At 66.3% G+C, this 56,463-nt stretch carries 51 protein-coding genes, 2 tRNA genes and 2 pseudogenes; 30 read left to right on the top strand and 25 right to left on the bottom strand.

Going from position 1 to position 56,463, the window contains the following annotated elements:
- The first annotated feature begins 15 nt into the window (after positions 1–15).
- Positions 16–1,215, top strand: a complete 1,200-nt coding sequence (locus tag RN629_RS01745) for an FAD-dependent oxidoreductase (RefSeq protein ID WP_407033541.1) — start codon at positions 16–18, stop codon at positions 1,213–1,215.
- Here RN629_RS01745 and dnaE read toward each other — a convergent pair.
- Positions 1,212–4,697: a DNA polymerase III subunit alpha gene (gene dnaE / locus RN629_RS01740; protein ID WP_407033540.1), complete on the bottom strand. Its 3,486-nt coding sequence runs from the start codon at positions 4,695–4,697 to the stop codon at positions 1,212–1,214. The two genes, RN629_RS01745 and dnaE, sit on opposite strands and share 4 nt — an antisense overlap.
- A gap of 105 nt (positions 4,698–4,802) precedes the next feature.
- On the opposite strand from dnaE, the gene RN629_RS01735 reads away from it, so the two are divergent.
- Positions 4,803–5,369, top strand: coding sequence for an HdeD family acid-resistance protein (locus RN629_RS01735; RefSeq protein ID WP_407033539.1), 567 nt, complete (start codon positions 4,803–4,805; stop codon positions 5,367–5,369).
- A 97-nt stretch (positions 5,370–5,466) separates the two neighbouring features.
- Here the strand turns inward: RN629_RS01735 and RN629_RS01730 are convergent, their stop codons facing one another.
- From RN629_RS01730 to RN629_RS01710, 5 genes are all read right to left on the bottom strand, one after another.
- Positions 5,467–5,946, bottom strand: coding sequence for a glutathione peroxidase (locus RN629_RS01730; RefSeq protein WP_407033538.1), 480 nt, complete (start codon positions 5,944–5,946; stop codon positions 5,467–5,469).
- Positions 5,943–6,536: a GNAT family N-acetyltransferase gene (locus RN629_RS01725; RefSeq protein ID WP_407033537.1), complete on the bottom strand. Its 594-nt coding sequence runs from the start codon at positions 6,534–6,536 to the stop codon at positions 5,943–5,945. The genes RN629_RS01730 and RN629_RS01725 overlap by 4 nt, the downstream gene beginning before the upstream one ends.
- Positions 6,533–7,252 carry an ABC transporter ATP-binding protein gene (locus RN629_RS01720; protein ID WP_407033536.1) on the bottom strand — a complete coding sequence of 240 codons (720 nt, stop codon included), beginning with the start codon at positions 7,250–7,252 and terminating at the stop codon, positions 6,533–6,535. The genes RN629_RS01725 and RN629_RS01720 overlap by 4 nt, the downstream gene beginning before the upstream one ends.
- Positions 7,245–8,495, bottom strand: a complete 1,251-nt coding sequence (locus tag RN629_RS01715) for a lipoprotein-releasing ABC transporter permease subunit (RefSeq protein WP_407033535.1) — start codon at positions 8,493–8,495, stop codon at positions 7,245–7,247. Before RN629_RS01715 ends, RN629_RS01720 begins: the two co-directional genes overlap by 8 nt.
- Positions 8,496–9,053: 558 nt before the next feature.
- Positions 9,054–11,483: a TonB-dependent receptor gene (locus tag RN629_RS01710; RefSeq protein ID WP_407033534.1), complete on the bottom strand. Its 2,430-nt coding sequence runs from the start codon at positions 11,481–11,483 to the stop codon at positions 9,054–9,056.
- Between the two features lie 242 nt (positions 11,484–11,725).
- Between RN629_RS01710 and RN629_RS01705 the strand changes: the two genes are divergently transcribed.
- Complete coding sequence (locus RN629_RS01705) at positions 11,726–12,205, top strand: Hsp20 family protein (protein WP_407033533.1); 480 nt, start codon at positions 11,726–11,728, stop codon at positions 12,203–12,205.
- A 126-nt stretch (positions 12,206–12,331) separates the two neighbouring features.
- Here RN629_RS01705 and RN629_RS01700 read toward each other — a convergent pair whose 3' ends face one another.
- Positions 12,332–13,981, bottom strand: coding sequence for a CTP synthase (locus RN629_RS01700; RefSeq protein ID WP_407033532.1), 1,650 nt, complete (start codon positions 13,979–13,981; stop codon positions 12,332–12,334).
- A gap of 106 nt (positions 13,982–14,087) precedes the next feature.
- Positions 14,088–14,459: a preprotein translocase subunit SecG gene (secG, locus tag RN629_RS01695; protein WP_407033531.1), complete on the bottom strand. Its 372-nt coding sequence runs from the start codon at positions 14,457–14,459 to the stop codon at positions 14,088–14,090.
- A gap of 255 nt (positions 14,460–14,714) precedes the next feature.
- On the opposite strand from secG, the gene RN629_RS01690 reads away from it, so the two are divergent.
- The 8 genes from RN629_RS01690 (at position 14,715) to eda (ending at position 21,956) form a co-directional block, all read left to right on the top strand.
- Positions 14,715–15,035, top strand: a complete 321-nt coding sequence (locus RN629_RS01690; RefSeq protein WP_407033718.1) for a MarR family transcriptional regulator — start codon at positions 14,715–14,717, stop codon at positions 15,033–15,035.
- Positions 14,971–15,345: an SH3 domain-containing protein gene (locus RN629_RS01685; RefSeq protein ID WP_407033530.1), complete on the top strand. Its 375-nt coding sequence runs from the start codon at positions 14,971–14,973 to the stop codon at positions 15,343–15,345. Before RN629_RS01690 ends, RN629_RS01685 begins: the two co-directional genes overlap by 65 nt.
- A complete protein-coding gene (gene argC / locus RN629_RS01680; RefSeq protein ID WP_407033529.1) occupies positions 15,342–16,268 on the top strand; it encodes an N-acetyl-gamma-glutamyl-phosphate reductase in 927 nt (308 codons plus the stop codon). The genes RN629_RS01685 and argC overlap by 4 nt, the downstream gene beginning before the upstream one ends.
- Before the next feature lie 8 nt (positions 16,269–16,276).
- A complete protein-coding gene (zwf, locus tag RN629_RS01675; RefSeq protein ID WP_407033528.1) occupies positions 16,277–17,740 on the top strand; it encodes a glucose-6-phosphate dehydrogenase in 1,464 nt (487 codons plus the stop codon).
- Positions 17,741–17,843: 103 nt separating this feature from the next.
- Positions 17,844–18,554, top strand: coding sequence for a 6-phosphogluconolactonase (pgl, locus tag RN629_RS01670; RefSeq protein WP_407033527.1), 711 nt, complete (start codon positions 17,844–17,846; stop codon positions 18,552–18,554).
- A complete protein-coding gene (gene edd / locus RN629_RS01665) occupies positions 18,551–20,368 on the top strand; it encodes a phosphogluconate dehydratase (protein ID WP_407033526.1) in 1,818 nt (605 codons plus the stop codon). The genes pgl and edd overlap by 4 nt, the downstream gene beginning before the upstream one ends.
- A 20-nt stretch (positions 20,369–20,388) precedes the next feature.
- On the top strand, positions 20,389–21,354 hold the full coding sequence (gene glk / locus RN629_RS01660) for a glucokinase (protein ID WP_407033525.1): 966 nt from the start codon (positions 20,389–20,391) through the stop codon (positions 21,352–21,354).
- Positions 21,351–21,956 carry a bifunctional 4-hydroxy-2-oxoglutarate aldolase/2-dehydro-3-deoxy-phosphogluconate aldolase gene (eda, locus tag RN629_RS01655; RefSeq protein WP_407033524.1) on the top strand — a complete coding sequence of 202 codons (606 nt, stop codon included), beginning with the start codon at positions 21,351–21,353 and terminating at the stop codon, positions 21,954–21,956. The genes glk and eda overlap by 4 nt, the downstream gene beginning before the upstream one ends.
- Before the next feature lie 144 nt (positions 21,957–22,100).
- Here the strand turns inward: eda and mltG are convergent, their stop codons facing one another.
- The 5 genes from mltG to fabD all read right to left on the bottom strand — a co-directional run bounded on the left by mltG (position 22,101) and on the right by fabD (position 26,918).
- Positions 22,101–23,069 carry an endolytic transglycosylase MltG gene (mltG, locus tag RN629_RS01650; protein WP_407033523.1) on the bottom strand — a complete coding sequence of 323 codons (969 nt, stop codon included), beginning with the start codon at positions 23,067–23,069 and terminating at the stop codon, positions 22,101–22,103.
- Between the two features lie 241 nt (positions 23,070–23,310).
- Positions 23,311–24,567, bottom strand: coding sequence for a beta-ketoacyl-ACP synthase II (fabF, locus tag RN629_RS01645; RefSeq protein ID WP_407033522.1), 1,257 nt, complete (start codon positions 24,565–24,567; stop codon positions 23,311–23,313).
- A 123-nt stretch (positions 24,568–24,690) separates the two neighbouring features.
- Positions 24,691–24,927, bottom strand: a complete 237-nt coding sequence (locus tag RN629_RS01640) for an acyl carrier protein (protein ID WP_007403554.1) — start codon at positions 24,925–24,927, stop codon at positions 24,691–24,693.
- 240 nt (positions 24,928–25,167) lie between these two features.
- Positions 25,168–25,908 (bottom strand): 3-oxoacyl-[acyl-carrier-protein] reductase, encoded by a 741-nt coding sequence (gene fabG, locus RN629_RS01635; protein WP_407033521.1) that lies wholly within the window; start codon positions 25,906–25,908, stop codon positions 25,168–25,170.
- Positions 25,909–25,958: 50 nt separating this feature from the next.
- Entirely contained in the window at positions 25,959–26,918 is a 960-nt protein-coding gene (gene fabD / locus RN629_RS01630; RefSeq protein ID WP_407033520.1) for an ACP S-malonyltransferase, read from the bottom strand.
- Between the two features lie 267 nt (positions 26,919–27,185).
- Between fabD and rpsF the strand changes: the two genes are divergently transcribed.
- From rpsF to rplI, 3 genes are read left to right on the top strand one after another with little or no spacing between them, the layout of a single operon-like run.
- Positions 27,186–27,587 (top strand): 30S ribosomal protein S6, encoded by a 402-nt coding sequence (rpsF, locus tag RN629_RS01625; RefSeq protein WP_407033717.1) that lies wholly within the window; start codon positions 27,186–27,188, stop codon positions 27,585–27,587.
- Positions 27,587–27,811, top strand: a complete 225-nt coding sequence (rpsR, locus tag RN629_RS01620; RefSeq protein WP_007403456.1) for a 30S ribosomal protein S18 — start codon at positions 27,587–27,589, stop codon at positions 27,809–27,811. The genes rpsF and rpsR overlap by 1 nt, the downstream gene beginning before the upstream one ends.
- Positions 27,812–27,824: 13 nt before the next feature.
- Positions 27,825–28,418: a 50S ribosomal protein L9 gene (rplI, locus tag RN629_RS01615; protein WP_407033519.1), complete on the top strand. Its 594-nt coding sequence runs from the start codon at positions 27,825–27,827 to the stop codon at positions 28,416–28,418.
- Between the two features lie 67 nt (positions 28,419–28,485).
- Here rplI and RN629_RS01610 read toward each other — a convergent pair whose 3' ends face one another.
- Complete coding sequence (locus tag RN629_RS01610) at positions 28,486–28,845, bottom strand: hypothetical protein (protein ID WP_407033518.1); 360 nt, start codon at positions 28,843–28,845, stop codon at positions 28,486–28,488.
- A gap of 29 nt (positions 28,846–28,874) precedes the next feature.
- Entirely contained in the window at positions 28,875–30,668 is a 1,794-nt protein-coding gene (mutL, locus tag RN629_RS01605; protein ID WP_407033517.1) for a DNA mismatch repair endonuclease MutL, read from the bottom strand.
- Between the two features lie 135 nt (positions 30,669–30,803).
- On the opposite strand from mutL, the gene RN629_RS01600 reads away from it, so the two are divergent.
- The 8 genes from RN629_RS01600 (at position 30,804) to RN629_RS01565 (ending at position 37,768) form a co-directional block, all read left to right on the top strand.
- Positions 30,804–31,844 carry a rod shape-determining protein gene (locus tag RN629_RS01600; protein ID WP_407033516.1) on the top strand — a complete coding sequence of 347 codons (1,041 nt, stop codon included), beginning with the start codon at positions 30,804–30,806 and terminating at the stop codon, positions 31,842–31,844.
- 24 nt (positions 31,845–31,868) lie between these two features.
- Positions 31,869–32,738, top strand: a complete 870-nt coding sequence (gene mreC, locus RN629_RS01595) for a rod shape-determining protein MreC (protein ID WP_407033515.1) — start codon at positions 31,869–31,871, stop codon at positions 32,736–32,738.
- Complete coding sequence (mreD, locus tag RN629_RS01590) at positions 32,735–33,259, top strand: rod shape-determining protein MreD (protein ID WP_407033514.1); 525 nt, start codon at positions 32,735–32,737, stop codon at positions 33,257–33,259. The genes mreC and mreD overlap by 4 nt, the downstream gene beginning before the upstream one ends.
- A 1-nt stretch (position 33,260) precedes the next feature.
- Positions 33,261–35,330 (top strand): penicillin-binding protein 2, encoded by a 2,070-nt coding sequence (gene mrdA / locus RN629_RS01585; protein WP_407033513.1) that lies wholly within the window; start codon positions 33,261–33,263, stop codon positions 35,328–35,330.
- The gene (gene rodA / locus RN629_RS01580; protein ID WP_407033512.1) at positions 35,327–36,439 is read left to right on the top strand and encodes a rod shape-determining protein RodA; all 1,113 of its coding nucleotides are present in this window, start codon (positions 35,327–35,329) and stop codon (positions 36,437–36,439) included. Before mrdA ends, rodA begins: the two co-directional genes overlap by 4 nt.
- Positions 36,440–36,559: 120 nt before the next feature.
- Positions 36,560–36,635: transfer RNA gene (locus RN629_RS01575), tRNA-Lys, on the top strand.
- A gap of 102 nt (positions 36,636–36,737) precedes the next feature.
- Positions 36,738–37,100, top strand: coding sequence for a DUF6481 family protein (locus RN629_RS01570; protein WP_407033511.1), 363 nt, complete (start codon positions 36,738–36,740; stop codon positions 37,098–37,100).
- Positions 37,097–37,768 (top strand): spermidine synthase, encoded by a 672-nt coding sequence (locus RN629_RS01565; RefSeq protein ID WP_407033510.1) that lies wholly within the window; start codon positions 37,097–37,099, stop codon positions 37,766–37,768. The genes RN629_RS01570 and RN629_RS01565 overlap by 4 nt, the downstream gene beginning before the upstream one ends.
- A gap of 21 nt (positions 37,769–37,789) precedes the next feature.
- Here RN629_RS01565 and RN629_RS01560 read toward each other — a convergent pair whose 3' ends face one another.
- The 6 genes from RN629_RS01560 to RN629_RS01535 form a co-directional block, all read right to left on the bottom strand.
- Positions 37,790–37,966, bottom strand: coding sequence for a DUF4169 family protein (locus tag RN629_RS01560; protein ID WP_407033509.1), 177 nt, complete (start codon positions 37,964–37,966; stop codon positions 37,790–37,792).
- Positions 37,966–39,420: a phospholipase D-like domain-containing protein gene (locus tag RN629_RS01555; protein ID WP_407033508.1), complete on the bottom strand. Its 1,455-nt coding sequence runs from the start codon at positions 39,418–39,420 to the stop codon at positions 37,966–37,968. The genes RN629_RS01560 and RN629_RS01555 overlap by 1 nt, the downstream gene beginning before the upstream one ends.
- Positions 39,421–39,505: 85 nt before the next feature.
- Positions 39,506–40,540 (bottom strand): sulfate/molybdate ABC transporter ATP-binding protein, encoded by a 1,035-nt coding sequence (locus RN629_RS01550; RefSeq protein ID WP_407033507.1) that lies wholly within the window; start codon positions 40,538–40,540, stop codon positions 39,506–39,508.
- On the bottom strand, positions 40,537–41,382 hold the full coding sequence (gene cysW / locus RN629_RS01545; protein ID WP_407033506.1) for a sulfate ABC transporter permease subunit CysW: 846 nt from the start codon (positions 41,380–41,382) through the stop codon (positions 40,537–40,539). The genes RN629_RS01550 and cysW overlap by 4 nt, the downstream gene beginning before the upstream one ends.
- Positions 41,379–42,209, bottom strand: a complete 831-nt coding sequence (cysT, locus tag RN629_RS01540; protein WP_407033505.1) for a sulfate ABC transporter permease subunit CysT — start codon at positions 42,207–42,209, stop codon at positions 41,379–41,381. The genes cysW and cysT overlap by 4 nt, the downstream gene beginning before the upstream one ends.
- Before the next feature lie 5 nt (positions 42,210–42,214).
- Positions 42,215–43,249 (bottom strand): sulfate ABC transporter substrate-binding protein, encoded by a 1,035-nt coding sequence (locus tag RN629_RS01535; RefSeq protein ID WP_407033504.1) that lies wholly within the window; start codon positions 43,247–43,249, stop codon positions 42,215–42,217.
- 205 nt (positions 43,250–43,454) lie between these two features.
- On the opposite strand from RN629_RS01535, the gene RN629_RS01530 reads away from it, so the two are divergent.
- Entirely contained in the window at positions 43,455–44,894 is a 1,440-nt protein-coding gene (locus RN629_RS01530) for an NAD-dependent succinate-semialdehyde dehydrogenase (protein WP_407033503.1), read from the top strand.
- A gap of 46 nt (positions 44,895–44,940) precedes the next feature.
- Here the strand turns inward: RN629_RS01530 and RN629_RS01525 are convergent, their stop codons facing one another.
- Entirely contained in the window at positions 44,941–45,372 is a 432-nt protein-coding gene (locus RN629_RS01525) for a winged helix-turn-helix transcriptional regulator (RefSeq protein ID WP_407033502.1), read from the bottom strand.
- A 51-nt stretch (positions 45,373–45,423) separates the two neighbouring features.
- Between RN629_RS01525 and RN629_RS01520 the strand changes: the two genes are divergently transcribed.
- The 3 genes from RN629_RS01520 to RN629_RS01510 all read left to right on the top strand — a co-directional run bounded on the left by RN629_RS01520 (position 45,424) and on the right by RN629_RS01510 (position 48,262).
- Positions 45,424–46,032, top strand: coding sequence for an NAD(P)-dependent oxidoreductase (locus RN629_RS01520; protein WP_407033501.1), 609 nt, complete (start codon positions 45,424–45,426; stop codon positions 46,030–46,032).
- A gap of 143 nt (positions 46,033–46,175) precedes the next feature.
- Positions 46,176–46,251, top strand: a tRNA-Lys gene (locus RN629_RS01515).
- A 304-nt stretch (positions 46,252–46,555) separates the two neighbouring features.
- Entirely contained in the window at positions 46,556–48,262 is a 1,707-nt protein-coding gene (locus RN629_RS01510) for a M14 family metallopeptidase (protein WP_407033716.1), read from the top strand.
- Positions 48,263–48,365: 103 nt separating this feature from the next.
- Here the strand turns inward: RN629_RS01510 and RN629_RS01505 are convergent, their stop codons facing one another.
- A complete protein-coding gene (locus RN629_RS01505; RefSeq protein ID WP_407033500.1) occupies positions 48,366–49,913 on the bottom strand; it encodes an alkaline phosphatase D family protein in 1,548 nt (515 codons plus the stop codon).
- 212 nt (positions 49,914–50,125) lie between these two features.
- Here RN629_RS01505 and RN629_RS01500 point away from each other — a divergent pair, with 212 nt between their 5' ends.
- From RN629_RS01500 to RN629_RS01485, 4 genes and pseudogenes are all read left to right on the top strand, one after another.
- Positions 50,126–50,578: a MarR family winged helix-turn-helix transcriptional regulator gene (locus RN629_RS01500; RefSeq protein WP_407033499.1), complete on the top strand. Its 453-nt coding sequence runs from the start codon at positions 50,126–50,128 to the stop codon at positions 50,576–50,578.
- On the top strand, positions 50,575–51,978 hold the full coding sequence (locus RN629_RS01495; protein ID WP_407033498.1) for an efflux transporter outer membrane subunit: 1,404 nt from the start codon (positions 50,575–50,577) through the stop codon (positions 51,976–51,978). The genes RN629_RS01500 and RN629_RS01495 overlap by 4 nt, the downstream gene beginning before the upstream one ends.
- Positions 51,975–53,133: pseudogene (locus tag RN629_RS01490) on the top strand (efflux RND transporter periplasmic adaptor subunit). Before RN629_RS01495 ends, RN629_RS01490 begins: the two are co-directional and overlap by 4 nt.
- Complete coding sequence (locus RN629_RS01485; protein WP_407033497.1) at positions 53,133–54,692, top strand: DHA2 family efflux MFS transporter permease subunit; 1,560 nt, start codon at positions 53,133–53,135, stop codon at positions 54,690–54,692. Before RN629_RS01490 ends, RN629_RS01485 begins: the two are co-directional and overlap by 1 nt.
- Before the next feature lie 265 nt (positions 54,693–54,957).
- Here RN629_RS01485 and adhP read toward each other — a convergent pair whose 3' ends face one another.
- Both adhP and RN629_RS01475 read right to left on the bottom strand, forming a co-directional pair.
- A complete protein-coding gene (adhP, locus tag RN629_RS01480; protein ID WP_407033496.1) occupies positions 54,958–55,989 on the bottom strand; it encodes an alcohol dehydrogenase AdhP in 1,032 nt (343 codons plus the stop codon).
- Between the two features lie 355 nt (positions 55,990–56,344).
- Positions 56,345–56,463 (bottom strand): annotated as a pseudogene (locus tag RN629_RS01475) (IS5-like element IS711 family transposase); the annotation flags it as partial.

Genomic DNA, 56,463 nt, shown 5'->3' with positions numbered 1-56,463 from the left:
CATTAGCATCCCGCCATGCCTCGCTATGACATCGCCATTGCCGGATGCGGTCCGGCGGGACTGGCAACCGCCCTGCTACTCCATCGCGACGGTCACCGTGTCACCCTGTTCGAGCGTTTCAACACGCCTCGCCCCGTCGGCTCCGGCCTGATGATCCAGCCGACGGGTTTCGCGGTGCTTCGCGAACTAGGCCTGGCGCAAAAGCTGCTCGACCACGGCGCGCGGATCGCCCGGCTGCACGGGCAAGCCGGACAGCGTGGGCGGGTCGTGCTGGACGTGCGCTATACCGCATTGGGGCGGCGCGCCGGGTTCGGTATCGGCGTCCACCGCGCCACCCTGTTCGCGCTCCTGCACGACGCCGTGGTCGCCGCCGGCATCCCGGTTCAGACGGGTTGCGCCATCACGGGCAGCGAGGCGGCATCCGATGGTCGCCGCCGCCTGTCGCTGGAGGATGGGCGCAGGACACCATGTTTCGATCTCGTCGTCGATGCGCTCGGCACGCGCACCCCGCTTGCGCCTCCATGCGGGCGCGCCCTGGTCTATGGCGCATTATGGGGCACCCTCGCCTGGCCCGAGGGAACCGGCTTCGATCCCGCCGCGCTCGAACAACGCTATAACCGCGCCAGCGTCATGGTCGGCGTGCTACCGGTCGGCCGTTTCCCGGGCGGAACGCAGGCGCAGGCGGCCTTTTTCTGGTCCATCCGCGCCGACCGGCTGGCGGCATGGCGTGCCGTCGGTCTGGACGGCTGGAAGGCGCAGGTCGAAACGCTATGGCCGATGACCCGGCCGCTGCTAAGTCAGATCGACACGCCGGACCAGCTCACCTTCGCCGGCTATGCCCATCGCACCTTGCCGACGCCCGCCGAAACCGGGCTCATCCATATCGGCGACGCATGGCATTCGGCCAGCCCGCAACTGGGCCAGGGGGCGAACATGGCGCTGCTCGACGCCTATGCGCTGGCGATCGCGCTTCGGCATTCGGAGGACATCCCGACCGCGCTGGCCGAGGCGGTGCGGATGCGACGAAGCCATGTCCGCCTGTATCAGGCGCTGACCGCGCTGTTCACCCCGGTCTATCAATCGGACAGCCGCCTGTTGCCGCTGATCCGCGATCGGCTGGTCGGTCCGCTGTCGCGTCTATGGCCCGCCACCCGGATTCAGGCCGCGATGGTCAGCGGGCTGGTCGGCGATCCGATGACGCCGCTCGGCCTCTAACCGACCAGCGCGAGACGCGCCTCCGAGGATTTCATCACCACCGCGGTCACGCCCGGCAGATCCTCGATATGGCTGGCCAGTTCGGCGTCGAGCAGGAAATTGCGCCCCAGCATCAGCAGCGTATCGCCCTCGGGCGCGACGATCCGCGCGCGAACCTCTCCCCGTCCATTGCGCAGGGGATCGAGCATCGCGTGCAACGCCGGGAACGCGTTCTTGTCCGCCACCGTCACCTCGACGACGAAGCGCGCGGTGCTGGCCAGACCGTCAAAGGGCTGGACCCGCTTGACACTGACACGCGGAGCCTCCTCGCCCGCACGTCGGTCCAACTCGACGGTGATCAGCGCACAGTCTCCGTCCTTGGCCGCCTTTTCCAGATCGGCGGCGACCGAATCGTCGAAGCAGGTCGCCGGGAACTGCCCCGTCGCGTCCGATAGCTGCGCCATCATATAGCGCTTGCCCCGCGCCGAGGTGCGCCAGCGCGCATCCTCGACCAGCACCGCCATGGTCGCACCGATCCGGGCATCCTCGGGAATAGTCAACTCGGCCAGCGAGGTATAGGTCCGCGCGCCGTGCATCCTGGCGATGTGGGCGTGGCGATCGACGGGATGGGCGGAGAAATAGAAGCCGAACGCCTCCTTTTCCTGCTCCATCCGCTGCGAGAGGGTCCAGCGGGTGCCCGTCGGCAACTTGATCGCGTCCCCCGCCACCTCGGTTTCGCCGAACAACCCGCCCTGTCCGCTCGTCCGTCCCTCATGGGTGCGCGCGGCGATGGCGAGTACCGTTTCGGCGACCGCATGGACGCCCGCCCGGTTGGGCTCGATCGCGTCGAACGCCCCCGCCGAGGCCAGCGTCTCCAGCTGGCGCTTGTTCATCAGGCGCGGATCGACCCGCTTGGCGAGCGCATCAAGCGAGGCGAAGGGCCCGCCCGCCTCGCGCTCGACCACGAGCTTCTCCATCGCGCCCTCGCCCACCGACTTGAGCGCGCCGAGCGCATAGCGGACGCCCAGGCCATCCGCATGCGCCTCGACATCGAACTCGGCCTGGCTGGCGTTGATGCACGGTGGCAGCATCGTCACGCCCATGCGACGGGCGTCGTCGACAAAGATCGCCAGCTTGTCGGTCAACGCCATGTCGTAGCACATCGACGCGGCGTAGAATTCGTGCGGATGATGCGCCTTCAGCCACGCGGTCTGATAGGCGAGCAGCGCATAGGCCGCCGCATGGCTCTTGTTGAAACCATAGCCGGCGAACTTGTCGATCAAGTCGAACAGTTCATTGGCCTTTTGCGACGGGATGGCGTTCACCTCCGCGCACCCCTTGACGAAGATGGCGCGCTGCGCGTCCATTTCCGCCTTCACCTTCTTGCCCATCGCGCGGCGCAACAGGTCCGCGCCGCCCAGCGAATAGCCGGCCAGGATCTGGGCGGCCTGCATCACCTGTTCCTGATAGACGAAGATGCCATAGGTTTCGGACAGGATCTGTTCGAGCAGCGGATGCGGATAGACGATGTCCTCGGTCCCCTGCTTTCGACGGCCGAAGCTGGGAATATTGTCCATCGGACCGGGGCGATAGAGTGACACCAGCGCGATGATGTCGCCGAAATTGGTCGGACGCACGGCGGACAGGGTGCGTCGCATCCCCTCCGATTCCAGCTGGAACACGCCCACCGTGTCGCCCTTCTGGAGCAGGGCATAGGTCGGCGCATCGTCCCAGGGCAGCGCGCCGAGATCGACGCTCACCCCACGCTTGGCGAGCAGTTGCACCGCCTTTTGCAGGACCGACAGGGTCTTCAGGCCAAGAAAGTCGAACTTCACCAGTCCGGCGCCCTCGACGAACTTCATGTCGAACTGCGTCACCGGCATGTCCGAGCGCGGATCGCGATAGAGCGGGACCAGCTGCGCCAGCGGCCGGTCGCCGATCACCACGCCGGCGGCGTGGGTCGAGCTGTGACGCGGCAGGCCTTCTAGCTTGGTGGCGAGGTCGAGCAGGCGGCGGACCTGATTGTCGTTGGCATATTCCTTCGCCAATTCCGGCACGCCGTTCAGCGCGCGCTTCAGGTCCCAGGGGTCGGTCGGGTGGTTTGGCACAAGCTTGGCGAGGCGGTCGACCTGGCCATAGCTCATCTGAAGCACGCGGCCGGTGTCCTTGAGCACGGCGCGCGCCTTCAGCTTCCCGAAGGTGATGATCTGCGCGACCTGATCGCGACCATATTTCTCCTGGACGTAACGGATGACCTCGCCACGCCGGGTTTCGCAAAAGTCGATGTCGAAGTCGGGCATCGACACGCGTTCCGGGTTCAGGAAGCGTTCGAACAGCAGGCCGAGCTTGAGCGGGTCGAGATCGGTGATGGTCAGCGCCCAGGCAACCACTGACCCCGCGCCCGAACCACGGCCCGGCCCGACGGGAATGTCGTGATCCTTGGCCCATTTGATGAAGTCGGCGACGATCAGGAAATATCCGGGGAAGCCCATCTGGATGATGATGTCGACCTCGAACCGCAACCGCTCGTGATAGGCTTCGCGCCAGCCGGGTTGGCCCTCACCCTCCAGTTCGGCGATCCGGTCGAGCCGCGCCTCCAGCCCCGCCGTCGCGTCGCGGCGAAGCATCGCCGCCTCGCCCTCGCGGTCGCCCGCGAGGCTGGGCAGGATCGGCTTGCGCCATGGGGCCATCACGGCGCAGCGCTGCGCGACGACCAGCGTGTTGTCGATCGCCTCGGGCAAGTCGGCGAAGAGCTGCTTCATGACCTCGGCGGGCTTGAGCCAGGCCTCGGGCGAGCTTTTGGGGCGATCGTCCATTTCGACATAGGTCGAATTGGCGATGCACAGCATGGCGTCATGCGCGTCACGAAACCCGCTATCGGCGAAGCAGCACGGATTGGTCGCGACCAGCGGCAGGCCGCGATCATAGGCCAGATCGATCAATTCCTGCTCGGCGGCGATTTCAACGGCATCGTCGCGACGCGCCAGTTCGATGTAGAGCCGATCGCCGAACAGTGTTTGCAACCGATCACAATAGGTCCCGGCGCGATCCGGCTGGCCCTCGGCGAACAGGCGCGCAATGCCCCCCTCGCCGCCGGCCGTCAGCGCGATCAGGCCCCCACTGAAACGGGCGAGCGTTTCGAAATCGACATGCGCGGCCAGTTCGATCGGACGTTCCAGATGCGCCGCGGATACCAGCGCGCACAGATTGTCATACCCCGCCATGGTCTGCGCATACAGCGCGATCCAGTCGACGACCGGCGTGACCGTGTCGGGCATATCGGGTCGCGCAACGCCCAGCATCGTACCGATGATCGGCTGTACCCCCGCCTTCTTCGCCGCGTCCGAAAAGGCCATCGCGGCATAAAGGCCGTTGCGGTCGGTCAGCCCTGCGGCGGGAAAGGCATTCGCCTTGGCCTGCGCCGCGATCGCCTTGGGATCGATCGCGCCATCGAGCATCGTGAAGGAGGAAAAGATGCGAAGCGGCACATATCCAGAATGCATCGCCGATCCTTAACCCACACTACGTGATTCGACCAGCACGGAACCCGCGGCCGCTACCAACCGTTACGCTGGCAGAAGGATTTCCTCCTTTTTGGGATCATCGTCATGACGGATACTGATCGCTATCATGCCAGTGCGCTGAGGGCCGGGGCTGGCTGGGGCTGGATCCTGGCCTATGGCATCCTGTCGGCCCTGCTGGGCTTTGCCGCCTTCCTCTTCCCGCTCTCCGCGACCCTCGCCGCGACGCTCGTCATCGGGGCGTTCTTCATCGCCGCCGGCTTCCTGTCGATCGGTGCGGGCATCTTCGGCCAGGGCTATGAGGAGCGGGGCTATGCCATCGGCTTCGGCGCGATTTCGCTGATCATCGGCTTCATCATGGCGCTGGAGCCCGCGACCGGGGCGATCTCGATCACCATGCTGGTCGCGATCTGGCTCGGCCTGCGCGGCGTGCTGGAGATCGGGCTGGGCGCGCGACTCCGGCGGCGGCGCGGCTGGCTGATCGGCCTGGGTGTCCTGAACATCATCCTGGCGCTGTTCGTCCTGACGACGCTGCCCTGGAGCGCGATGACCCTGCCGGGTTACATCCTGGGCCTGAGCTTCCTGTTCGGCGGGATCAACGCCATCGCCTCCGCGCTGGACCATAAGAAGGGATCACGTGCGTTCGCACTCTGATCTCGATCGCCGTTCCCGTTGAGCAAAGGTTCAGGCCGAGCGAGGGCGGGGACTCATCCTCTCGCCCTCGACCTCGCGCGGCCCGGACGGTCTTGGCTTAAAGCAGCGCTTCGATATCCTTCGCCAGTTCCTCCGGCTTGGTCGTCGGGGCGTAGCGGCCAACCACTTGGCCATCCCGGCTGACCAGGAACTTGGTGAAGTTCCACTTGATCGCCTTGGTCCCCAACACGCCCGGGGCCTGCGCCTTGAGCCACTGGAACAGCGGATCCGCGCCGTCGCCATTGACCTCGACCTTGCCCAGCACGGGAAAGGTCACGTCATAGGTCAGAGAGCAGAAACTGGCGATCTCCGCTGCATCGCCCGGTTCCTGGGCACCGAACTGGTTGCAGGGAAAGCCGAGGATGGTCAGCCCCTGCCCCTCATAGCGGCGATATAGTGCTTCCAGCCCTTCATATTGCGGGGTGAAACCGCACTTGGACGCGGTATTGACGATCAGCAGCACGCGCCCCGCATAGGTCGACATGTCGACCGGCGAGCCATTGGCGGCCCTGACGCTGAAATCGGAAATCGCGCTCATTCATGCCTCGCCAGCAGATAGTCGAGATTGGCACGGACGCCCGGCCATTCGCGGTCGATGATCGAATAGACCACAGAGTCGCGAATCCGTCCATCGGCCATCACCTGATGCCCGCGCAAAATGCCGTCCTTCTTCGCGCCAAGCCGTTCGATGGCGGTCTGGCTGTGCTTGTTGAGCGCGTCGGTACGGATCTGGATGGCCTGACACCCCATGGCGTCGAAGGCATGGGCGAGCAGCATCCGCTTCGCCTCGGTATTCACACCGGTGCGCTGGACGCGCGTGGCATAGAATGTGCCGCCAATCTCCAACCGCCGATGCTGCGGCGCGATGCGCATATAGCGCGTCGTGCCGACCACCGCGCCGTCCGGCGTCTCCACCGTAAAAAGCAGCGCGCGACCGACATCGCGCTCCTTCGTGGCGGCCGCCAGCCAGCGTTCGGGGTGCTTCATCATCGCGACATTGGCGTAGAAGATATCCCACAACGCCCCTTCGCGCGCGACATCGACCAGCGCGGGCAGATCATCCTCGGCAAAGGGCCGCAGCGTGACGTGGCGACCGATCAACGTCGGCGTCTCGGTCCAGACACTCATTGCAGCCGTCCTTCGTGCAACCTTACGACCCGGTCCATCTTGAGCGCCAGCCGCTCGTTGTGCGTCGCGATCAGCGCCGCCGAACCCTCGCCGCGCACCAGCCGCAGAAACTCGGCCAGCACCACTTCGGAGGTATGCTCGTCGAGATTGCCGGTCGGCTCGTCCGCCAGCACCAGCGGCGGCTGGTTGGCGAGCGCGCGGGCGACCGCCACACGCTGCTGCTCGCCGCCCGACAACTGGCTGGGTCGGTGGCTCAATCGATGCCCCAGGCCCAGAGCGGTCAGCAACCCCTTGGCCCGCGCCTCGGCCGCGGCAGGCGATTTCCCCTGCACCAGTTGCGGCAGCACGACATTCTCGATCGCGTTGAAATCGGGCAACAAATGGTGGAATTGATAGACGAACCCAAGATAGTCGCGGCGTGCCACCGTGCGCCCATGCGCGTTGAGCTTCGACACTTCGGTCCCGGCGATGCGGATCGATCCCGAAAAGCCGCCCTCCAGCAGTCCGACCGCCTGTAGCAGCGTCGACTTGCCCGATCCCGACGGCCCGAGCAGCGCGACGATCTCTCCCGGTGCGATGGCCAGATCGACGCCGCGCAGCACCTCGATCGTCTGCCCCCCTTGGGTGAAGCTGCGCGACAGGCCGGTCGTCTCCAGCACCGGCTCGGCGGCGCGCGGCGCGACGGCGGCGCCCATGCGGATGATCGGATCATTCATAGCGCAGCACCTGAACCGGGTCCGTGCTCGCCGCCTTCCAGGCGGGATAGAGCGTGGCAAGGAAAGAAAAGACCAGCGCCATCGATGCGATGACGATCACTTCGACGGGGTCGGTCTTGGACGGCAGTTCGGTCAGGTAGCGGATCGAGGGATCCCACAGATTCTGCCCGGTGACGAACTGCACGAAATTCACCACCCCCTGGCGATAGAAGAGAAACACCGCCCCCAGCGCCAGACCCGCGACCGTGCCCAGCGCGCCGATCGTCGTTCCCACCGTCATGAAGATCCGCATCAACCCGCCACGCGTCGCGCCCATCGTCCGCAGGATGGCGATATCGCGCGTCTTGGCGCGGACCAGCATGATGAGCGAGGACAGGATGTTGAACACCGCGACCAGGATGATGATCGACAGCACGGTGAACATCGCCACCCGCTCGACCGCCAGCGCCTCGAACAATTGCGCGTTCATCGTCCGCCAGTCGGCGATCACCGCGCGCCCGCCCAGCTTGTCGGCCAGCGGGGCCAGGATCTGCCCCACGCGGTCGGCATCCACCGTCTGCACCTCGACCATGCCGACCGTATCGCCCATCAGGAGCAATGTCTGCGCATCCTCGATCGGCATCATGACATAGGCCTTGTCATAATCATATACGCCGATCTCAAAGATCGCGCCGACCGTATAGCTGACGATGCGCGGGACCGTGCCGAAGGGCGTCGTCTGCCCCTGCGGACTGATCAGCGAGATTTCCGATCCGACGGTCGCGCCCAACGCCTCGGCCAGGCGGCTGCCGATCGCGATCCGGTTGCTGCCCGGCGCGACGCTCATCAGATTGCCCATCACGACCTTCGACCGGATCGCCGAATTGCCGCGAATGTCGCCCACCCGCATGCCGCGCACCAGCACCGCCTCGACCCGGCCGTTATAGCTGGCCATCAATGGCTGCTCGATCATCGGCACCGCGCTCGTGACGCCGGGCGTCGCCCTGGCCTCGCGCACGATGTCGCGCCAGTCGGGCAGGCGACCGCCCACCCCCTGCACCACCGCGTGACCATTCAGCCCGACGATCTTGTCGAACAGCTCGGCACGAAAGCCGTTCATCACGCTCATGACGATGACGAGCGCGGCGACGCCCAGCATGACCGCGACCAGACTGATCGAGGCGACGAGGAAGATGAACGCCTCGCCCTTGCCCGGCAGCAGATAGCGCCGGGCGATCATCCGTTCATAGCGAGACAGGATCATTGCGTTCCGATCGATCCATGGAAAGTCCTTGATGGGAGGGCTGTAGGCATGGCGTCTGGCGCTGGCAATGGCACCCCGGCGCGACCACATCCCAACCGGCAGGTGCAACGATTGTTGCGCGTCGGCCACACCGCCGGGGCAATCGCAACAGGCGACCCCCAACAGGGATGACAAGCGCCCCTGCCGTGCCGTACCACAATCTTACTGAGACACAGGCAGCAACGGCCGTGGTTCGGGGATTGCTCCAACGCTCACTCCACGGGGTTGATGCGGGAGCGGGAAAAGGGGGCTGACGAGCGATCGTCACGCAGGCGCCCGGATCGGAAACGGTCCGGGCGTTTGGCATTGCGATCAGCGATCCGGCGCGCTGCCAACCGAAAAGCCGCCGGAACCGGCGGGGAAACGGGGAGCTTCCAAACTCCGCATCCCAGATGCCGGCCCGGCGCCCGTTACGGGACTTTCCCTATAGCAGATCAAGATGAACCGAAGGTGGACGATTTCTGCGATTCGCCATCGGTCGCAAAGGGATTTGCCGATGGCGGATCGTAGCGAGCCGGATCAGAAGGATTTGGAGATCGTCAGCCCATAGGTGCGCGGGTCGCCCGGCTGCCCCACGATCAGGCCGGTCGAACCCGACTGGGTGGCCAGCAGCTCGTAATAATCATGGTCGAACAGGTTTCGGACCCAGACAAAGGCGTTCAAGTTGCCCGGTGCCTTGAACCCCGCCCGAAGATTGGACAGGCTGTAGCCATTGATGTCGGTATAGGCCGAGCGCGACGGGTTGGACGAAAATTTGGAGCGATAGCTGCCGTCATAGCCAAGATAGAATTGCCCCTCGACCCCCGCGACGGTCGCGGGCAGGTCATATTCCGCGCCATAGGAAAAGGCCCAGCGCGACACGCCCGGTAACCACTGGCCCGAAATATCGCAATAGGGCAACGATGCACCTGGCGTTCCCGCCGGCGCAGGGGTGCCCGTGATCCGGCCATTGATGACGGGCAAGGCGGTGCCGCCCGACAATTCGGGCGGGCATGGCGCGTTGGTGAAGCGGGTATAGCGCGCATCGGTGAAGGCGCCATTGGCATAGATGTTGAACCGACTGGTCGGGCGGAAGGCCGAATCGATCTCGATCCCGCGCGTCCGCACCCGCCCCGCATTGGCGAGATAGCCACGCAGGACATTGACCTGAAGGTTGTTCACCGTCGCCTGATAATCGGCGATCTCGGTCCAGAAGCCCGCGATGTTCACCGTCGCGCGGCGGTCGGCGAACTGGGTCTTCAGCCCCAGTTCGAAATGATTGACCTTTTCGGGGCGCACGGTCTGCGTCGACAGGATGGGATTGCTCTGCCCATCCAGCGGCAGGCCCGACAGATTGATGCCACCCGATTTATAGCTACGCGCATAGGTCGCATAATAATGCACGTCGGGGCTAAAGTCATAGGCGATGGTCAGGTCGCCCGACAGGTTCCAGTTGGTGAAGGACGGGGTGTAATTCTGCGGGGCCAGCACGCCCCGCTGGTCCTTGGTCAGATTGACCGATCCCGCGCCGTTGATGACGGTCGAGACATAGGACCCGTTCTTACGGTCATAGTTCAGGCGAACGCCCGGTGCGATCGACAGCCGGTCGCTCGGATGCCAGGTCAGCTTGCCGAAGAGGGCCGCCGAGGTATTGGTGAAGCCGATCCTGTTGCGCGCGGTGAGACCGTTCAGCGTCGCCGGATCACGCCCGCCGGTGCCGTTAGGGTTGAGCAGGAAGGCGCTTGCCGACGCCCCCTGGACCTGCAAGCCCTGCGTGTCGATCGACTGCCAGAAATAAAAGGCGCCCGCGACATAATCGAGCGTCCGCTTGCCGTCGGACGCGATGCGTATCTCCTGCGTCACCTGGCTCTGCTGCGACGGATTGGCCGACACGGTGGTGATCGGCAGGCCGATGAAGTCGCGGTCGTTGGACGGATTCCAGTGCCAGAAGCGCCACGCCGACACGCTGGTCAGCGTCGCCGCCCCCACATCCCAGTTCGCGACCAGCGACAGCCCGCCCAGTTCCTGTTTCGCGCGCAGGTCGGTATCGACATCGGTCAGCCGGTCAAAGGCGTTGGTCGAAGGGACGCTATAGCCCTGCGCCGCCGCCAGCCGCGGATATTGCCGGTCGAGTGGCCGCTGCGTCGCGCCCACCCGCGCATAATATTGGACGCAGCAATTCGGGTTCTGCCGCGCATAATCCCCCGACAGGGTCAGGTCGAGCGTCGGCGTCGCATGCCAGAGAAACTGGCTGCGGAGCGAGAGATTGTCCTGGCTGTTCTGCCATTCCCGCTGCCGCGTGTTCCAGATGGTGCCGCGCCGCGTGGTGATCGAGGTGGACAGCCGCACCGCGACCTTGTCATCGACCAGAGGACCGGACACCGACGCCTTGCCCTGGAAGAAATCATAATTGCCCGCGCTGAGTTCGACCCGCGCCTCGGGCGTGAAGCTGGGCGGGCGGGTGATGATGTTGATCGCGCCCGCCGTGGTGTTCTTGCCATAGAGCGTCCCCTGTGGCCCGCGCAGCACCTCGATCCGCTCGGTGTCGGTGAAGTCGAACGTCGCCGAGGCGATCCGGCTGTAATAGACCTGATCGACATAGATGCCGACGCCTTGCTCGATCCCGTCATTGGTGAGGCCGAACGGCGCGCCCAGCCCGCGGATATTCGCGGCCGAGTTGCGCGGATTGGTCGAATAGAATTGCAGCGTCGGCTGGATCTGGGTCAGCCGGTTGACATTGTACGTCCCCGTCTCGGCCAGTGCGGTGCCGCCGATCACCGACATCGCGATCGGCACGGTCTGGACCGTCTCGGCCCGGCGACGCGCCGTGACGACGACGTCGCCCCCGCCCTGCTGCGCCGTACCGAGACGGCCTTCCCCCTCCGCCCGGGGATCCTGTCGGTCGCTCTGCGTCGGGATCGGGGAAGGGACGGCCTGCGCGGCCAGGATCAGTGCGAGGGTGATGGACATGGGCGCTCCCCTTTTGATTTCATGCCCTATTCACACATCGATTTAATGGACGTTCAATCGCGCTGCACCTTGGCCATTGGCAAGTTTTGCTTTTCGATCCCGAAAGGCCCTTGAAGGCAATTCATCATGAACCATATTGGTTCGCGTGCGGTGCCGGACACGGGCCGTACGGATCGGCCCCGTCTCGCGTCGAGGCGGCATGGCCAGTCCCGTTTCAATTCGCTTCTGATGGAGGTTTTGACATGCGTATCGACCTGACCCCGTACCGCCGTTCGACCATCGGCTTCGACCGGCTGTTCGATCTGCTGGAGACCAATGCGCGCGGCGCTTCGGCGGAGAACTATCCCCCTTTCAACCTCGAGCGTCTGGCCGAGGACCGCTATCGCATCACCCTGGCGGTGGCCGGTTTCAGCCGTGACGAGATCGAGATCACCGCGCAGCAGAACATGCTGCTCGTCACCGGCAAGAAGGATGACAAGGCGAGTTCGCCCAACTTCCTGCATGTCGGCATCGCCAATCGCTCGTTCGAGCGGCGCTTCGAGCTGGCGGACTTCGTGTTCGTCGAGGATGCGCGGCTGAACGACGGCCTGCTCGTCATCGACCTCGTCCGCGAGGTGCCCGAGGCGATGAAGCCCAAGACGATCGCGATCAAGACGGGCCAGGCGCTCGCCGCGGTGGAGCATCACGCCGACGACCAGACCGACGAGGTCAAGGCGGCGTAATCCACTCGACGTCTTTCCCTCCCTGAAGACGTCGCGGGGCGTCCGGACCAGGGGTCCGGGCGCCCTCTGTTTCAGTTCGGACCGAAGAAAACCCCGCCTCCCTGCTCAGGGGGCGGGGTTCGCAATTCAGACCAGCCGGCTCTGCTTGACCGCCGCTTCGATGAAGCTGGCGAAGAGCGGGTGCGGGTTGAACGGCTTGGACTTCAGTTCGGGGTGGAACTGGACCCCGACGAACCAGGGATGGTCGGGCCGTTCGACGATCTCGGGCAATGTGCCGTCGGGCGACATGCCGCTGAACACCAGGCCACCCTTCTCCAGCGCTTCCTTATACGCCGTGTTCACCTCATAACGGTGGCGATGGCGTTCGGAGATATCTTCGCTGCCATAGATGGACGCGACGACGCTGTTGCCCGCCAGCCGGGCGTCATAGGCGCCCAGCCGCATCGTGCCGCCCAGATCGCCGCTCGCCTCACGCTTTTCGAGGCCGTCGCGGCCCATCCATTCGGTGATGAGCCCGACCACCGGCTCGGTCGTCGGGCCGAACTCGGTCGAGGACGCACCTTCGATCCCGGCGAGATGGCGCGCCCCCTCGATGCACGCCATCTGCATGCCGAAGCAAATGCCGAAATAGGGCACCCGCCGTTCGCGCGCGAAGCGGACCGCCGCGATCTTGCCCGCCGCCCCGCGCTCGCCGAACGCGCCGGGGACCAGGATCGCGTGGCAAGGCTCGAGCTGCTGCGCGACCTCGCTTTCGTCGCCCTCGAACAATTCGGCGTCGATCCAGCGGATATGGACCTTCACCTTGTTGGCGATGCCGCCATGGACCAGCGCTTCGTTGAGCGACTTGTAGGCGTCCTGCAGGCCGACATACTTTCCGACCACGCCGATCGTCACTTCGCCTTCGGGATTGACGAGGCGATCGACAATCTCGGTCCAGCGCGACAGGTCCGGCGCGTACTGCGGCTCGATACCGAAGGCGCGCAGCACTTCCGAATCGAGGCCCTCGGCATGATATTGCAGCGGCACCGCATAGATGCTCGCCGCGTCCAGCGCCGGGATGACCGCGGACTGGGGCACGTTGCAGAACAGCGCGATCTTGGCCCGGTCCGAAACGGGCAGCGGATGCTCGCAGCGGCAGACCAGCACGTCGGGCGACACGCCAAGCGCGGCGATCTCGCGCACCGAATGCTGGGTCGGCTTGGTCTTCAGTTCGCCCGCCGCCGCGATGTAAGGCACCAGCGTGACGTGGATGCTGATCGACTGGCCGCGCCCCAGTTCGTTCTTGAGCTGGCGGATCGCCTCGATGAAGGGCAGCGATTCGATGTCGCCGACCGTGCCGCCGATCTCGCAGAGGACGAAGTCGAGATCCTCGCCATGTTCGTCGACCGTATCGGCGCGCGCGAAGGCCTTGATCGCATCGGTGACGTGCGGGATGACCTGAACGGTCGCGCCTAGATAGTCACCGCGGCGTTCGCGTTCGATGATCGTCTTGTAGATACGACCCGAGGTGACATTGTCCGACTGGCGCGAGGCCACGCCGGTGAACCGCTCATAATGACCGAGGTCGAGATCGGTCTCTGCCCCGTCGTCAGTCACATAGACCTCGCCATGCTGATACGGGCTCATCGTGCCCGGATCGACGTTCAGATAGGGGTCGAACTTGCGGATGCGCACGCTGTAGCCGCGCGCCTGAAGGAGAGCCGCAAGAGAAGCCGCCATGAGGCCTTTGCCGAGCGACGAGACCACGCCGCCGGTGATGAAGATATACCGCGCCATGGGAAGAATCGCCTAGCTTGGATGGGGTGGATACGACAACAGCAAAGATGCGCGCCGACGCGATTCGTCGGCGGCGCATGGGCCTCGCTGCGATGAAAAGCCCGGATTAGCGGGCGAGCGGCACCGCCGAATTGTCCGCGGGCTGCGTCGCCGGAGCAGCGGCATTGCCGTTGGGGACCGGCGCGGTCTCGGGCTGCGTGACCGGAGCCTGCGCCGCCGGGGTGCGGGCCAGCGACGTATCGATGGCGGGTGCGCCGCGCGTCGCGGCCAGCACCGCCAGAAGGATGGAGAAACCGACGAACGCGGTGGCCAGCACCGCCGTCGCCCGGCTGAGGAAATCCGCCGCGCCGCGCGCCGACATCAGGCCCGACGGGCTGCCCCCCATGCCCAGACCGCCGCCTTCCGACCGCTGCATGAGGATCACCGTGACCAGGGTCGCGGCGATGATGGCGTGGATGACGAGCAGGAAAGCGAACATGAGGCGCGGGTGATCCCAGATAAGGGGTGTGCGAAAGCGCGCACATAGGCGAGGCTGGCCCCGCGATCAACCTCGCCCCGGCGCAGCCCCGATGCCAGGACGCGCGCCGTGATGTTTGCGGATGCAGGCCGATGGTGGAAACCACTGCCAGTAAAGGGCGTTATGACATCGAAACAACGCCCGGCAAAGCCCGGATCAGCTATTGGAATCGCTATCGTGTCCTATCCACACGAACCTCAGTCGCTGCTGGCCTGGATGGGAGCCCTTGTCGATTATGTACGGTCGGGGGAGCCCGATCTGACCAATCGCCAGATGGCCCTGCTGCTCGTCGTCTACCTTCGTCCCGGCCCGCATACGGTGCGTGGTCTGGCACGCGCCTTGAACGTCTCGAAGCCGGTCGTTACCCGTGCCTTGAATCGACTGGGAACGCTGGGCTATCTGCGCCGCCAACGCGATGATAGCGACAAGCGTAACATCTTTGTCGCCAGGACACCTGAAGGGGCGGACTTTCTTGAAGAATTCGGACATTTCATCGGCGCTGGCGACGCCCCTGCCCTCCAGCGGGTCAGCGCGTAAAAGCTTCGCGCTTCAGGGGCGCACGGTCAGCCTCGACCCTCGAACCAACGCCGTCCGCCCCGACCTGGCCGATATACGCCTGGCCGAATATGTATTCGCGCCCCATTATGCGGCCCCGAAATCCTATCGCACGACAGCGGCGGTCAGCCTGCGCGCGGCCCGCCCGATCGACAGCGATGTGCTGGCCGAACTGACCACGGGCGAAGCCATCGAGGTCCTCGAGCTGGCCGGCGGTTACGCATGGGGCATCGTTCCCCATCTCGGCCTGGTCGGCTATTGCGATGCATCGCCGCTGGAGCCCGTGCAATGACCAAGACGATCTTCATCGATGGCGGCGCGGGGACGACCGGGCTGGAAATCACCGACCGGCTGGCCGGTCGCGCCGATCTCAACATCCTCACCCTGGCCGAGGACCGGCGCAAGGATGCCGGCGCCCGGCGCGAGGCGATCAACGATGCCGATTTCGTCATCCTCTGCCTGCCCGACGAGGCCGCGCGGGAGGCGGTGGCGCTGATCGACAATGACCGGACGCGGGTGGTCGATGCGTCCACCGCGCATCGCACGGCCGATGGCTGGGTCTATGGCCTGCCCGAACTCGAACCTGGCCATGCCGAGCGCATCGCGCGGGCACGCTACGTCTCCAATCCCGGCTGCTATCCCACCGGCTTTCTCGCCCTGGTCCGTCCGCTGGTCCGCGCCGGGCTGATCCCCGCCGACTGGCCGGTGTCGGTCAACGCGGCCTCCGGCTATTCGGGTGGCGGCAAGGCGATGATCGCCGAATATGAAAGCGCGACCAACCGCGCCTTTCGCCCCTATGGCCTGTCGCTGGCCCACAAGCACGCGCCCGAGATGCAACGCCATTCGGGACTGGTCCATGCGCCGATCTTCGCGCCCGCCGTCGTCGACACCTATCGCGGCATGGTGGTGGAGGTGCCGCTGGCGCTCCACGCCCTGCCCGGCCGCCCCACGCTGGAGCGGATCGCCGAGACGCTGGGCGAGGCCTATGCCGGCAGTCCGATCGTCACCGTCGCCCCCGGCGATATCGGGGCGGTGAATATCGAGGAAAATGCCGGGACCGACCGGATGACCTTGCGCGTGTGCGGCAATGCCGCCACGGGTCAGGCCAGACTGATCGCCACGCTCGACAATCTGGGCAAGGGAGCCGGGGGCGCGGCGGTCCAGAACCTGAACATCATGGCCGGACTCGATCCGACCGCCGGCCTCGTCCTTTAGGAGACGTCATGACGCGCAATCCCGTTGGCAAGCTGCTGCTGTTCGGCGCGACCGGCGACCTGTCGCAGCGGATGCTGCTGCCGTCGCTCTTCAACCTCCACGCCGATGGCCTGCTGCCCGAAGGGCTGACCATCACCGGCACGGCGCGGTCGGATCATGACGATGCCAGCTTCCGCGAGTTCGCAGCCAAGGCGCTAGACACCTTCCTGCCCGAGGATCGCAAGAAGCCGGAATGGATCGACGGCTTCCTGAAGCGATTGCAGTATCAGGCGCTCGACGCCTCCTCGACCGAAGGCTTTCCGGCCTTGGCCGAGAAGGTCGGGGACGTCTCGGACGGCCTCGCCATCTATCTCTCGACCGCGCCCAGCCTGTTCGAATCGACGATCAAGGGCCTCGAATCGGTCGGGCTGGCGGGCGATACGGTCCGCATCGGGCTGGAAAAGCCGCTGGGCTACGACCTCGCCTCCTCGAAGGAAATCAACGACGCGGTCGGTTTCGGCTTCCCCGAGGAGCGGACCTTCCGCATCGACCATTATCTGGGCAAGGAAACCGTCCAGAACATCCTGGCGCTGCGCTTCGGCAATTTCTTCTTCGAGCCGATCTGGAACGCGCACGGCATCGACAATGTCCAGATCACCATCGCCGAGACGGTGGGGCTGGAGGATCGGGCGGGCTATTACGAAGGCGCGGGCGCGCTGCGCGACATGGTGCAGAACCATATCCTGCAACTGCTGGCGCTGGTCGCGATGGAACCGCCCGCCCGCTATGACGGCACCGCGATCCGCGACGAAAAGGCCAAGGTCTTCCGTTCGCTGCGCCTGATGACACCGGAGGAAGTGCCCCACAACACCGTCACCGGCCAATATGTCGACGGTGCGGTCGGCGGCAAGATCGTCGGCTCCTATGCCGATGAACTGGGCAAGCCGTCCAAGACCGAGACCTTCGTCGCGATCAAGGCGCATGTCGACAATTGGCGCTGGCAGGGCGTGCCCTTCTACCTGCGCACCGGCAAGCGCATGGCCACGCGCCGCTCGGAAATCGCGATTCAGTTCAAGCCCGTGCCGCACTCGATGTTCGCGGGGCGCGGGGGTATCCTGCAACCCAATACCCTCATCATCCGCCTGCAACCCGAAGAATATATCCAGTTGCTGGTGATGGCGAAGGAGCCGGGCCTGGATCGCGAGGGGCTTCGCCTGCGCGAGGTGCCGCTGAACCTGTCGCTCGATGCCGAGTTCGCGGGCACCCGTCGCCGCATCGCCTATGAACGGCTGCTGCTCGACCTGATCGAGGGCGACCAGACGCTGTTCGTCCGCCGCGACGAGGTGGAGGCGCAATGGACCTGGATCGACGCGATCCGCGCGGGCTGGAACGCCAATGACGTCAAGCCCAAGACCTATCCCAGCGGTAGCTGGGGGCCGTCGGCGGCAATTGCGTTGACCGAGCGCGACGGCGTGACCTGGCAGGACGACTGACACCTCCCATCCTCTTCGGGAGGGTGGACGACATTGGCGCTCGTGCGGCCCGCCCGACCCGGCGGGCCGTGAACCGCGCCGGACATATCAGGACACAGATGACATGACCGACGAAATCGAATGGTGGGATTACGAAGACGCCGCCGAAATGGCGGGCGCCCTGGCGGGCGATATCCAGTTCATCATCGAAAGCGCGATCGAGGCACGCGGTGCGGCGGTCATCGCGCTGTCGGGCGGCAAGACGCCGATCCCCGTTTATGAGAAGCTGGCCCAGGCCAAGCTGGACTGGAAACGGGTGACGATCGTTCCCGCCGACGAACGGATCGTGCCGCTGGGCGATCCGCTGTCCAACGTGACGATGATCGGCAAGATCTTCCTGCCCAAGGGGGCGCGGGTGATGCCGATCGTGCCGCAGGCAACGTCGGACTATAAGGCCGCCGGTCGCTCGGCCGACGCGCTGATGCAGGAACTGCACTGGCCGCTCGATCTGGTGCTGCTCGGCATGGGTGGCGACGGGCACACCGCGTCGATCTTCCCCGGCCCCGATTTCGATGAAGCGCTCAACGGCCCCAAGGAACGGCGCGCGCTGGGCGTGATGCCCGATCCGCTGCCCCCCGAGGCGCCCGTCGCACGCGTGACGCTCAGCCGGGCGGGCATCGTCTCCGCGCGTTCGATCATGATCGCGATTTCGGGCCCGGCCAAGAAGATGGTGCTCGAGGACGCGATCAAGGAAGGCGCATCCTCGCCCTATCCGATCGGCCGCGTGCTGGCCGACGTCGAACTGCCGATCGACATTCACTGGAGCGAGCAATGAGCCTGAACGCCGCCGTCTCGGCCGTCACCGACCGGGTCATCGAGCGCTCCCGAACGGGCCGCAAGGCCTATCTCGACCTGATCGCGCGGGAAGCCGAAACGGCGGTGCGTCGCCCCAATCTGGGCTGCGCCAACCTCGCCCATGCCTATGCCGGGACCGAGGAGGACCGCGACGCCATGAAGGCGGATCGCGGCATGAATATCGGCATCGTGTCGGCCTATAACGACATGCTGTCGGCGCACGCCGTCTATTATCGCTACCCCGAACTGATGAAGCTTTGGGCGCGCGAGGTCGGTGCGACCGCGCAGGTGGCGGGCGGCGTGCCCGCCATGTGCGACGGCGTGACGCAGGGCTATGCGGGCATGGAACTGTCGCTGTTCAGCCGCGACACCATCGCGCTGTCGACGGCGGTCGCGCTGAGCCACGGCACGTTCGAGGGCGCAGCCTTGCTCGGCATCTGCGACAAGATCGTGCCGGGCCTGCTGATGGGCGCGCTGCGCTTCGGCCACCTGCCGATGATCCTGGTCCCCGGCGGTCCGATGCCCACCGGCCTGCCCAACAAGCAGAAGGCCGCCGTCCGCGAAGCCTTTGCCGAGGGCAAGGCGGGACGCGACGACCTGCTCGATGCCGAAATCGCCGCCTATCATTCGAAGGGCACCTGCACCTTCTACGGCACCGCCAACACCAACCAGATGATGATGGAGGTGATGGGCCTGCACATGCCGGGCGCCGCCTTCGTCAATCCGGGCACCAAGCTGCGCCAGGAACTCAGCCGCGCCGCCGTCCACCGGCTGGCCGCGATCGGGCAGCGGGGCGAGGATTACCGGCCGCTGGGCTGGTGCGTCGATGAAAAGGCGATCGTCAACGCGGCGGTCGGCCTGCTGGCCACCGGCGGCTCGACCAATCATCTGATCCACCTGCCCGCCATCGCGCGCGCGGCGGGGATCGTCATCGACTGGGAGGATATGGATCGCCTCTCCGCCGCCGTACCGCTGATCGCGCGGGTCTATCCCAACGGATCGGCCGACGTGAACGGGTTCGAGGCGGCGGGCGGCATGCCCTATGTCATTCGCGAACTGCTGTCGGCGGGGCTGCTCCACCGCGACATCCTGACCGTGGCGGGCAAGGACCTGTCCGATTACGCCCAGACCGCCGTGATCGAAAACGACACGCTCGACTGGAAGCCGGTCGGCGAGAGCGGTGACGAGACGATCCTGCGCTCCGCCGCAGCGCCCTTCTCGCCCGATGGCGGGATGCGCATCCTGTCGGGCAATCTGGGCCGCGCCTGCATCAAGGTGTCGGCCGTTGAGCGCGAACGCTGGGTCATCGAGGCCCCGGCGCGCGTCTTCGCCGACCAGTTGGAGGTGCAGGCCGCGTTCAAGGCGGGCGAACTGGAACGCGACGTGATCGTTGTCGTCCGCTTCCAGGGGCCGAAGGCGAACGGCATGCCCGAACTCCACAAGCTGACGCCGCCGCTGGGCGTGCTGCAGAATCGCGGGTTCAAGGTGGCGCTCGTGACCGACGGCCGCATGTCGGGGGCGAGCGGCAAGGTGCCCTGCGCCATCCATCTCAGCCCCGAAGCGATCGGCGGCGGCGCGATCGGCCTCATCCGCGACGGCGATATCATTCGGCTGGACGCGGTGGCGGGCCGGCTCGATGCGCTGGTCGATCCGGTGGAATGGGCCGCGCGCCAACGGGCCGAGACGCCCGCGCCGGTGCAGGGCATGGGCCGGGAATTGTTTGCGCTGTTCCGCCAGGCCGCCGACGAAGCCGAAAAAGGCGCGTCGCCCATATTGGCCGGCGCGGGCCTGTAACGAAAAGAGGGGAGAGGATCATGGAAATCGTCGCGGTCGACATCGGGGGCACGCATGCGCGCTTCGCGATCGCCGAGGTCGAAAATGGGCGCGTCGTCAAGCTGGGCGAGCCCTGTACGCAGAAGACCGCCGAACATGCGTCGCTCCAGACCGCGTGGCAGGCGTTCGAAGCCCATATCGGCCGCCCGCTCCCCAAGGCCGCCTCGCTCGCCATCGCCTCACCGATCACCGGCGACGTGATCCGCATGACCAACAATCCCTGGGTCATCCGCCCCTCGCTGATCCCGGAGCGGCTGGGCGCCGACGTGTACACCGTCATCAACGATTTCGGCGCGGTCGGTCATGCCGTCGCCCAGGTGCCGGAGGAGGATTTCCTCCATATCTGCGGCCCCGACGAGCCGGTGCCCGAACAGGGCATCGTCACCGTCTGCGGCCCCGGCACCGGGCTGGGCGTCGCACAGGTGCTGATGACGCCGCAGCGTTATCACGTCATCGAAACCGAGGGCGGGCATATGGACTATGCTCCGCTCGACGGGATCGAGGACGCCATCCTCAAGCGATTGCGCCGCACCTATACCCGCGTGTCGTGCGAGCGGATCTGCTCCGGCCCCGGCATCGTCGCCATCTATGAAACGCTCGCCACGCTGGAGGGCCGCCCGGTGCCCAGCCGCGACGACCGCGAAATCTGGACCGAAGCGCTGGAGGGGACCGATTCGATCGCGCTCGCCGCGCTCGACCGCTTCTGCCTCGCCCTCGGTGCCGTCGCGGGCGACTTCGCGCTGGCGCAGGGGGCCAAGACCGTCGTGATCGCGGGCGGCCTCGGCTACCGGATCAAGGACAAGCTGCTGCGCTCGGGCTTCGACCAGCGCTTCGTCGCCAAGGGCCGGTTCCAGTCGCTGATGGCGCGGATCCCCGTCAAGCTCATCACCCATCCCCAGCCCGGCCTGTTCGGCGCGGCCGCGGCCTTCGCACAGGAGCATTCATGACCGACATCGCCACCATCATGCGCACCAGCGCGGTCATCCCCGTGCTGGTCATCGACGACGCCGCCACCGCTCGCCCGCTGGCCGAGGCGCTGGTCGCGGGCGGCCTCAAAGTGCTGGAGGTGACGCTGCGCACCCCCGCCGCGCTGGAGGCGATGGCCGAGATGAAGAAGGTGCCCGGCGCGATCGTCGGCGCGGGCACCGTCGTCAACGAAGCGCAACTGCGCGACGTGGCGGATGCGGGCGCGGAATTCATCGTCTCGCCGGGCCTGACCGACCGGCTGGGCGCGGCGGTGATCGAGAGTGGCATCCCCTATCTGCCCGGTATCGCCAATGCGGGCGACATCATGCGCGGGCTGGACCTGGGCCTGACCCATTTCAAATTCTTCCCGGCCGAAACCAGCGGTGGACTGAAGGCGCTGAAGGCCCTCGCCGCGCCCTTCTACCAGGCGCGCTTCTGCCCGACCGGCGGCATCACCGAGGCCAGCGCACCCGACTGGCTCGCCTTCGACCGCGTGCTGTGCGTCGGCGGCAGTTGGGTGACCGGCGGCTCGATGACCGATGTCGAGGCCAAGGCGCGCGCGGCGGCGGCGCTGCGCGACTGATCCAACCCGGGCAGGGGGTCGCCATCGCGCGAGCGGTCCCCTGCGTCGGCCCGGAATAACCGGCCAGCGGCTGCGCAAAAACCCGCCATAGTCGCGCTGGACGGTGCGACGACACGCGCTCCCGGCAGCGCAAACTGCCCGGCTCTACATCTCGCCGCGCTGGCGGCGGATCGCGTACCATTTCTGCACATTGGCATTATGCTCCGCCAGCGTGTCGGCGAAGACATGGCCACCCGATCCGTCCGCCACGAAATACAGCGCCTTGCTATCCGCGGGGTTCAGCACTGCGTCGATCGAGGCCCGCCCCGGATTGGCGATTGGCCCAACCGGCAGGCCGGGGCTGGCATAGGTATTATAGCCGTTCTTGGCATGAAGCTCGGACCGCAGGATGCGCCGGCCGAGCGGACGCCCCCTCGTAATCGGATAGATCACGGTCGGATCGGCCTGAAGCGGCATGCCCAGGCGCAAGCGGTTGCCATAGACCGCCGCGACCGTCCGCCGCTCGGACGGCTTGCCGGTTTCCTTCTCGACGATCGAGGCCAGGATGACCGCCTCTTCCGGCGTGCCGACCGCAATGCCCGGCTGGCGAGCGGCCCAGGCTTTGGCGAGATAGTCCTTCATTGCCTTCTGCATCCGCGCGACGACGGAGGCGCGGGTATCGCCCTTCTGATAGGCATAGCTGTCGGGCAGGATCGATCCCTCGGCAGGCACCGGCACATCGCCGGTCAAGCCATCGGCGCGCATCAGCGCGTCATGGACCAGAACGGAAGGATAGCCTTCGGGCACCGGCACCAGCCGCTGGCGCACCTTCCCCTCGCGCAGCAGGGTCAGCACGTCCGACGCGCTGGCATGTTCGGGAATGGCATATTCGCCCGCCTTGATCGCCCCGCCATCGCCGAACAGCCGGGCATAGAGCCGGAAACGGCCAGCCGATCGGATCGCACCCGCCTTTTGCAATTCGGTCGCGGCGCGGGCCAGGCTTGCTCCCTCGGGCACCACAACGGCGAGCGGCTTGTCTGCCGGGCCACGTCCCGCCCAGTCATGCGCGACCCAAGCGAATAGGGCGATGCCGATCAGCCCCAGCAGCAACCCGAAACAGCCGACCTTGCGCATATCTCACCCGGACTTGAGGGGCCGTGCGGCCCGGACAGGAAACGACCCCGGTGACGGTCCGGGTCCGTTGCGATCAGGCCGATGGCGTGGGCCGAACCATTTTGCAACCGGACCTGGCCAGCGCCGGGGTCGTTCCATTTCTTCGCCCCCTCCCCGGACAGGCCCCCAAGCGTCCATCCCGCTCCGGCAGGACAGCAAGCCCAGAGCCCCGGCACAGTGCGTCGGGAACGTCCTGGAAAGATCAGATCTTCTTCATCACCAGCGAGGCGTTGGTGCCCCCGAAACCGAACGAATTGTTCAGCACCGCGCGCACTTCACGCTTCTTGGCGACCAGCGGCACCAGATCGACGCCTTCAGCTTCCTCCGACGGATTGTCGAGGTTGAGCGTCGGCGGCACGATCTGGTCGCGCATGGCGAGGATGCAGAAGATGCTTTCCACCGCCCCCGCGCCGCCCAGAAGATGGCCGATCGCCGACTTGGTCGAGCTCATCGACAGGCCGCCGATCGCGTCGCCGAACAGCCGCTTGACCGCGCCCAGCTCGATCATGTCCGCCATGGTCGAGGTGCCGTGCGCGTTGATATAGTCGATGTCGGACAGGTCCAGACCCGATTTGCGCATCGCCATTTCCATCGAGCGATAGGCGCCCGCTCCTTCGGGCTCCGGCGCGGTGACGTGATAGGCGTCCCCCGACAGGCCATAGCCGACGACTTCGCAATAGATCTTCGCGCCGCGCGCCTTGGCCCGCTCATATTCCTCCAGCACGACGACGCCCGCGCCCTCGCCCATGACGAAGCCGTCGCGGTCGCGATCATAGGGACGGCTGGCCTGCTCGGGCCGGTCGTTGAAGCTGGTGTTTAGCGCACGCGCCGCCGCAAAGCCCGCAATGCCCAGCGGACAGATGGCCCCTTCGGAACCACCGGCCAGCATCACATCGGCATCGTCCAGCGCGATCATCCGCGCCGCATCACCGATCGAATGCGCCCCGGTCGAGCAGGCGGTGACGACCGCATGGTTCGGGCCCATCAGGCCGTATTTGATCGAAACCTGACCCGAGATCAGGTTGATGAGGCGGCCATGCACGAAGTGCGGCGAGACGCGGCTCGGCCCCTTATTCTCGCAGACCAGCGATTCGCTGGCGATGCCCGGCAGGCCGCCGATGCCCGCGCCGATCGAACACCCTGCGCGGAACCGTTCCGCCTCGGTCATTTCGGTCAGCCCGGCGTCTTCCAGCGCCTGTCCGGCGGCATCGATGCCATAGATGATGAAGGGATCGACCTGCCGCTGGACCTTGTGGTCGACCCGCTTGTCGGGGTCGAAGCCATATTCGTGATCCTTGGGCTTCACCTCACAGGCGATGCGGCATTTCTGATTCGACGCATCGAAACGGGTGATGGGACCGGCACCGGACTTTCCGGCGATCAGATTGGCCCAGGACGTTTCCACATCGGCACCCAAAGGCGTGACGAGACCCAATCCGGTTACGACGACGCGCCGCATACTCTACTCCATTCCACAACGAAAACGGCTCCCCGCCCGCTAGTCGGGGTCGGGGAGCCGCTTGAAACCTGGCCTACGCGGCCCGTGCGGCCCGCATCCTGTGCGGGCCGACTGGCCCCGGAATTAGGCCTTGTTCTCGTCGATATACGTGATCGCGTCCTTGACGGTCGTGATCTTCTCGGCGGCGTCGTCCGGAATTTCGACACCGAACTCTTCCTCGAACGCCATGACGAGCTCGACGATGTCGAGGCTGTCGGCACCGAGATCGTCGATGAAGCTCGCGTCCTCGGTCACCTTGTCGGCTTCGACGCCGAGATGCTCGACGACGATCTTCTTCACGCGGTCGGCGGTCTCGCTCATGGTAATCCCTTCTCGTAATTCATCGGGGGTTGGTAATTCCTGAACGCACGTAGAACGCGCGTCCATATCTGGCAAGCCCGTCCAGCGACGGACTTACGCCTGTATCGGATCATTCATGCCCTTTTCGGGGCTTGGCGACTTTGTACGGAGGCACCGGACACAGGGCCTGCAGCGGCCGCCCCCTCTCCACCGCGCATTCCATGGAACGGATCGGGCAGGAAAGCGGCTCGACACCGCTTCTTACAGCATCGCCATGCCGCCATTGACGTGCAACGTCTGGCCGGTGACGTAACCCGCTTCCTTCGACGCGAGATAGACGACCGCCGCGCCGATATCCTCGCCCTTCCCCAGATCACCGGCGGGAATTTTGGTCAGCAGCGCGGCCTTCTGCGCCTCCGGCAGAACATCGGTCATCGCCGAGCGCATGAAGCCCGGTGCGACACAATTGACGGTGATATTCCGGCTCGCCAGTTCCTGCGCCACCGCCTTGGACATGCCGACCAGCCCCGCCTTGGATGCCGCGTAATTGGCCTGGCCCGGATTACCCGTCGCGCCGACGACCGAGGTGATCGAGATGATGCGGCCGAAGCGCGCCTTCATCATCGGCTTGGCGGCGGCGCGGATCAGCCGGAACGCAGCTTCCAGATTGACGCGGATCACCTGATCCCATTCGTCATCCTTCATCCGCATGGTCAGGTTGTCGCGGGTTACGCCCGCATTGTTGACCAGGATGTCGAGCTTGCCGCCCAGCGCTTCGACCGCCTGCGGGACGAGCGCATCGACCGCGGCCGGGTCGGACAGGTTGCACGGCACCGCGACATGGTCACCGCCCAACTCGGCCCGGAAGGCTTCGAGTTTCTCGACATTGGAGCCGGACAAGGCGAGCCGTGCGCCCTGCGCGGCCAGCGCCCTGGCCACCGCCGAGCCCAGGCCGCCCGAGGCGCCGGTCACGAGGGCGGTCATTCCTGTCAGGTCGAACATATGTAAATCCTTGTGATGTCGGTTCACGCGCCCGGCGCGGGAAAATGCGTTCAGAGCTTGGCGAGCAGCCCCTCGATATCGTCCATCGCCACGACGCTGACCGCCTCGGCATCAGGGGCGATGCGCTTGACCATGGGGCCAAGCACCCTGCCACCGAACTCGACGAACTGCGCCACGCCCGCCGCCTGCATCGCCAGCACCGATTCGCGCCAGCGGACCATGCCCGTCACCTGCTGGACGAGCAGCGTCCGGATCGTGTCGGGATCGGCGACCGGCGCGGCCTCGACATTGGCATAGACGGGGACCAGCGGCGCGCGGATCGTCGCGCCCGCCAGCGCCGCAGCCATGGCGTCGGCGGCGGGCTGCATCAACGGGCAGTGGAACGGCGCCGACACGGGCAACAGAACGGCACGCTTGGCGCCCAGATCCTTGGCCAGCGCCACGGCCTTTTCGATGGCCGCGCGATGGCCCGAAATGACGACCTGCGACGGATCATTGTCATTGGCGACGGTGCAGACCAGTTCCTCGCCGGTCTCGGCCCGGACCGAATCGACCGCTGCGGCCGCGATGGCCCTTGCCTTTTCCAGATCGGCGCCCAGCAGCGCGGCCATTGCCCCCTCGCCCACCGGCACCGCCGCCTGCATCGCCTGACCGCGCAGCTTCAACAGGCGCGCCGTCGTCGGCAGGTCGATCGCATCGGCCGCGCACAGCGCGGTATATTCGCCTAGCGAGTGGCCCGCGACGAATTCGGCCTTCTCCGACAGGCGGACCCCGCCCTCCTTCTCCAGCACGCGCAGGGTCGCGATGGCATTGGCCATGATCGCGGGTTGCGCATTCTCGGTCAGGGTCAGTTCGTCGGCCGGCCCCTCGACCATCAGGCGATAGAGATGCTGGCCCAGTGCCTCGTCGACCTCCTGGAACACCTCGCGGGCGACCGGGCTCGCCTCGGCCAGCGCCTTGCCCATACCCACGGCCTGGCTGCCCTGGCCCGGAAAGATGAATGCACGCATGTGTCGTTCTGCCATGAAACGGTAATAGGATGGCCCGCGCGGTAGAAAGGTCGCACGCCGCTGGCAAGGGTCGGTGATTCGCAGCTCCCTTCCGCGCTTGCCTTTTGCCGGCAAATCGCTATGAGCGCTGACACCATTGGGCGGGAAGCACCTGCTTCACCCGCCCTCATGCCATTTTGGCGTGACGGTATTGAAGTATGGAAGACAGCCGGAGGGGCGTTCCACATGGGGTGGGCGTCAGCGATCGGCCAACATAAGGTAAGCTGCATGGCTCTTTACGAGCACGTGTTCCTTGCGCGCCAGGATCTGGCACAGGCGCAGGTGGACGCGCTGGCGGAAGCCGCCACGAAGATCGTCGAGGACAATCAGGGCAAGGTCGTGAAGACCGAGACCTGGGGCCTGCGTTCGCTGGCGTATCGCATCGCCAAGAACCGCAAGGCGCATTACGTGATGCTCGAGATCGACGCGCCCGCGGGCGTGGTCGCCGAGCTGGAGCGCCAGACCCAGATCAACGAAGACGTGATCCGCTACATGACCGTCAAGGTGGACGGCCATGAAGAAGGTCCGTCGGTGATGATGCGCAAGCAGGAGCGCGACCGCGAGCGTCGTGCCGATCGCGGTGAGCGCACCGATCGCCCCCGTCGTGACCGTGAAGAGGAAGCCGCGTAATGGCCCGCCCGTTTTTCCGTCGCCGCAAGAGCTGCCCCTTCTCCGCGAAGGACGCGCCCCGGATCGACTATAAGGATGTCCGTCTGCTCCAGGGCTTCGTGTCCGAGCGCGGCAAGATCGTGCCTTCGCGCATCACCAGCGTGTCGGCCAAGAAGCAGCGCGAGCTCGCCCAGGCGATCAAGCGTGCCCGTCACCTGGGCCTCCTGCCCTACGTCGTGAAGTAAGGAGTCCCAGAAGATGGACGTTATTCTGCTTGAGCGCGTCGAAAAGCTCGGCGCCATCGGCGACGTGGTCACGGTGAAGGACGGCTTTGCCCGTAACTTCCTGCTGCCGCGCAAGAAGGCGCTGCGCGCCAACGAAGCCAACAAGAAGGTGTTCGAGGCCAACCGCGCCCGCATCGAAGCCGAGAACGCGAACCGTCGCGCCGAGGCCGAGATCGAATCGAAGACCTTCGACAACGTCACCGTCACCCTGATCCGTCAGGCGTCGAACGTCGGCCAGCTCTACGGCTCGGTCGCGGTGCGTGACCTGGTCGAGGCGCTGGTCGCCGACGGCCACAAGGTCAACAAGAGCCAGATCGTGCTCGACCGTCCGATCAAGGCGATCGGCCTGTACGACGTGCGCGTCGCGCTTCACCCGGAAGTGGCCGTGACCGTCAAGGTCAACGTCGCCCGCTCGCCGGAAGAGGCCGAGATGCAGGCGCAGGGTGTCGACGTGATGTCGTCGATGTTCGAGCGTGACGAAGCCGGCTTCACCGAGGATTACGATCCCAACGCCGAGCCGGGCGCGACCGCCGAGGTCCAGCCGGAGCAGGAAGAAGCGCAGGGCTAATCCCCGACGCTTCGGCCGCTGCGCTGAAACAGGAAAAGGGCCGTCCGGCATGTCCGGGCGGCCCTTTTCATTTGCGTTGTTCTTTCGGAGAACGAACGCCCGCCCTCAAGGGCAGGTGACGCACGCCCCGACCACCGCCGCCAAGGGGATCAACGCGAAGAGAAGCGGCAATATCTTGTTCATGTCGACGTTTCCGAAAAAGCAGGTTCTGCGGATTAAATACACGGCAGAGTGCAAAAGTTTCGCTAGGATGAATACGTAGGTAAAAATGGATTCGGTCGAACGCCTGAAGAAAACGCTTCGTCGCGCCTGACCAGGCAAAAATACGGATGCCGCGATGATGGTGGGTCGGTATCGCCCATAGCAGCGGCCTGCCCCCGCCATGCGCGCCGGTGGCCTGGTCGAGACAGCGACTGATCCTCATCATCGGCCATCACCGGCGGAATTGCGATCCTCTCACTTCCGCCCGAACAGCTTCTCGATATCGCCATGCGCCAGCTTCACCCAAGTCGGGCGGCCGTGATTGCACTGGCCCGAATGCGGCGTGACCTCCATCTCGCGCAGCAGCGCGTTCATTTCCGCGACCGACAGGATACGGCCCGCACGGACCGAACCGTGGCACGCCATGGTCGCCGCGACATGATCCAGCCGTTCGCGCAGGGACAAAGCCTGGTCGAACGCCGCCAGTTCGTCCGCCAGATCGGCAACCAGTCCCTTGGGATCGCTCTGCCCCAACAGCGCGGGCGTAGCCCGGACCAGCATCGCAGTCGGCCCAAATCGTTCGAGATCCAGCCCGAACTCGGTTAGTTCGTCGATCCGCGCTTCCAGGCGATCGCATGCCGGTTCGTCCAGTTCGACGACCTCCGGGATCAACATCGTCTGCGACGCGATCCGCCCGCCGATCAGAGCGGCGCGCATCCGCTCGAGCACCAGCCGCTCATGCGCGGCATGCTGGTCGACCAGCACCAGTCCGTCTTCAGCCTCGGCGACGATATAGGTCTTCGCGACCTGTCCCCGCGCAACGCCCAGCGGATGATCGCGAATCTCGGGCGGCGGGGTGAAGGCGGCCTCGGCACGGGCGAGCGGCGGCGGCGCCGCAAAGCCGGGGCGCGGGGCGAACAGCGACTGGCGCTCCATCACCCGCGTCTCACGCGCGGCGAACGACCCGTCATCGGCGGCGGGCATCGCCACGGCAGACGCGGGGGTCGCGACCGTTTCGGCCTGCCACATCGACAGGGCGGATTCTGCGGGGCGCTGCACGCTGCGATGCCCCGCCTCGTCCAGCGCGCGGCGCAACCCCGACACGATCATGCCGCGGATGAGCGCCGGATCGCGAAACCGAACCTCGGTCTTGGCGGGATGAACATTCACATCGACCTCGGAGGGGGGAAGGTCGAGGAACAACGCGACCACGGCATGACGATCCCGTGGCAGCATCTCCGCATAAGCCCCTCGAATTGCGCCCATCAGCAATCGATCGCGCACCGGCCGGCCGTTGACGAACAGATACTGATGGTCGGCGATGCCACGGTTGAAGGTCGGCAGGCTCGCGACGCCGCCCAGGCTCACCGTATCGCGGACCCAGTCGATCGCGACCGAATTCTCGGCCAGCGCCCGGTCGGTCAGCCCGGCGACTCGTCCCGGTCGCTCCTCGCCCCCCGGCACGGTCAGCACGCGGCGGCCATCATGTTCGAGCGTGAAGGCGATGTCGGGCCGCGCCATCGCCAGCCGCCGGACGATATCGAGGCAGGCGGCATATTCCGACCGGGGCGAACGCAGGAATTTACGCCGCGCGGGCACGCGGGCGAACAGATCCTCCACCACGATCCGGGTGCCAGGAGGCACGGCGGCGGGGCCGTCGCGCAGCACATCGCCATTGTCGATGACCCGCGACCAGCCGTCGCGACCCGCCGGGCGACTCTCGATCGTGACCCGCGCGACGCTGGCGATCGAGGGCAGGGCTTCGCCGCGAAACCCGAGGGTTACGACCGATTCGATGGCTTCGTCGGGCAGCTTGGAGGTGCAATGCCGTTCCAGCGCCAGGGCGATGTCCTCCGGCGCCATTCCGCATCCGTCATCGGCCACCTCGATCCGGCCGACCCCGCCCAGCGCCAGCGCGACCGCGACCCGCGTGGCCCCGGCGTCGATCGAATTTTCGATCAATTCCTTCAACGCACTGGCGGGCCTTTCCACCACTTCACCGGCCGCTATACGATTGACGAGATGGGGAGGCAGACGCCGTATTGACATGCGGCAAACCCTAGCCCAAGCGACGGCATCCCGCGACCCCGCAAATGTGACGGAGCAGCTGCCCGTGACGGCTCTGGCGGCGGTTCGGGATATGAGTCACGCCCACCCGGTCCCAAAGACGGAACGAAAGCCTCGATGCCCCTCCCCCGCTTCCTGAAATTCATGTCCCACGACATGGCGATCGACCTCGGAACCGCGAACACCGTGGTCTATGTCCGCGGACGCGGCATCGTGTTGAACGAGCCGTCGGTGGTCGCGGTCGAGACGATCAACGGTATCAAGAAGGTCAAGGCGGTCGGTGACGACGCCAAACTGATGATGGGCAAGACCCCCGGCAATATTGAGGCGATCCGCCCGTTGCGCGACGGCGTCATCGCCGACATCGACGTGGCCGAACAAATGATCAAGCACTTCATCATGAAGGTGCATGGTCCGCGCAAGTTCGCGCGCTGGCCCGAAATCGTGATCTGCGTGCCGTCGGGTTCGACCAAGGTCGAACGCCGCGCGATCCGTGACGCCGCGTCCAACGCGGGTGCCAGCCAGGTCTTCCTGATCGAGGAGCCGATGGCCGCCGCGATCGGTGCCGACATGCCCGTGACCGAACCGATCGGTTCGATGGTCGTCGACATCGGCGGCGGTACCACCGAAGTCGCGGTGCTGTCGCTGCGCGGCCTCGCCTACACCACGAGCGTGCGCGTCGGCGGCGACAAGATGGACGAGTCGATCGTATCCTATGTCCGCCGCAACCATAACCTGCTGATCGGCGAAGCCACGGCCGAGCGGATCAAGAAGGAAGTCGGCATCGCGCGGCCGCCGGCGGACGGCATCGGCGTGACCATCCAGATCAAGGGGCGCGATTTGGTCAACGGCGTTCCCAAGGAAATCCAGATCAACCAGGGCCAGATCGCCGAGGCGCTTTCGGAGCCGGTTGCGACGATCGTCGAGGGGGTTCGCGTCGCGCTGGAAAACACCGCGCCCGAACTGGCCGCCGACATCGTGGACCAGGGCATCGTCCTGACCGGCGGCGGCGCGCTGCTCGAAGGGCTGGACGAGGTGCTGCGTGACGAGACCGGCCTGCCGGTGACGGTGGCGGAGGATCCGCTGACCTGCGTCGCGCTGGGAACCGGTCGCGCGCTGGAAGATCCGATGTATCGTGGCGTCCTGCTGAACGGCTAACCTCCAGGATAAGGGGAGCGGCGCATGGCGCCTGCCCGCGACCGTCGCACCGGGTTTTCGCGACGGCGGCAATATGGAGCCTTCCTGGCCTATGTGCTTGCGGTCGCGGGCGCGGTGGTGGGCGCGGTGCTGCTTGTCGCTTCGACTTTCCAGCCGCCCGCCTTTGCCGGGCTGCGCATGACATTGGGCAGCGCGACCGCACCGATTTCCGGGGCGTTCGTGGCCATCGGCGATGCGGTCAACGACATCCCCGCGACGATCGGCCATTATTTCTTTGTCCATGACGAAAATGCCCGCCTGCGCCGCGAACTGGACCAGTCGCGCAAGCTGCTGATGACCGCGCGGACCATCGCCTATGACAATCGCCGGTTGCGCCGGCTGTTGGCGATCCGCGACCGGACGCCCGATACGGTCGTCACCGCCCGGCTGGTCAGTTCGACCGGCACCAGCGGGCGGCGCTTCGCCCTGCTCAACGCGGGGCGGTGGCAGGGCGTTGCCCCCGGCATGGCGGTGCGCGGTGCCGAAGGACTGATCGGCCGCGTGATCGAGGCAGGCCCCGCCGCCGCCCGCATCTTGCTGCTGACCGATCCCGAAAGCATCGTGCCGGTCCGCCGCACCGGCGACGGCCTGCCCGCCATCGTGGTCGGCCGCGGCGACGGCACGGTCGATATTCGCTCGATCACCACCAATGTCCGGTTGAGCCGGGGCGAGTTGTTCGTCACCTCCGGCACGGGCGGCCTCTACGCGCCGGGTATTCCCGTCGCGCGCGTGCGCGCCAACGGTGCCGACTCCGCGATCGGGCAACCGTTCATCCATCCCGACACGCTGGATTTCGCCATCGTTCAGCGTGCCTTCATGCCGATGCCGCCACCCACGCCGGCACCCCGGCCGTGAACGCAGAGCAGTATAATCCTTTCGACCCCGGATTGCCGCCCGCGCGCGCCCGCGCGCTGCCCTGGCTGACCGTGATGGCGGGTTCGCTCGTCGCGATCGTGCCGGTCGTGGCGATCGTGCCGCTACAGCCGCCGCTCGGCCTGTTGATGCTACTGGCCTGGCGGTTGATCGCGCGATTCGCGCTGCGGCTCTGGGCCGCCGCGCCGCTCGGGCTGTTCGACGATCTGCTGTCGGGACAGCCGCTGGGCTCATCGATGCTGCTCTGGTCGATCACCTCGCTCGCCATCGACCTGATCGAACAGCGCATGGTGTTCCGCGATTTCTGGCAGGACTGGCTGATCGCCAGCGGCGCCATCGCCTTCTGCCTGACCGCAGGACGCTTCGTAGCCTTGCCGGTCGGCGCGCATGTCGACGCGCCGCTGACCATCCAGATCGCGCTGACCATCCTGTTGTTCCCCATGGCGACGCGGCTGGTGGCGTGGATCGATCGCAAACGCGGCCGGAATGAGGTAGGCATCTGACATGGAACGCCCCGGGCGGATCATGACCGAAGCCGCACAGGCCTACAGCTTTTCCCGTCGCGCCTTTGTGCTGGGCGCGGCGCAGGCGGGCGTGGGACTGATGCTCGCCGGGCGCATGGCCTGGCTTTCGATCGCGCAGAACGAGAAGTATAATCTCCTCTCGGAGAGCAACCGCGTCAACACGACGATGATCCCGCCGCGCCGCGGCTGGCTGATCGACCGGCATGGCGTGCCGATCGCCAATAACCGCACCGATTTTCGCGTCGACATCATCCCCGACCGGCTGGAGGACAAGGACCGGGTCCTGGCGCTGCTCCGCCAGATCCTGCGGCTCGACGACGAGGCGATGGAGCGCATTCGCCTCGACCTCGAACACGCCGCCGGTTTCCAGCCGGTGCAGGTGGCCGAGCGGCTCGACTGGGATCGCTTCGCGGCGGTGAGCGTCCGCATGCCCGAACTGCCCGGTGTCCAGCCGACGCGGGGCTTTGCCCGTTTCTATCCGGCGGGGGCGGCGGTCGCCCATCTGACCGGCTATGTCGGCACGCCCACCGCCGAACAGTTCAAGGCGACGCATGACCAGTTGCTCGTCACCCCTGGCTTCAAGCTGGGCAAGGACGGGCTGGAAAAGATGCTGGAAGGCGACCTGCGCGGCAAGCCGGGCGCCAAGCGCGTCGAGGTCACGGCGCGGGGCAAGGTCGTTGCCGAGCTCGCCACCCGCCCCGACGTGCCGGGCAAGAATATCCGCCTGACTATCGATGCGGGCTTGCAGGAATATGCCGCACGGCGACTGGGCACCAATTCGGGCTCGGCCGTGGTTCTCGACTGTCGCACCGGCGAGACGCTGGCGATGGTGTCGATGCCCGCCTATGACCCGAACAGCTTTTCGGACGGGATCAGCCATCTGGAATGGGCGATGCTGTCGGAGGACGACCATGTCCCCTTGATGAACAAGGTGACGCAGGGCCTGTATCCGCCGGGGTCGACGGTGAAGCCGATGAACGGCCTCGCCCTGCTGGAGGCAGGCGTGGGCCCGGATGATCGCGTCTTCTGTTCGGGCGCGATGCGGGTCGGCACGGGGGTCTTCCACTGTCACAAGCGCGGTGGCCATGGTCCGCTCAACCTGAAGGGCGCGATCGAGCAGAGCTGCGACATCTATTTCTACGAGATGATCCGGCGCATGGGCTATGACCGGATCGCGCCGGTCGCGCGCAAGCTGGGGCTGGGCCAGAAATACGAGCTTCCGCTGAACACGCAGCGTTACGGCACCGTGCCAGATCCCGAGTGGAAGCTGCGGAAATACAAGACGAAATGGACCATCGCCGATGGCCTGAACGCGTCGATCGGCCAGGGCTATGTGCTCGCCAATCCGCTGCAACTGGCGGTGATGGCCGCGCGGATCGCATCCGGCCGCGACCTCAAGCCCAGCATGCTCGCCAGCCAGGTTCATCTGGATGCGCCAGCCCTGCCCTTCGCGTCGGAAAATCTGGCCAGGGTACGCGACGCGATGTTCGGCGTCGTCAACCAGGGCGGCACCGGCGGCGCGGCGCGGATGCTGGTGCCGGGCGTGTCGCTGGCCGCCAAGACCGGCACCGCGCAGGTCCGGCGCATCACCATGGCCGAACGGCGGATGGGCGTGCTCAAGAACGGGCAATTGCCGTTCAAGCTGCGTGACCATGCCCTGTTGGTCTGCTTCGCCCCCGCCGACAATCCGCGTTATGCGGCCGCCGTCGTGCTGGAGCATAACGGCCATACGGTCCGCAACCTCGATGCACCGCTGATCGGGCGTGACATCATGACCTATCTCTTCGACCGCGACCGCGCGCTCGCATCGCTGACGCAGGACGAAGCGACCTGGGGCGGCGACATCCGCCAGCGCATGGCGGCGCATGAAGCGGCCTATCGCGCGGCGCAGGCGCCCAAGCCGGCGTCGGTCGCGACCAAGACGGATGCCGGCGCGCCGACCGATGCTCCCGCGGTCGAGGCGGCGACCAACGTCGCCGACGCCCAGGCCGAAGCGATGGCGACCAGCCCCAACGAACCCCGTACCGATGCGACGGAACCCAATCCATGAGCGGCCCGCGCATCATTCCCGAACCCATCGCGCAGCTTCCCTGGCGGGTGATCCTGCTGGTCACGGCGATTGGCTGTTTCGGTCTCGTCGTCCTGTATTCGGCGGCGGGCGGCTCGCTGACCCCCTGGGCCAAGCCGCAGGGCATCCGCTTCTTCGTGCTGCTGGCCGGATCGCTGGTCCTGTCGCGCCTGCCGCTCGACCTGTGGCGGCGGATCGCGATGCCGGGCTATCTGATCCTCGTCGTGGCGCTGGTGCTGGTCGAACTGCTCGGTGTGGTGCGCGGTGGCAGCCAGCGATGGCTCGACGTGGGCTTTATCCGGTTGCAGCCGTCCGAATTGATGAAGCTGCTGATCGTGCTCGCCTCGGCCCGCTTCTACGAGATGATGCCCCCGGCCGAGACGCGCCGTTTTTCCGGCATATGGCCGGTCGCGGCGATGGTCGCGGTGCCCGCCGCCCTGGTCATGAAGCAGCCCGATCTGGGCACCGCGCTGATGATCTGCGCGGGCGGCGCCACGGTGATGTTCCTGGCGGGCGTACCGCTGCGCCTGTTCATCGGCGGGGGGATCGGCCTCGCCATCCTCGCTCCGCTCGCGGTCAATTTCGTCCTGCACGATTATCAGCGCAACCGCGTGCTGATCTTCCTTGACCCCGAAAGCGATCCGCTGGGCACCGGCTATCATATCAGCCAGTCCAAGATCGCCATCGGATCGGGCGGCATCTGGGGCAAGGGCTTCCTCAACGGGACGCAGAGCCATCTCGATTATCTGCCCGAAGGCCATACCGATTTCGTCTTCGCGACGATGGCGGAGGAATGGGGCCTGGCCGGTGGCTGCTTCCTGATCCTCGCCTTTCTGCTGGTGATCCGCTGGGGCCTGAACGTGGCGCAGGCGGCTCCCACCCGCTTTGCCCGGCTGACCGCTGCGGGGCTGTCCACCACCATCTTCATCTATGTCATGGTCAATCTGATGATGGTCATGGGCCTGGCCCCCGTGGTCGGTATTCCACTTCCTCTGGTCAGTTATGGCGGGTCGTCGCAGATGACCGTGCTGCTGTGCCTGGGCATCCTGATGGCGATCGATCGCGAGAATCGCCGGGCGACACGCTGGTAGGGACGCGAAAATCGTCTGGCACGGCAAAAAACCATTTGCATTGCCGGATCGGGATGCTAAAGGCGCGCCTCCCGATCACGAGGCGGGCCGCCAAGCGGTTCGACCGACAGGTGATCCTCTGGACGCATAGCTCAGTTGGTAGAGCAGCTGACTCTTAATCAGCGGGTCCTTGGTTCGAGCCCAAGTGCGTCCACCAGTTTCTCCAACGGCTCCGCAGCGATGCGGGGCCGTTGTGCATTATGCCCTTGCCCCGCCGTCCTGGTCGGCCGCAGCGGGCATCCAGACGGACAAGGAACAGATGGCAGCATATAAGGTCCCCGGCTTTTCCGAACGTGCAGCGGCATCGCGCGATGCCAAGGCGGCGGCGCTGGAGCGACTGCGCAACAAGGCCGCACCCGACCCCGCCGTAATCGCGGCCCGCGCCGCCGCGCGCGAGGCCAGGGAAGCGGCCGAGGCCGAGCGCCGCGCCGCGCACAAGGCCGCGATCGAAGCGAAGAAGGCCGCAAAGGAAGAGGCGCGCGCAAAGGCCCAGGCGGAAGCCGAGGCGGCCGCCGAAGCCGCCGCCGCCGCGGCCCGGCCGCCGGTGGTTCCGACCGCCGCCGAGCTGAAGGCCGCGCGGGACGCCCGTTACGCCGCGCGCAAGGCCCGCCAGGGCAAATGACCCCGCGCGAGCTGCTCGGCGTGGCAGAGGTGCCCGGCGGAGAGCCGTTGCGCCTGTTCCGCCGGGGCGGCGATTTCATGATCGTGCTCGACCGCAACGAACTGATGAGCACGCGGATGAGCGGCTCGGAAGTGGCGCTGGGCACGATGACCTGCGACCGGCTGGCGGGGCGCGCCGCGCCGCGCCTGCTGATCGGCGGCTATGGCATGGGCTTCACGCTGCGCGCGGTGCTGGGCCGGCTGGGCAAGGATGCGCGGATCACCGTGGCCGAACTGGTCCCGGGGATCATCGAGTGGGCGCGCGGCCCGATGGCGACGCTGACCGCCGGATGCCTGGACGATCCGCGCGTCACGCTGGCGATGGGCGATGTCGGCAATGCGATCTACGCCGGACGCGGCCAGTATGACGCCATCCTGCTGGACGTCGACAATGGCCCCGACGGCCTTACCCGTCCGGCGAATGACGGTCTCTATTCGGGGCGCGGTCTCGATGAAGCGCGCGCCGCGCTGCGCCCCGGCGGGGTGCTGGCAATCTGGTCCGCCGCGCCCGATCCGGCCTTTGCCCGGCGACTGGGGCGCGTCGGCTTCGAGGTCGATGAAGTGCGCGTCCGCGCGCGCGAGAACGGCAAGGGCGCGACCCACATCATCTGGTTCGCCACGCCCCGCTGAACGGAGGCGGAGGCGGCGCGGTCAGTCCTCGCGACGCGCGCCGTCGAGTTCGCGCGTCAATCGGTCGCGTTCGGCGCTGTCCTGCTGCTTCTCGGCCTTGCTCCGGCCGAAACGCGCGCGGTTTTCCGTCGCATGTTGCTCGGCCAGCTTGCGCGCCCTGACCTTGCGCGCCTGGCGCAGGTTCACGATCTCCGCCATCAGTGCCGCCGCAGCCGCCGGAACAACCCGCGCCGCTTGCTCAGCGCCTCGAACATCTCGTCCGGCCCTTCGGGGTCCAGCACCTCGTTATCGGCCAGCCACGCCTCGACGCTCGATAGATCCGGCACCTCATAGGGGCGGACCGATTTCCGTTCGGTGGAGCGCAGCGCCTCCACCGTGGCGATCAGCGAGCCTTTTTCTGCGATCATTTCCGCCACGGTTTCCGAAGGGAGCCCCAGATGCTCGCCCAACAGATCGTCGCGGATCGCGCTGATCCGCCGCCCCGCCGCACTGTCCGGCTCGACCGCGATCGCCAGGTCGCATTCGGTGTCCAGCCGCATCGAGCGATTGTTGAGGTTGGATGACCCCAGGCGAAACACGCGATCATCGGCGATCAGGATCTTGGCATGGCAATAGATCGGACTGCCCCCCTCGGTGAAGGGATGATAGATACGGAACCGCCCATGCCGGTCGCGCCGCCGCAACGCCTCGACCAGCCGCGCGCGTGCCGTGTCCATCGCGACCGGCTCCAGCCAGCCTTGCGCGGTCAGCGGATTGATGATGACGAATTCCGGCCCCTGCTCCTCATCGAGCCGCCGCGCGATCGCCTCCGCCACCCGGCGCGAGGCAAAATACTGGCTTTCGATATAGACATAGCGCTCGGCCCTCGCGATCTGTGCGAGGAACAGCGCTTCATTCTCATGGACCGGAACCTGGTCGTCCATTTCGGGCATGGTCCGTGCGATGGCGACCGGCACATCGGTGAAATCCGCGTCCAGACCTTCGGGCCAGCAGCGTTCGCCGGGCACCGCGGGCGCCATCCGCCTGCCCCCCGCCGCATGCCAGCGTTCGCGGAACAACGTGCCCAGCGCCTGGGTCACCGGTCCCTCGACCGCGCTGATCGCGTCATGCCAGGGCTTATAGGGTTGGCCACCCGGCCGTTTCCGCCTGGGGTCGTCGTCGCGGTGCTCGCGCGTGTCCCAACGCTCGCTGGTCATGTCGATGCCGCCGCAAAAGGCCAGTTGATCGTCGATGATGGCGATCTTCTGATGATGCGACGCGGCGACCGGATGATGGCCGTCCAGCTTGGTATGGATACGCTTGTGCGCCATCCATTTCAGCACGGTGAAGAAGGTCCGCCCGCGAAACACGGACTTGAGCGCCCCGGTGTCCCAGCGGAGCAGGAAAATCTCCAGCTCGGGCTGCCGCTCGACCAGCGAATAGATGAAATCACCGACGGTTTCGTCTGGCGCTTCGTCATGGTCGAGCACGATCCGCGCGTCGAAATCCCATCCGATCAGCAGGATGCGCTTCCTTGCCGACAGCATCGCACGGCGCGCCACCCGGAAATAGCGTTCGGCATCGACGATCACCGCCATGCGGTCCGCCCGTTCGATCCGCCAGCATTCCTGTCCGACCTTCACACCGCTCTCCCCTGTCCTTCGGCATTTCATGCCCGCCACGAGGGTGACTGGCAAATGGCGAAACGACCATCAGGGATTATTCGCCCACCCCGTTCTCGCCACCACCCAAAAAAGTCTAGAAAATCCGGTAGCGGATGGGGCGAAGCAGGATCGTGTCCCCGACCGACATGGGCGCTTCGCCGGGCAGGTCGAAGGTCAGCGGCTCCGCCACCCCGTCCATCTCGGCAGTCAGGCGCAGGCTGCGTCCGATCGAGCGGCGCGTCAGCACGCGGACCGGGAAGGCGTCCTCCTCGCCCGGTGCCGCCTGCTCGACATCATGCGGGCGGACGTGCAGCACGCCCGCTCCCTGCCCTCGCGCCGGGTCCGCCATGGTCGCCAACCCATCGCCGATCACCGCGCGCCCATCCTGGCGGGTGACGGGCAAGCTATTGGTCTCACCGATGAAGGATGAAACGAACGCGGTGGCGGGCGCGGCCTGCACCTCATCGGGCGTTCCGACCTGTTCGATCATGCCGCCGCGCATGACGACGATCCGGTCGGCGAGTTCCAACGCCTCTTCCTGATCATGGGTCACGAAGATGGTCGTCAGCCCGGTCTCGTCATGAATGCGCCGCAGCCAGCCGCGCAGATCCTTGCGGACCTGGGCGTCCAGGGCACCGAACGGCTCGTCGAGCAGCAACAGGCGCGGCTCGATCGCCAATGCGCGGGCGAGCGCCACACGCTGGCGCTGGCCGCCCGACAACTGGGCGGGGAAACGGTCCCCCAATTGGGGCAACTGGATCAGTTCGAGCAGGTCGGCGACCTTGGCCTTGATCGCCGCCCTGGCGGGCCGATCGCGCCGTTTGCGCACCGTCAGGCCAAAGGCGATGTTTTGCGCCACCGTCATATGGCGGAACAGCGCGTAATTCTGAAAGACAAAGCCGATCCGCCGTTCGGCCGCCGGCGTGCCGGTCATGTCCTGCCCCTCGAACGACACCCGGCCTTCGTCGGCGAAGTCGAGGCCCGCGATGGTCCGCAACAACGTGGTCTTGCCCGATCCCGAAGGGCCGAGCAGCGCAAGGAATTCGCCCCGCCGGGCCTCCAGCGACACCCGGTCGAGCGCGGTGAACCCGCCGAAGCGGCGCGAGATATTCTCGACGGTGATGCTCAATGCGCGGATCCCGCCCGATGGATGCCGAAACGCCATTCCAGCACGGTCTTCACTCCCAGAGTCACGAGCGCGAGCGAGGCCAGCAGCGATGCCACCGCGAACGCGCCGACAAAGTCATATTCATTATAGAGAATCTCGACATGCAGCGGCATCGTATTGGTAAGTCCTCGGATATGCCCCGACACCACTGACACCGCGCCGAACTCGCCCATGGCGCGCGCGTTGCACAGCAGCACGCCGTACAGCACGCCCCAGCGGATATTGGGCAGGGTGACATGCCAGAAGGTCTGCCACCCGCTCGCCCCCAGCGATCGCGCGGCCTCCTCGTCGTTGCGTCCCTGCTCCGCCATCAACGGGATCAGTTCGCGCGCGACGAAGGGGAATGTGACGAAGACGGTCGCCAGGACGATGCCCGGCACCGCGAAGATGATCCGCACACCGTGCTCGGTCAGCCAGGGGCCCAGCCATCCCTGTGCGCCGAACAGCAGGACGAAGATCAGGCCGGACACCACCGGTGACACCGAGAAAGGCAGATCGATCAGCGAGATGAGAAGGCTTTTGCCGCGAAAGTCGAACTTGGCGATGGCCCAGGACGCGGCGATGCCGAAGACCGTGTTCACCGGCACCGCGATCGCCGCGACCAGCAGGGTCAGGCGGATCGCCGCCAGCGCATCGGGATCGGTCAGGGCATTAACGAACACGCCCCATCCTCTCGCCAGCGCGCCCGCGAAGACCATGGCGAGCGGCAGGAACAGGACCAACGCCAGGAACAGAATGCCAATGCCGATCAACGTCCGCCGCGCCCATGGGCTTTCGACGGTGGTGGGGTTGGCATTGCTCATCGCGCGCCCCGCTTCGCCCGCCAGGCCTGGAGCAGATTGACGAACAACAGCATCGCAAAGGACAGGACCAGCATCACGCAGGCGATGGCGGTCGCGCCGTCATAATCAAACTGTTCAAGCTGGGTGATGATGAGCAACGGCGCGATCTCCGACTTGAACGGCATATTGCCCGCGATAAAGATGATCGAGCCATATTCCCCGACGCCGCGTGCGAAGGCGAGCGCGAAGCCGGTCATCAGCGCGGGGGCGACGGCGGGCAGGATGACCCGCGCGAAGGTCTGGGCGCGCGTCGCGCCAAGGGTCGCGGCGGCTTCCTCCACATCGCGGCCCAGATCGGCCAGCACAGGCTGCACCGAACGAACGATGAAGGGCAAGCCGATAAAGACCAGCGCGATGGTAACGCCCAGCGGGGTATAGGCGACCTTGATCCCCAACGGAGCCAGCAGCGAGCCGATCCAGCCATTGTCCGAATAGAGCGAAACCAGCGCGATCCCCGCCACTGCCGTCGGCAGTGCGAAGGGCAGGTCGACCGCCGCATCGATCAGCGTCTTGCCCGGAAAATCATAGCGCACGAGGACCCAGGCAATGAGCAGCCCGAACACCGCATTGACGGCCGCCGCCGCCAGTGCCGCGCCAAAGCTCAACCGATAGGCGGCCAGCGCGCGGGGCGACAGGCCCACGGCGGCAAAGGCCTCCCACCCCATACCGGCGGCACGCAGCAACAGCGCGGACAAGGGAACCAGCACCACCAGCCCCAGCCAGAACAGCGTCATCCCCATGGTCAGGCCAAAGCCCGGCAGCGCCGAACGACGCGTCGATCGCAACACCGGGATCAGCGTCCCTTGCCGCCCGCATAGATGGCATCGAACACGCCGCCATCGGCGAAGAATCGTTTCTGCGCCGCCGCCCAGCCGCCAAAGTCGCGGATCGTCACCATCTCCAGCTTGGGGAAGCTGGCGGCATGGCGCGCCAGCACGCCCTCGTCGCGCGGCCGATAGAAATTGCGCGCGGCGATTTCCTGTCCCTCGGGGGTGTAGAGGAATTTCAAATACGCCTCAGCCACCTGTTCGGTGCCATGCGCCTTGGCATTGGCGTCGACGACCGCCACCGATGGCTCGGCCAGGATCGACAGCGACGGCACGACGATGTCGAATTTACCGGCACCCAGTTCCTTTTCGCACAACAGCGCCTCATTCTCCCAAGCGATCAGGACATCGCCCAGGCCGCGCTCGACAAAGGTCGTGGTCGCCCCGCGCGCGCCGGAATCCAGCACGGGAACATGGGCATAGAGATTGGCGACATAGGCCTGGGCCGCCGCATCCGATCCGCCGCCCGCTTTCTTCCCATAGGCCCAGGCGGCCAGGAAGTTCCAGCGCGCGCCGCCGCTGGTCTTCGGGCTGGGCGTGATGACCTGCACGCCCGGCTTCACCAGATCGGCCCAGTCGCGAATGTGCTTGGGATTGCCCTTGCGGACCAGGAAGACGATGGTCGAGGTATAGGGCGCGCTGTTGTCGGGCAGGCGAGTTTCCCAATTGGCGGGCAGCAACCTGGCGCGCTCGGCGATCGCGTCCACATCATAGGCGAGCGCCAGCGTGACGACATCGGCCGACAGCCCGTCGATCACCGATCGCGACTGCTTGCCCGACCCGCCATGGCTCATGCGGAACGTGATGGCCTGGCCGGTCCGCTCCTTCCATTGCCGGGCGAAGGCAGTGTTGACGTCCTTGTACAGTTCACGCGTCGGATCATAGCTGACGTTCAGCAGTTCGACCGATCCCTTGCCGCCGCCATTGCCGCCCGAACAGCCGCTCAGGCCGATCGCCCCGATCATCAGCGCGGCCATCGCGGCCGGAAATGGTCCTCGCATTTGGACGTATCCCTTGTCGTTTCGTCGCATACCCTATCTCGATCCCCCCGATAGGAAATGCCGGAATGCTTGGGACGCACAAAGCCCCGCTTTTGCTCCGTCATACTCCGCTCCCTGGTCGATTTGACCGCCCCGCCCCCTTGCATCCGCTCGGGCAAAGGCCGATCTCGCGGCCGCATCAATCCCCGCCTTCGAAAGGACGCGCATGACCGCCCCGCAATTTGACGTGAAGAACGGCCTCTATATCGGCGGCGAATGGCTGGGCCCCGAAGGGCGCGAGACGCAGGTCGTGCTGAACCCCGCCACCGGGCAACCGCTGGGCGAGCTGCCGCTCGCCACCACCGCCGACATGGACCGCGCGCTGGAGGCCGCCGCGCGCGGTTTCGAACAATGGCGAAAGACCGCCCCGCAGGAACGCGGCGCCGTTCTGGCCCGTACCGCCGCGCTGGTTCGCGAACGCGCCGAGGAACTCGCCCTGCTCGCCACGCTGGAGGAAGGCAAGCCGACCGCCGAGGCTCGCGGTGAGGTTGCCGCCACCGCCGCGCTGCTCGATTTCCATGCGGGTGAGGCGGTGCGCATCTATGGCCGCGTGCTGCCGCGTCCCACCGGCACCCGCTCGCTCGTGCTGCAACAGCCGGTCGGCCCGGTCGCGGCCTTCTGCGCGTGGAACTTCCCGGTGATGAACCCGGTGCGCAAGATCTCGCCTGCCGTCGCCGCCGGTTGCTCGGTCATCCTGAAGCCCAGCGAGGAAACCCCCGCCAGCGCGATCGCGATCATGCGCTGCTTCCAGGACGCAGGCCTGCCCGGCGATGTCGCGCAGCTTGTCTTCGGCGTACCGGATGCGGTGTCGCGCCACCTGCTCGCCTCGCCCGTCACGCGCAAGCTCAGCTTCACCGGGTCGGTGCCGGTCGGCAAGCATCTGCTCAAGCTCGCCGCCGACACGGTGATGAAGGCGACGATGGAACTGGGCGGGCATGGCCCGGTGCTGGTCTTCGACGATTGCGACCTCGACAAGACGCTCGACACGCTGGTCACCCACAAATTCCGCAATGCGGGGCAGGTCTGCGTCGCCCCCACCCGTTTCCATGTGCAGGAGGGCATTTACGAGCGCTTTACCAAGGGCTTTGCCGAGCGGGCCGCCGCGCTGAAGATCGGTGATGGCCGGTCATCCGAGACCCAGATGGGCCCCATGGCCAATCCGCGCCGTCCCGAGGCGATCGGCGCGATGATCGAGGACGCGGTGCGCAGCGGCGCGCGGATGCTGACCGGCGGCGCGGCCAGGAGCGGCGACGGCTTCTTCTTCTCGCCGACCGTGCTGGCCGATGTGCCGCTCGACGCCAAGGCGATGAACGAAGAACCGTTCGGCCCGATCGCGCTGATCCGCCCCTTCGCCACCACCGAGGATGCAATCGCCGAGGCGAACCGCCTGCCCTTCGGCCTGGGGGCCTATTGCTTCACCGAAAATGGTCGTCGCCAGAACCAGCTGGCCGATGAGATCGAAGCGGGCATGGTCGCGATCAATACCGTACGGCTGAGCTGGGCGGACGCGCCCTTTGGCGGGGTCAAGGAAAGTGGCTATGGTTCGGAAGACGCGCCCGAAGGCATCGCCAGCCACATGATCACCAAGTCGGTTCACATCGTCTGATGACCGGGGGCCCGGCGGTAAACGCGCCGCCGGGCCCTTCCTCCCCTTATTCCCCGATCCGGGCCCGATAGGCCGCGCGCGCCGCCTCCACCGCCGCTTGATGGCGGTCGGCCCAGCGGACAAGCCCGCGCATCGGTTCGAGAAACGAGCGCCCCAATTCGGTCAGCCGATATTCGACGCGTGGCGGCACTTCCGGATAGACGGTACGGTGGACGAACCCGTCCTCCTCCAGGCGTCGCAGCGTGCGCGACAGCATCTGTTTCGACACGTCCCCGATCCGCCGCAACAGCGTGTTGAAGCGCAGCGTCTCCGGCTCCAGCGCGGCGAGCACCAACAGGCTCCACTGGTCGCCGATCCGGTCGAGAACATCGCGAATCGGGCATCCGCCCTCGCCGGTCAGCAACGGCGGCGGGGCGGTCAGTTCGGTGTGACCTTGTCGCTGGAAACTGACGTCTTGCGGGAGATCATGGCTCGGCATAGCTCAATGGTCTACAAAGTGGACCATAGGGTCAAGACGAAAGGAACGACTATGAACATCGCTCTCATCGGTGCATCGGGAAATGTCGGCTCACGCATCCTGAAGGAATTGTCGGATCGCGGGCATCGCGTCACCGCCATCGCCCGTCATCCGGAACGGATCGCCGCACTTCCGAGCGTGACCGCCGTGGCAGGCGACTGGCAGGATTCGGCCACGCTTGCCGACACGCTGCGCGGCCATGACGCGGTGATAAGCTCGCTGCCCTTCCAGTCTCTCGACGTCGCGGCGCTGGTCGACACGGTCCGCGCCTCCGGTGTGTCGCGCTTTCTGGTGGTCGGTGGCGCGGGCAGCCTGGAGGTCGCGCCCGGCCAGATGCTGATCGATCAGCCCAGCTTCCCCGATGAGTATAAGCATGAGGCGCGCCCAGGGGTCGCCTTCCTGCACTATCTGCGCACGGTGAACGATCTCGACTGGACCTTCCTCTCGCCCTCCGCGCTGTTCGTCCCCGGCGAGCGGACGGGGCAATTCCGTCTGGGCACCGACACGCTCCTGTCCAACGAGCAGGGCAGCAGCATCTCGTATGAGGATTATGCCATCGCGATGGCCGACGAGATCGAACAGCCGCGCCATATCCGCCAACGCTTCACCGTCGGCTATTAAGGCTGCCGAGCGACCGGGTCCGCCCAGCGGTTCCCGGTCGCAAGAAAAATGTCAAAAAACCCTCTTGGCAGGTCGGACCCGCCCGGCTAATAGCCCCCCACCAGCCGGGGACATCGCTCCCCGCCGTGCCACACACCGGCATTGGACGCATAGCTCAGTTGGTAGAGCAGCTGACTCTTAATCAGCGGGTCCTTGGTTCGAGCCCAAGTGCGTCCACCACTCCATATCCACTCAATCCCGATGGCTCAAGGCTTGACCATTCGAAGCGTATGTCGGGTCGAATCCACTTTGGATGGGCCGATCCCAACCCGCATTGTTGCGGAATGCCGTCGTGCGACTAGAAATGATGCGCGATACCGTACTCCGTACTGGATGAACGATATGTCATAATGTAACAGCCTCCGCCGGTTTCCCTTGATGTGAGGCGGATGTGCGCTCCCTGTCCCTGATCGCCGCCCGGTGCCTGAGCCTGGTCTTCGGCCTGCCCCTTCCCCTCGCGGCGCAGGCGATCGCGGATGCGCCGATGCCCCAACTGCCCCCAGCCCGTCCCTGGTCGGGCGCGAGCGAGGCGTTGATCGTGCCGCCCGGCGACCCATGGATCACCCCCGCCGAGGCATCCGGCTTCCAGACGAGCCCGCGCTTTGCAGAGGTCCGCGCGTTCATCGATCGGCTGACGGCCGCCTCTCCACTGTTGACCGTGCATCGTTTCGGCAGGACGAGTGAGGGCCGCGACCTTCTCTATGTCCGGGCCAGCAAGGGCGGCCCGGACAAGCCCGTGGTGCTGGTGCAGGCGGGTATTCACGCGGGCGAGATCGACGGCAAGGATGCCGGACTGATGCTGCTGCGCGACATCGCGGTACGCGGCAGGGCGTCGCTGCTCGACAAGGTTGATCTGATATTTATCCCGGTGCTGAACATCGACGGGCATGAGCGGATGAGCGCGTTCAGCCGTCCGCACCAGCGCGGCCCGGCGGAAAAAGGGCTGCGCGCCAATGCGCGCAACATCAACCTGAACCGCGATTATGCCAAGCTGGACGCGCCGGAGACCCGCGCCGTCGTCGCGCTGCTGCGCGAACTCGACCCCGCGCTCTATATCGACCTGCACGACAGCGACGGGTTCGATCACCAGTATGACGTCACCTTCACCTATGCCGGTTGGGGTCGCTATGCCCGGCACCGCGCGACGGCGGACTGGTTGCAGCAGCGCTTTACCCCGGCCGTCGAAGGCGCCCTGACCCAGGCCGGGCACATTCCCGGCGTCTATCCGAGCGCCATCGATCCGCGCGACCCCGCCAAGGGTATCCGCTTCAGTCCCGAGGGGCCACGCTATTCGACGGGCTATGGCGACTTTATCGGCGTGCCGACGGTGCTGGTCGAAAACCATATGCTCAAGTCGTTTCGCCAACGGGTGCTGGGCACCTATGTGCTGATCGAAGCCGCCATGACGCTGGTCGCGCGGGAAGCGCCGGCGATCGCCGCGGCCAAGGCGAAGGATCGCGCGATGCGCCCCGCCACGCTGATGACCCGCTGGGCGCCGATGGCGGAGCCGATCGGGTCGATCGATTTCAAGGGCATGGCCTATGACCGCTATGTCTCCCCCGCCTCGGGCCGGGCCGAGCAACGCTGGCTGGGCCAGCCGCGCCACTTGCCGATGCCGATCATCGGCCAGGCTGCGACCGAAACCGTCCGCCTGCCCGCCGCCTGGTGGATACCGGCCGAACAGACCGAGGTGATCGAACGGCTGCGATGGCATGGCGTGGCGATGGAACGGATCGACATGCCTCGGACCCTGGTGCTGGACGAGATCCGGCTCAGCGACGTGAAGCCGTCGCCGCCGGGAGACGGACGCTATCCGATCAGCGCGACCTTCCATCATCAGGCGCGCGAGCGGATCGTGACGGCGGGAAGCGTCCGCGTGGCCGCCGACCAGCCGATGGGCCTGCTCGCCGCCGCGCTGCTAGAGCCGGAAAGCCAGGACTCGTTCCTGTCATGGGGATTCTTCCCCGAGATGCTGAGCCCGCCGGTGCGCAGCGAGCCCTTCGTCTTCGCGCCGATCGCCGACCGGATGCTGGCGCAAGATCCGGCACTCAAGGCAGCGTTCGACGCGAAGATCGCCAGCGATCCCGGCTTCGCCGCCGATGGCGATGCGCGGCTCAACTGGCTGTTCGACCGCTCGCCTTATCGCGATCCGTTCGTGCTGGTATACCCGATCCTGCGCGAAGCCTCCTAGGCGAGGAGGTCCGTGATCCCGGCCCATGTCGGGATCACGATGACCGCGCCCTTCACGCCCTTCCTCCCTGTGCAGGAGAGGAAGGGATTTCGTGTCGGCGGGCTCAGGCGATCGACAGCTTTGCCTCCCCGGCCGCCACGGTCGCGGTGGCCAGCGTGACCACGGGCGCATCGGGCGTCGACACACTGCGCACCGCACGGAACCGTGTTTGCCAGGCATCGCGCCCGACTTCGCAGATCGAATAGCCCCGCCGGTCGGCGGTGTATTTCAGATAGGGATTGTCGGCCATGATCCGGTCATTGCCGACCCGGACATCCGCGCCATCACCGCCCGAGGAAATGGAGGTGGTCACGAACTCCACCGCCCTGGCCTCGCCCGTGCCGCTGCGCGTGCGCAACTCGCCCGCAAAGGTCTGATGCTCGTCGCCGGTCAGGACCACCGCGTTGCGGCCACCCAGCATCGCAATCAGCCTTTCGCGCGGCGCGTCATAGCCCGCCCAACTGTCCATGTTGCGGATCGGTTCGGGCGCGTCACTGGTCCGCCGGTCGAGCGGCATCACCATCACCTGCTGAGCGATCGCGTTCCAGCGCGCCTTGCCTTCCGCCAGATTGGCCGCCAGCCATTTCTCCTGCGTCTGGCCCATGACCTGCGCCGCCGGATCGCGGACGCCCGCGCAGATCGGCTTGAACCCGTCATCGCAAGGCTGGTCCGAACGGAAGCTGCGCGTGTCGAGCAGGTGAAGATCGAGCAGGTCGCCCACCCGCGCGCGGCGATACGCGGTCACGCCCTGCGGCGTGGGCATGGCGCTGCGCCGCACCGGCACATGCTCGTACCAGGCCTGGAGCGCCATCGCGCGCCGCAGCGCAAAGTCCTGCGGCGGCGTGCCATTCTGGTCGATCAGCCCGACCCAGTTGTTCTCCACCTCGTGATCGTCGAAGGTCGGGAACCAGGCCGCAACGGCGTGCGCGGCCTGAAGATCGGTATCCAGCTTATACTGGGCGTAGCGCCGCCGATAATCGGCGAGATCGTACAGCGTCTGCCCGATATGCTCGCGGACGAAGCGGCGCGGCTTGCCATCATAGCTGAAGGCGAGCGGTGAATCGCGGCCTTCATAGATATAGTCGCCATAATGGAAGACGAAGTCGGGCCGCTCTTCGGCCATATGGCGGTAGGCGGTATAGAGTCCGTCCTCATAATGCTGACAGCCGACGACCGCGAACCGCACCTTGTCGAGCGGCGCGCCTGCGGGCGGCAGGGTCCGCGCCATGCCTTTGGCCGAACGCTCCCGGCCGACCTGGAAACGATACCAATAGGGGCGCGCCGCCTCCAACCCGGTCACTTCGACATGCACCGAATGGGCGAGTTCGGGGCGCGCAAGCGCGGTTCCCTTGGCGACGATGTCACGCATCCCCTCGTCCCGCGCGACCTGCCAGTCGACCGCGACCGGCGCCATCGGCATCCCGCCATGCTCGGCGAGCGGATCGGGGGCAAGTCGCGTCCAGATGACGAAACCATCCGCCGCCGGATCGCCCGCCGCGATGCCGAGCCGAAAGGGATAGGCGGCAAAAAGCTGCTGCGCGCGCAGAATCGCCGGCGCGCCGCCCAGCAGCACGGCACCGCCCAGCACATGGCGTCGGGTCAACCCGATCATGCCGCGACTCCGACACGGTCGCGTGCGGCAAAAAACTCTCTGCGCATCACCATACTCCAACGATCCGCAGCGGATTAAAGGATATGATGTTACGCTGCGATGACAGAAACAGCGATCCGGCGATGATTTGGGCGGCGGCGGCGCACGATGAAAAAAAATCATCATGCCGACACGGAATTGACTGCCTCAGCAATCATTGCCAAAGCAGCAACATGGTGATTCAAGAACTCGATGATTTCGATCCGGAACGCTCGGTCGGCTATCTGACCAAGCGTGTGTTCCAACTCGCCCGGATCGGGATGGAACCGCTATTCCAGGATGAGGAGGTGACTCACGTCCAGTGGAGCGTGCTGATGGCGTTGCTCGTCGGCCTGAGCCAGACCGCGGCGGAACTAGCCCGGCATCTCTGCCACGACACCGGAGCGACGACGCGCATCGTCGATACGCTGGAGGAGCGCGGCCTGATCGAACGCAGCCGCTGCACCGACGATCGGCGGATCGTGCGCCTGCGCTTGACCGACAGCGGCGTCGCGGTCGCGCGCCGCTGCAAGGAAAAGGTCGTGGCGCAATGGAATATCTGGCTGTGCGACTGGACATCGGAAGAGGTCGATCAGTTCATCGGCCATCTCCTGCGGCTCCGCAACCGGCTGGAGACGATCGCATGAAGCGGTCGGCATGGGCAATCGGGCTGCTGCTGGCGGGCTGTTCGGTGCCGCAATCGCATCCGGCGGTCGCGCCGGTCACCCCCGGCCGGATGGCGCTGGGCACGGCACAGGCTCCGATCATGGCCCCCGACTGGTGGCGGGCGATGGGCGATGCGCAGCTCGACCGGATCGTCGGCGACGCGCTGTCGGGCAATCCTTCGCTCGATGTCGCGCTCGCGCGGCTGCGGCAGGCGGAGTCGGTGCTGGCCAGCCGCCGTGCCGATGACGGCCCCAATGTCTCGCTCGACGCGCAGGAACAATATAGCCGGATTTCGGGCCGCTACACGATCCCGCCGCCCTATGCGGGTTCGACCCTGTGGCTCGGCCAGGCGCAGGCCAATCTGAACTGGACGATCGACCTGTTCGGGCGACAGGCCGCTGCGATCCGCGCCGCCCGTGCCTCGACACAGGCCGCCGCACTCGACGTCACCGCCGCCCGGCTGGCGATCGCCGGTTCCGTCGTGCAGACCTATGTCGAACTCGCCCGGGCCGAACGGCAGGCCGCGATCGCGCGCAACACGATCGGCACCCGCGCCAACGCGCTGAAGCTGACCCAGGCGCGCATTCGCAACCATCTGGCGAGCAAGCTGGACGCCACGGGCGCGGAGACGCTGCTGGCGCAGGCACAGGTCGCGCTGGCCCGAGCGGAGGCGCAGGCCGCCTTGTCGCGCAACGCGCTGGCGGCGCTGGCCGGGCGTGGGCTCGACTATCCCGCGACGATCGCGCCGACCCGCGTGGCGTTCGACACCGCGCTTCCCCTGCCCGCGACGGTGCCCGCCGATCTGCTCGCCCGGCGACCCGACATCGCCGCCGCGCTTGCCCGGATCGAAGCCGCAAGCGCCGGGCAGGAGGTCGCGCGCAAGGCCTTCCTGCCCAACGTCAACCTGATGGCCCTAGCGGGATTCCAGGCAGTGGGCCTCGACAAACTGTTCAGCGGCGATGCGCGCACCATCGGGGCGGGCCCAGCCATCCATCTGCCGATCTTCGACAATGGGCGGCTGCGGGCCGGACTGGCCGGCGCGACCGCCGCGCTCGATCTGGCGACGGCGGATTACAACAACCGGGTGGTCGGCGCGGTGCACGAGGCCGCCGATGCCGTCACCCGCAGCCGGACCATCGCGACGGAACGGACCCGGCAGGCCGCGGTGGTGCGCGGGCTGGCCGAGACGCGCCGCCTGAACGCCATTCGCGTGTCCAGCGGGCTTCAGTCGCAGCTCGGGCTGATCGATCCCGACATTCGCCAGCTGGAGGCCGAACAGGCCGACGCCAATCTCGCCGCCGACGCGGTTCAGGCGCGGATCGCGCTTGCCGTGGCCATGGGCGGCGGCTTTTCCTCTTCTTCGCAAGGTACCACGCAATGAGCGACACCGCAGCCCCCTCCCCCGCCGCCGCGCGGGGCAGGCCCCGGGCCCGCCGCACCGGCCTGACCATCCTGGCCGCCGTGGTGCTGGCCGCCGCGATCCTGTGGGCGGTATTCCATTTCCTGCTCGCCAAGCCGGAGGAGGAAACCGATGACGCCTATGTTGCGGGCGACGTGGTGTCGATCACCGCGCGCGATCCGGGCATGGTGCTCGCCATTCACGCCGACAATACCCAGACGGTGAAGGCGGGCTCCCCGCTGCTCGACCTCGACCCGGCGACGGCCGATGTCGCGCTCGCCTCGACCGAGGCCGAACTGGCCCGCGCCGTGCGCGCGACCCGTGCCGACTTCACCAAGGTGAACCAGAGCGGGGCCGCCATCATCCAGGCCGAAGCCGAGCTGGCGCGCGCGCGACGATTATGTCCGGCGTCGCGGCGCCGCCGCCGAGGGTGCGGTGTCAGGCGAGGAATTGTCGCATGCCGCCGACGCGGTGAAGGTCGCCAACGCCAACCTCACCCTCGCGCGCGCGCAGGCCGCACAGGCCCGCAGCGCGGTGCAGGGGACCCAGGTGTCGACCAACCCCGCCGTCATGGCCGCCATCGCCGCCTATCGCCGTGCTGCGATCACCCGCAACCACATGCATATCGTCGCGCCGATCGACGGCGTCGTCGCGCAGCGCACCGTGCAGGTGGGGCAGCAGGTCTCGGCGGGCACCCCCCTGATGGCGGTAGTGCCGCTCGATCGCCTCTGGGTCGACGCCAATTTCCGCGAGACCCAGCTGAAGGATCTGCGCATCGGCCAGCCAGCAACGATCGTCGCCGACATGTATGGCGGCAAGATCGTCTATCACGGCAAGGTCATCGGTCTTGGTGCCGGAAGCGGCAACGCCTTCGCGCTGCTGCCGCCGCAGAATGCCAGCGGCAACTGGATCAAGATCGTGCAGCGCGTGCCCGTGCGCATCGGCCTGGACGCGAACGAACTGCGCCGGAACCCGCTGCGCGTCGGCCTGTCGGCGACGGTCACGGTCGACACCGCCGAACAGAGCGGACCGCGGATCGGCACCGCCGCGACCCAGGCCTATAAGACGCAGACGACGGACGCCAACGATCCCGCGGTCGAAGCCCAGATCGGGCAGATCATCGCGGCCAATCGCTGATGGCGGCCGCACCGGCTCGGGCGGGTGCGGGCGATGGCCCCGCCCCGCTGACAGGCCCGACGCTGGCGCTGGTCGCCTTTGCGCTGGCGCTGGGCACCTTCATGCAGGTGCTGGACTCGACCATCGCCAATGTCTCGCTGCCCACCATCGCGGGCAATCTGGGCGTCAGTTCGGACAATTCGACCTGGGTCGTCACCGCCTTCGCCGTCGCCAATGGCGTGGCGGTGCCGCTGACCGGCTGGCTGATGGGCAAGTTCGGCGTGGTGCGAACCTTCTGCGTCTCGGTACTGCTGTTCACCATCGCCTCCTTCCTGTGCGGCATCGCATGGGACCTGTCCTCGCTGATCGGCTTTCGCGTGTTGCAGGGCGCGGTGTCGGGGCCGATGATTCCGGGCAGCCAGGCACTGCTGATCGCGATCTTCCCGCCGCAGAAGCGGTCCACCGCGCTCGGCATCTGGTCGATGACGACGTTGGTGGCGCCGATCATGGGGCCGATCCTGGGCGGCTACATCTCCGACAATTATCACTGGAGCTGGATCTTCCTCATCAACGTGCCGGTCGGCCTGTTCTGCGCAGGAATTTGCTGGCGCGGGCTGTCCGCCCGAGAGACGCCGACCCGCAACCTGCCGATCGACAAGGTGGGTCTGGTGATGCTGGTCATATGGGTCGGTGCGCTGCAGATGATGCTCGACCTGGGCAAGAATGACGACTGGTTCCACTCCACCCGGATCGTGGTGATGACGGTGGTTGCGGTCGTCGGCTTCATCGCCTGGCTGATCTGGGAGTTGACCGACGCCAACCCGGCGGTCGACCTGTCGCTGTTCAAGGGGCGTAATTTCAGCATCGGGACGCTGGCCTTCTGCCTGGGCTATGCGGTGTTCTTCGCCAACACGTTGCTGCTGCCGCTCTGGCTCCAGACGCAATTGGGCTATACCGCGACCTGGGCCGGGCTGGTCGCCGCGCCCAGCGGCGCGGTGGCGGTGGTGCTGACCCCGCTGGTCGCCCGCCTGTCGGGCAAGGTCGATGCGCGGATCATGGCGACCATCGCCTTCGCCGCCTTCGGCCTATCCTATTGGATGCGTTCCGGCCTCACCACATCGGCCGCGTTCAGCGACTTCGTGCTGCCGCTGATGGTGCAGGGCATCGCGATGAGCACCTTCTTCCTCGCGATGCTGACCATCGCGCTGGACGGCGTGCCGCAGCATCGCATCCCCTCCGCCACCGGCATCTCCAATTTCGCGCGGATCACGGCGGGCAGCTTTGCCGCGTCGCTGACCACGACGATGTGGGATCGGCGCGAGGCGATGCATCAGGCGCATCTGTCCGAGGCGATCGGCCAGAACCCGGTGTGGCAGATGGCCCGCACGGGGCTGAACCATCTCGGCCTGACCGATACGCAGGCCGCCGCCGCGGTGACACGGCAGATGGTCGGACAGGCCTATCTGATGGCCTCGACCGACATCTTCTATGTTTCGGCCTGGCTGTGCATCGTGCTGGCCGCGCTCACCTGGTTCACGCGGCGACCCAAGCCGCACCATGGGCCCATCGCGGCGGATTAGAGCGGGGTGCTCCCCTCCAGAGGGGGGCACCCGCCCACCGTCGGAGACTGCCGGGGATGCGGGTTGTGGCGCATCTCATCCCGCGATCGCCATATATTGCGGGGCTCGAAAGATGCCCTTCCGGAAGGAGCAAGGCGGTCCCGGGGGGACATGCCCGCGCCATGCAGAACACGAGTCCGGTCCATCATTCAGGAATAGAAGTCCTGCCAGCCGGGCCGGAACGGTGGCCTTATCGCACACCGTCCCGACCCGGCTGACGCAGGGGTTACGCTGCCATGTCGAGGACGACGCGCCCTTCGATCTGGCCCTTGTGCATCCGGTCGAAGATGGTGTTGATATCCTCCAGCTTCGCGGTTTCGATCGTCGCGCGAACCTTGCCCCGGGCCGCGAAGTCAATCGATTCCTGCAGGTCCAGCCGGGTGCCGACGATCGAGCCACGGACCGTGATGCCGTTCAGCACCATGCCGAAGATGTTGAGCGGGAAGTCGCCCGGCGGCAGGCCGTTGAGCGCCACCGTCCCGCCGCGCGCGGTCACGCCGACCGCCTGGGCGAACGCCTTCTCGCTGACCGCCGTGACCAGCACGCCGTTCACGCCACCGCCCGTCTCGCGCTTGATGACCGTCGCCGGATCGTCGTGCCGCGCATTGACGGTGATCGTCGCGCCCAGCCGACGCGCCAGATCGAGCTTCGCATCGTCGATGTCGATCGCCGCGACGTTCAGGCCCATGGCGACCGCATATTGCACGGCCATGTGCCCCAAGCCGCCGATGCCGCTGATCGCGACGAAATCGCCGGGCTTGGTGTCGGTCATCTTCAGGCCCTTATAGACCGTGACGCCCGCGCACAGGACCGGCGCGATCTCGGCAAAGCCGATATTGGCGGGCAGATGCCCGACAAAATTGGGATCGGCAATGACATAATCGGCAAAGCCGCCATTGATCGAATAGCCGGTGTTCAACTGGCTTTCGCACAGCGTCTCCCAGCCGCCCAGACAATGGACGCAGTGCCCGCAGGCAGTGTAGAGCCACGGCACACCGACACGGTCGCCTTCCTTCACATGGGTCACGCCAGCGCCCACCTGGCTGACATAGCCGACACCCTCATGGCCGGGAATGAAGGGCGGGTTGGGCTTCACCGGCCAGTCGCCCTCGGCGGCATGAAGATCGGTGTGGCACACACCCGAGGCCTGGATCGCGACCTGGATCTGGCCGGGGCCGACTTCGGGGACCGGCACCTCATCGATGGTCAGCGGCTTGCCGAACTCGCGAACGACGGCGGCTTTCATGGTTTTGGCCATTATTTCACTCCTGCTCCGTGGGGAAAGGGCGGATGCCGCCACCGTGCGGGGACGGCATCCATGACGCTTGGGAGACGGCGCAACCCCATGCGCCGGGCGAACGCGCCCATGTCGAATGCCGTTGCAGCATTCGATCATCGACGAATCTCGTGGAAATCGGATGGATGTCGGCCCGCATCAGCAGCGGACGGTACAATCTCCGCATCGTCGGACATGCCGCTGCGTCCCACCGGATCGCAGACGATGCTGGATGCTTGTACGCATGGTCTTCATCCACTCCATGTCGGGTCGGGCTTCTATGCCCACCCTTCTAACGAGCGGAGTATCCGTATCTTCCCCTAGGCTTTGTCTGCATTTATCGTAGCCAGATCATGGCGCATGCGAGGTGAACGAAGCCCATGAAGGCGGCGATGGTTTTCTCGCAGCGCAGGGCGATACGGCGGAAGCGCTTGAGCTTGTTGAAGAAGCACTCGA

This window comes from Facivitalis istanbulensis (assembly GCF_040560405.1).
GTDB lineage: Bacteria > Pseudomonadota > Alphaproteobacteria > Sphingomonadales > Sphingomonadaceae > Sphingomonas > Sphingomonas istanbulensis.
The sequence above is the reverse complement of the archived record's forward strand: the minus strand, read 5'-3'. Positions and strand labels throughout refer to the sequence as shown.

Excerpts from the sequence above, each read along its gene's own strand:
- RN629_RS01745 (WP_407033541.1), top strand. The coding sequence starts at position 16 with ATGCCTCGCTATGACATCGCCATTGCCGGATGCGGTCCGGCGGGACTG.
- dnaE (WP_407033540.1), bottom strand. The coding sequence starts at position 4,697 with ATGCATTCTGGATATGTGCCGCTTCGCATCTTTTCCTCCTTCACGATG.
- RN629_RS01735 (WP_407033539.1), top strand. The coding sequence starts at position 4,803 with ATGACGGATACTGATCGCTATCATGCCAGTGCGCTGAGGGCCGGGGCT.
- RN629_RS01730 (WP_407033538.1), bottom strand. The coding sequence starts at position 5,946 with ATGAGCGCGATTTCCGATTTCAGCGTCAGGGCCGCCAATGGCTCGCCG.
- RN629_RS01725 (WP_407033537.1), bottom strand. The coding sequence starts at position 6,536 with ATGAGTGTCTGGACCGAGACGCCGACGTTGATCGGTCGCCACGTCACG.
- RN629_RS01720 (WP_407033536.1), bottom strand. The coding sequence starts at position 7,252 with ATGAATGATCCGATCATCCGCATGGGCGCCGCCGTCGCGCCGCGCGCC.
- RN629_RS01715 (WP_407033535.1), bottom strand. The coding sequence starts at position 8,495 with ATGATCCTGTCTCGCTATGAACGGATGATCGCCCGGCGCTATCTGCTG.
- RN629_RS01710 (WP_407033534.1), bottom strand. The coding sequence starts at position 11,483 with ATGTCCATCACCCTCGCACTGATCCTGGCCGCGCAGGCCGTCCCTTCC.
- RN629_RS01705 (WP_407033533.1), top strand. The coding sequence starts at position 11,726 with ATGCGTATCGACCTGACCCCGTACCGCCGTTCGACCATCGGCTTCGAC.
- RN629_RS01700 (WP_407033532.1), bottom strand. The coding sequence starts at position 13,981 with ATGGCGCGGTATATCTTCATCACCGGCGGCGTGGTCTCGTCGCTCGGC.
- secG (WP_407033531.1), bottom strand. The coding sequence starts at position 14,459 with ATGTTCGCTTTCCTGCTCGTCATCCACGCCATCATCGCCGCGACCCTG.
- RN629_RS01690 (WP_407033718.1), top strand. The coding sequence starts at position 14,715 with ATGGGAGCCCTTGTCGATTATGTACGGTCGGGGGAGCCCGATCTGACC.
- argC (WP_407033529.1), top strand. The coding sequence starts at position 15,342 with ATGACCAAGACGATCTTCATCGATGGCGGCGCGGGGACGACCGGGCTG.
- zwf (WP_407033528.1), top strand. The coding sequence starts at position 16,277 with ATGACGCGCAATCCCGTTGGCAAGCTGCTGCTGTTCGGCGCGACCGGC.
- pgl (WP_407033527.1), top strand. The coding sequence starts at position 17,844 with ATGACCGACGAAATCGAATGGTGGGATTACGAAGACGCCGCCGAAATG.
- edd (WP_407033526.1), top strand. The coding sequence starts at position 18,551 with ATGAGCCTGAACGCCGCCGTCTCGGCCGTCACCGACCGGGTCATCGAG.
- glk (WP_407033525.1), top strand. The coding sequence starts at position 20,389 with ATGGAAATCGTCGCGGTCGACATCGGGGGCACGCATGCGCGCTTCGCG.
- eda (WP_407033524.1), top strand. The coding sequence starts at position 21,351 with ATGACCGACATCGCCACCATCATGCGCACCAGCGCGGTCATCCCCGTG.
- mltG (WP_407033523.1), bottom strand. The coding sequence starts at position 23,069 with ATGCGCAAGGTCGGCTGTTTCGGGTTGCTGCTGGGGCTGATCGGCATC.
- fabF (WP_407033522.1), bottom strand. The coding sequence starts at position 24,567 with ATGCGGCGCGTCGTCGTAACCGGATTGGGTCTCGTCACGCCTTTGGGT.
- RN629_RS01640 (WP_007403554.1), bottom strand. The coding sequence starts at position 24,927 with ATGAGCGAGACCGCCGACCGCGTGAAGAAGATCGTCGTCGAGCATCTC.
- fabG (WP_407033521.1), bottom strand. The coding sequence starts at position 25,908 with ATGTTCGACCTGACAGGAATGACCGCCCTCGTGACCGGCGCCTCGGGC.
- fabD (WP_407033520.1), bottom strand. The coding sequence starts at position 26,918 with ATGCGTGCATTCATCTTTCCGGGCCAGGGCAGCCAGGCCGTGGGTATG.
- rpsF (WP_407033717.1), top strand. The coding sequence starts at position 27,186 with ATGGCTCTTTACGAGCACGTGTTCCTTGCGCGCCAGGATCTGGCACAG.
- rpsR (WP_007403456.1), top strand. The coding sequence starts at position 27,587 with ATGGCCCGCCCGTTTTTCCGTCGCCGCAAGAGCTGCCCCTTCTCCGCG.
- rplI (WP_407033519.1), top strand. The coding sequence starts at position 27,825 with ATGGACGTTATTCTGCTTGAGCGCGTCGAAAAGCTCGGCGCCATCGGC.
- RN629_RS01610 (WP_407033518.1), bottom strand. The coding sequence starts at position 28,845 with ATGATGAGGATCAGTCGCTGTCTCGACCAGGCCACCGGCGCGCATGGC.
- mutL (WP_407033517.1), bottom strand. The coding sequence starts at position 30,668 with ATGTCAATACGGCGTCTGCCTCCCCATCTCGTCAATCGTATAGCGGCC.
- RN629_RS01600 (WP_407033516.1), top strand. The coding sequence starts at position 30,804 with ATGCCCCTCCCCCGCTTCCTGAAATTCATGTCCCACGACATGGCGATC.
- mreC (WP_407033515.1), top strand. The coding sequence starts at position 31,869 with ATGGCGCCTGCCCGCGACCGTCGCACCGGGTTTTCGCGACGGCGGCAA.
- mrdA (WP_407033513.1), top strand. The coding sequence starts at position 33,261 with ATGGAACGCCCCGGGCGGATCATGACCGAAGCCGCACAGGCCTACAGC.
- rodA (WP_407033512.1), top strand. The coding sequence starts at position 35,327 with ATGAGCGGCCCGCGCATCATTCCCGAACCCATCGCGCAGCTTCCCTGG.
- RN629_RS01570 (WP_407033511.1), top strand. The coding sequence starts at position 36,738 with ATGGCAGCATATAAGGTCCCCGGCTTTTCCGAACGTGCAGCGGCATCG.
- RN629_RS01565 (WP_407033510.1), top strand. The coding sequence starts at position 37,097 with ATGACCCCGCGCGAGCTGCTCGGCGTGGCAGAGGTGCCCGGCGGAGAG.
- RN629_RS01560 (WP_407033509.1), bottom strand. The coding sequence starts at position 37,966 with ATGGCGGAGATCGTGAACCTGCGCCAGGCGCGCAAGGTCAGGGCGCGC.
- RN629_RS01555 (WP_407033508.1), bottom strand. The coding sequence starts at position 39,420 with ATGAAATGCCGAAGGACAGGGGAGAGCGGTGTGAAGGTCGGACAGGAA.
- cysW (WP_407033506.1), bottom strand. The coding sequence starts at position 41,382 with ATGAGCAATGCCAACCCCACCACCGTCGAAAGCCCATGGGCGCGGCGG.
- RN629_RS01535 (WP_407033504.1), bottom strand. The coding sequence starts at position 43,249 with ATGCGAGGACCATTTCCGGCCGCGATGGCCGCGCTGATGATCGGGGCG.
- RN629_RS01530 (WP_407033503.1), top strand. The coding sequence starts at position 43,455 with ATGACCGCCCCGCAATTTGACGTGAAGAACGGCCTCTATATCGGCGGC.
- RN629_RS01525 (WP_407033502.1), bottom strand. The coding sequence starts at position 45,372 with ATGCCGAGCCATGATCTCCCGCAAGACGTCAGTTTCCAGCGACAAGGT.
- RN629_RS01520 (WP_407033501.1), top strand. The coding sequence starts at position 45,424 with ATGAACATCGCTCTCATCGGTGCATCGGGAAATGTCGGCTCACGCATC.
- RN629_RS01510 (WP_407033716.1), top strand. The coding sequence starts at position 46,556 with ATGCCCCAACTGCCCCCAGCCCGTCCCTGGTCGGGCGCGAGCGAGGCG.
- RN629_RS01505 (WP_407033500.1), bottom strand. The coding sequence starts at position 49,913 with ATGATCGGGTTGACCCGACGCCATGTGCTGGGCGGTGCCGTGCTGCTG.
- RN629_RS01500 (WP_407033499.1), top strand. The coding sequence starts at position 50,126 with ATGGTGATTCAAGAACTCGATGATTTCGATCCGGAACGCTCGGTCGGC.
- RN629_RS01495 (WP_407033498.1), top strand. The coding sequence starts at position 50,575 with ATGAAGCGGTCGGCATGGGCAATCGGGCTGCTGCTGGCGGGCTGTTCG.
- RN629_RS01485 (WP_407033497.1), top strand. The coding sequence starts at position 53,133 with ATGGCGGCCGCACCGGCTCGGGCGGGTGCGGGCGATGGCCCCGCCCCG.
- adhP (WP_407033496.1), bottom strand. The coding sequence starts at position 55,989 with ATGGCCAAAACCATGAAAGCCGCCGTCGTTCGCGAGTTCGGCAAGCCG.